The organism is Exiguobacterium sp. B2(2022) (assembly GCF_028823655.1).
GTDB classification, from domain to species: Bacteria; Bacillota; Bacilli; order Exiguobacteriales; family Exiguobacteriaceae; genus Exiguobacterium; species Exiguobacterium aestuarii_A.
The window spans coordinates 1-48,197 of record NZ_JAPEHX010000014.1 but is presented as its reverse complement, the minus strand read 5'-3'; the positions used below and the strand labels follow the sequence as shown (position 1 = coordinate 48,197).

The following is a 48,197-nucleotide window of genomic DNA, read 5'->3' as shown; positions in this document are numbered from 1 at the left end:
GTGCATGCACACTGTAATGACGACCCACCGACCACATGCGTGGTCGCTACTCCCCTTTTTATCTTCCTCTTGACTATAGCATGAACCTATCTAGTTGACAATCGAGCGACGCATGAGCGCAACAAAATCCGATGCGCCCATTGCAGTTCGATAACCGAGTTCCTGCAACGCTGCTAACTGAGGAGCTAGCATCGGATAATTCCAACCCGCTAGCTCTAGTTGCGTTCGAAACGCCTCAATCTCTTCATCATCCACAGCATCACGAGCAACAATTTCCTTTAACTCATATGCAGTCTGACAGAGCGGTGCCGATTCTTGAACCCATTCATTTTCTGTGAAACAGGTTAGGATGGATTCAAAGAGTCTCACTACTTTCTGATTTTTTACATTCTTTTCACCATAAAACAAGGAATTAAGTTCCTGCTCATACAAGCCAATCAAATCCGTCGAACTACGAAACGGTTCGAATGCATGTAACAACTGATGATAGTACCAAGACTGATCTCGCATCGGACGTTTGAAACGTTGCCACACCGTCATCCCTTCCATCTCTAAATCATAACGGATGGAACGAAGATTATGTAGCTTATCCGCTACGAGGAGTGCGACCTCATCGAATTGAAGCGATGAGATGTGCTCAAGTGTCTCCTGTTTTCGTTGTTCCCATGTTTGATCGCGGTTCTTCTCAGATACAGCAAGTACAAGACGTAATACGTCCGGACCAAATCTAGTCAAGATTTCTTGAGGATCCGTTTTCGTATCCTCAATTAAATCGTGTAAAAGTCCTGCTGCAACGACCGTTGGTGGTTGGTGATCCGTTTCGAGCAACAATGCAACAGAAAACGGGTGTGACAAATATGGAATCGATGACCCTTTCCGATGTTGCCCTCCATGGCGAATCGATGAAAAGCGTAGCGCTTCTTCTACAAGCGGGTTCATGTCATTTACCCCCTTCTTCCGGATGAAAACTCTTCTAATACTTACCCGGAATTAGGCATAAATAACCTAATATCTTTCTTAATATAGGTATATAGTCGTATTACTCTTCGTAAATCATTTTCTTCGTCATCCCACCGTCGACGACGAGATTGTGACCGTTTACGAAGTCATTGTTTCGGTCAATCAAATACCGTACCGCTCGGACAATGTCATCCGGTTCGCCGACACGGCCAGAAGGATGTTGACGATGGTCGACTTCTCGTAACGCTTCATCTGATGTATGAATCCAGCCTGGGCTAATCGAATTCACAGTTACCGGTCGATCACTCAATGAGATGGCAAGTGAATAGGTCAAACCGACAATTCCGCCTTTAGAAGCCCCATACGCATCCCAATGCGGTTCGTTTTGCATAGCACGTGTCGATGCTATATTGATAATGCGACCATATGACTCGTCTTTGTTTAATTCCAAAAAGTATTTCGCACAAGTAAACGTTCCTACTAGATTGACGTCGATGACTCGTTTGAACGTATCGATTTCAAGTTCGTCGATTGGTTTGACGAGAGAGGCGATTCCCCCGTTGTTAATCAACACATGGGCATGTCCAAAACGTGACTTTAGGTCTTCGAATACACCCTGTAGCTCTTCCGTCTTGCCAAGGTCAACTTGGTAAAAGGACATCCCTTTTATATCCGGGTCTTCACCGATGTCCAAGCCCACAACTTCATATTGATTTGCGAATTCCTTTGCGAGCGCATAACCAATCCCTTGCGTAACACCTGTAATAATCATAACGTCTTTCATCTGTTCATCCCTCCTAGATGAATGTATACCCGAAAGTGGCTTACTCAGTCCACAGTTTACGATTTGAGGTCGTGATGACACTTGCCCCAGCAGCAAGGGCTGCATTTACTTCTTCTGTCGTCTCAATCAACCCTCCTGCAAATACAGGTATACCTGTTCTCTCCTGTACTCGTCGGATATACTTCGGAACGATTCCAGGTAGGACCTCGATGTAGTCTGGTTTTGATCGTTCAATATGCTTGATGCTCTTTTCCAACGATGTCGAGTCAATTAAAAACAAGCGTTGCACCGTCAACACATGATTTTGTTTTGCCCGTACAATCACGTTCCCTTTCGTCGAGATGATTCCAAACGGTCGATACGTTTGACAGACATACTCAGTTGCAAATTCATCCGCTTTCATTCCTTGAATTAAGTCCATATGAATAAAGACTTTTTTCTGATGCTTTTCTAATAATTTGAAGATAGGTTCTAATCGACTCATATGAATTTCAAGTAAGACTCCTACTTCAAGTTCACTCGATAAAAATCGTTCTAAATCGCGCATATCTCGAATCGCCGGCAAGATTGATTGACCCTGTATCATCCGATATTCCCCCTGTCTACTTTTCATTATGCCGACAGCTATTTTCATAAATCAAGGTTTACTCATTCAATATAGCGGGAAAGTAATATTAACTTGTGTAGAGGGGGATTTTAGCATGGTCAATGAAGTCACTGTAAAAGTTGAGACACCGACACCGAAGCAACATCAGTCGTTGCGGGTGAAGGCGGGGATGCCTCGACGCTCAGATGAAAGTACGGTCAAAGGACTTAAGAACACGCTATTTGGCGTCTGTTTATATTTAGGTGATGAGATTGTCGGGATGGGGCGTGTCGTTGGGGACGGCGGAATGGTCTTTCATCTAGTCGACATCGTCGTCGATCCAGAATGCCAAGGACTAGGTCTTGGTAAATTAATCATGGAAAATTTAATGGAGTGGATTCTAAAAGAGGCAGATGAGACGGCCATCATCAGTCTGATTGCCGATATTCCTGCTGATGGCTTGTATCGTCAATTCGGCTTTGATTATTCACGGCCAGAATCAGTCGGTATGGAGTATCAATGGAATCAACTAGAAAGTTAACACACTTCTACAAAGGAGATGACTTATGGATGGATTGAACATCATCGTGTTGCTTGGACTGGCGCTCACGCTTATCTCCGTCTTCAGTCTCCTGATTGAACGCCTATACTTTCCAAGTATTTTAGCGTTTATCGCCATCGGAGTTGGGGTCGGTTTTTTCTGGGATGGAAACGAAGTTTTCAAAATTGCTGGTGAAATCGGAATCATCCTTTTATTTTTCCTTCTCGGGTTAAAGTTTCCGTTACGCGAATTATGGAAGCGCATGCGAAAAGTATGGAAAGCAGGCGTATTAGACATCGTCCTATCGTTCGGCGCCTCATTCGGAATCGCCTTACTGTTTGGATTGGACTTTCCGCGTGCCTTCTTAATTGGTGCCGTTCTATACGCAACGAGCTCTTCGATTTCAGCGAAACTACTTGAGCGCCACTCCGAAAAACATGAAGATATTAAAGAATTCGTCCTCGCTCTACTTATTTTCGAGGATATTTTTGCACCGCTGTTATTGACGATTGCGCCATTCATCATTCAAGAGGAACCGGTCGCCATGACAGATATCGGGAAAGTGTTCGCCGGATTTCTGATTTTTGGGGTACTATTGTTTATTGGATCTAGCTTTGTATCGAAGCAACAGAAGTTCTCGAAACACCTATTGCGTCAGGACGATGCGAGTATCGGGCTAATCGGACTTATTCTCTTCTTCGCCGGAATCGGGATGGTATTTGGTCTATCTGAGATTTTAGGAGCGTTCATTGCCGGAATCATGCTTGCGGATATCCATGACGTTCGCCCGCTCAAACGTTTGACGGTACCCGTTCGTGACTTATTTCTCCCGATCTTCTTCATTTCATTCGGAATTTCAATCAACTTGGAAAAAGGTGTCATCGTTAACACCTTATTCTTTGTTTTAATTGTTTGGGGGGTCTTGTCGAAGTGGATTGTCGGTCGCGTTGGAGGAAGAATTTACGGGTTATCTCGCGTCCAGGCGAATGAGGCTGGTTTTTCTCTTGCTCCGCGCGGCGAGTTCTCCATCTTGTTTACCGCCCTTTCAAACGGGGCCATCAACTTGTTTGTCGGTCTTTATATTTTCGTGTCAGCCATTGTGGGAATCATTTTATTCCGGTTCTAAACGAAGAGTGAACAGGCGAACCGAATTTTCGGTCCGCCTGTTTTATCGTCTCATCTATTCATTCATTCTTTTACTGCCTTTTTAGCATGTCGCTTTTTTCGCCAGATGAGGTATCCGATTAACCCAACGAAAAACAGACCGTAAATTGTATAAGAATAGGCATCTAGATAGGCAAGTATATCTTGCCAGTTCTCACCGACTTTCATTCCGACCAAGACCAAAATTGTGTTCCAAATCGCTGTTCCAGCAGTGCTGAGAAGCAAAAATTTTAAGAATGGCATATTCGACATACCTGCTGGAATTGAGATGAGGCTTCGAACGACCGGCATCAATCGACCAAAGAAGACCATCCACCCTCCGTACCGATCGAACCAGGCATCTGCCTTTTTGACGTCTTGAATATCAAGACGTATCCACTTCCCGTATTTCTTCGTCCACTTCTCAATTTGCTCAACATCAAATAACAGACCTAGTCCGTATAATAAGACTGCTCCTAATATGGCTCCAACTGTCGAAGCCACGATGACGAGCGTGATGGACAAGTTCGTCTTTACAGCAAAAAAACCACCAAAGAGTAATACGACTTCAGAAGGGATTGGCGGAAAAACGTTCTCAATGAAGATCATGAACGCAATTCCTATGTATCCGTACTGTTCAATAATCGAAATCATCCAATCACTCATTATTGATGCCTCCATTCCCACACACTATACCCATCCTTTCTAATCGATAACCGTTGAGACATGCTACACTTATGAAAAAAGGAGTTGATTGAGTTGGAAGTATTATTTCGTTGTCCGTGGTGCGGGTCTGACCCGCTCTACGTCCGCTATCACGACGAGGAATGGGGCAAACCTGTCCATGATGACCAAAAACATTTTGAGTGCCTGACGCTTGAGAGTGCACAAGCTGGACTTAGTTGGATTACGATTTTAAGAAAGCGCGAAAACTATCGCTCCGCGTATGCGAATTTTGAGGTAAACGAAGTGGCTCGGTTTTCAGAAGCGGATATTGAGAGACTGATGGCAAACAGTGGCATCGTCCGGAACCGCCGAAAAATCGAAGCCTCCATTAATAATGCGGAACAGTTCATGAAGATACAAGAAGAGTTTGGTTCATTCGATTCATATATTTGGTCGTTCGTTGATCATGAACCAATCATCAATGCATGGGAACGGCTTGAAGAAGTCCCCGCTACGACAGAACTGTCTGAGCGATTGAGTAAAGACTTAAAACGACGTGGATTCAAATTTTTAGGTCCGACCACGGTATATGCCCACTTACAAGCAACCGGTCTCGTCAATGACCATCTTACCTCTTGTGCATTTCGATAAGTTAAGACCAGCTATCAAAAAATTCTTTACATCTCCCCTATTGTTGTGACAATATTTTGACAAAGTGATATTCTATCACTGAAAGCGTTTTCATATTTTTTATCTTTCGGGGGGATGTTGATGAACGGAATTTTAGTGTCCATTGTCTTATACATGGCACTGATGGTCTTACTTGGGATCATCGCGTATCGAAGAACAAGTAGTATTGGCGATTATATGTTAGGTGGACGGGCTTTAGGTCCCGGCGTCGCAGCCTTATCGGCCGGCGCGTCTGACATGAGTGGATGGCTTTTGATGGGCTTACCTGGCGCGATGTATGCCACGGGAATCTCAAGCGGTTGGATTGTCATCGGGTTGACAATTGGCGCCTATTTAAACTGGTTGTTGGTCGCTCCAAGATTACGCATTTATTCTTACATATCGGATGATGCAATCACGATTCCAGACTTTTTTGAGAAGCGGTTCAAAGACTCAAAAGGGGTGTTACGTTCCTTTTCTGCTGCCGTCACCCTCATCTTCTTCACGTTGTATGCGACGAGCGGGTTCGTTGCAGGTGGTCGACTATTCAATGCCGTCTTCGACATTGAATTCGTAACGGGTGTCATTATTCTCGCCTCAATCATCATTTTGTATACGTTCATCGGTGGTTTTCTAGCCGTTAGCTGGACAGACTTTGTTCAAGGACTCATCATGCTTTTCGCACTCATATTTGTACCGGCAATCGCCATCATGGCGACAGATGGTGTGTCAAACGCTTTAGATACGGTTCGGGATATCGATGAAGCGTTACTCGACCCATGGACAGGTCAATCGCTTATTGGAATCATTTCTTTATTTGCGTGGGGTCTCGGTTATTTTGGTCAACCACACATCATCGTTCGTTTTATGGCAATTGGGAAATTGGAAGACATAAAAACGGCACGTCGTATTGGCATCTCATGGATGGTCTTCACCGTCGTCGGGGCGATGGCGACCGGATTGTTTGGACTTGCCTATTACACGCAACAAGGACTGACAATCGATAATCCTGAAAACATTTTTATTAACCTATCGGATTTATTGTTCCCTGATTTAGTGACCGGTGTATTATTAGCGGCTTTACTCGCTGCCATCATGTCGACGATTTCTTCTCAATTGCTCGTCTCATCGAGTGCCGCGACGACAGACTTCTATCAAAAATTCTTCCGTAAGGGCGCAGGAGACCGCGAACTCGTCATGGTCGGGCGAATCACAGTTATTCTCGTATCGGTCATATCAATTGTCCTTGCGCTCGATGCAGATGACACAATCTTGAACCTCGTCGGCTATGCATGGGCAGGTTTCGGTTCATCGTTTGGACCGCTCATTCTATTTAGTCTTTTCTGGAAACGGACGACTCGTCAAGGTGCTCTTGCTGGGATGTTGACTGGTGCATTTGTCGTCATCCTTTGGAAGAACTATGCTGCTTCACTATTTGGAACCTTCGGAACGCTTTATGAGATGATTCCAGCATTCTTCCTGTCTGCACTCGCCATTTATGTCGTTAGTTTGTTGACGCCTCCACCGAGTGAGGTCATTCAACGTGAATTCGACCAAATGCGTGACATGGTGAAAGAACATATCAAATAATTTTCTTGGCAGGTCATCTTGACCTGCCATTTTTATATACAAGGATTTTTCTGAATTTTTGACGAATAATATATATATTGAGATTAATTCCATTTTGTAAAGGAGATTTTTGATGAAACCCTATAAAACCATCTCTCATCTCACATTCGCTTCAAGCTTGATTCTGTTATTCGGCTGTGGGCAGTCTTCTTCGACAAATCAAGAAACCTCAGTTGAAACCGAAGAGCCAATCGTTGAGACACCTGTAGAAGAGACCCCTTCCGAACCTGAGCCAACCGTCACGACGGCATCCATCTATGCCATTGGTGATGTATTGCTGCACGATTCGGTATACAATGCAGCCCGTGTCAATGACGGATATGATTTTGATCCTTCTTTTGAACAAGTCGCGCCGATTTTAGAACGAGCGGATCTCGCAATCGCTAACCAAGAGAGTATGATTGGCGGGAGCGAAATCGGGTTATCGAGCTATCCGGCTTTCAACAGCCCATTCGAGATTGGCGATGCTTTGCAACGTGCCGGAATTGATTTAGTCACGACGGCGAACAATCACACGCTAGATCGCGGGGTTCGTGCGATTGAGAATTCGATTGGTCACTGGAATGAAATCGGAATGCCTTACACCGGTTCCTTCTTATCTGCTGAAGATAAGGCAAACATCCGTACATTGACGGCGAACGAGATTTCCTTTTCCTTTTTAGCCTATACGTACGGAACGAACGGCGTGATTCCAAAACAGCCATACCACGTCAACTATATCGACCTCGAGCAAATGCGACCTGAAATCGAGAAAGCAGAACAAACTACCGATTTGACCGTCGTATCCTTACATTTTGGAACAGAATACGAGACATTACCGAACGAAAGTCAGACTGAGCTTGCTCAAACTCTTTCAGACCTCGGTGTCGATATCATCATTGGTCACCACCCTCACGTCCTACAACCACCGAAGATGCTTGAGGGAGCTGATGGCAATCAAACATTCGTCGTGTATTCACTCGGCAACTTCCTATCTGGACAACAAGGCGATGATCGGAATACGGGTGGGATCATCGGAATTGACGTTGTCAAAACGACAGAAGACGATGTTTCAACGTTCGAATTGAAAAATCCGATGTTTTATCCAACATTTACACAGAAATCATCAGAAGGACATTATGAAGTCGTTCCGTTACAATCAGCAAAACCCGAGCTCTTCTCTCCTGTCAGCGAACATATGTCGCAATGGTTACCAGAGCTAACAATCGAACAATGATGACCACGAATATCTTTCGTGGTCATTTTTATTTTCAAAAAAAGGTTGCCACATCGGATATTATCCCTTACACTAATTCGTATATTTATAAATAAAGATTAATAATTATTCATAAGGGGTGCTTACATTTTGAAACAGAAACTCGTATTGGCTTACTCAGGTGGACTTGATACATCGGTTGCAATCAAATGGTTGGATGAACAAGGATATGATGTCATCGCGGTATGTTTAAACGTTGGGGAAGGAAAAGATTTAGAGAAGATTCAACAAAAAGCGATGAAAGTCGGGGCAAAAAAATCAATCGTCATCGACGCTGTCGATGAATTCGTGAGCGACTTCGCACGCTACTCGATGCAGGCGCATACATTGTATGAAGGTGTATATCCGCTCGTATCTGCTCTATCACGCCCACTCATCTCGAAAAAGTTGGTCGAAGTGGCACAAGCAGAAGGTGCAGTCGCTGTGGCCCACGGTTGTACAGGAAAAGGAAACGACCAAGTTCGTTTCGAAGTGTCCATCCATGCACTCGATCCGTCACTTGAAATCGTTGCACCTGTACGGGAGTGGAAATGGTCACGTGAAGAGGAGATTGCATACGCGGCAAAACATAATATCCCAATTCCAATCGTTCAAGAAGAACCTTTCTCTATTGATCAAAACATCTGGGGACGGGCGATTGAATGTGGCATTTTAGAAGACCCTTGGGCGGCACCGCCGGAAAGTGCTTATGAGTTAACAGCAGCACTTGAAGATACACCTCATGAACCGACATATCTTGAAATCGAATTTAAAAATGGGGTACCGGTAGCCATCAATGGGAAGAACCAATCGTTCACAGATATTTTAAAAGAGTTGAATATCGTCGCTGGGGCGCATGGTGTCGGTAAAATCGACCACATTGAGAACCGTGTCGTCGGCATCAAATCACGTGAAGTATATGAGGCTCCTGGCGCGATGACGCTGATCACGGCCCATAAGGCCCTTGAGGCATTGACACTCGTACGTGAAGTGGCTCATTTCAAACCAATCGTCGAACAAAAATTGACTGAGACGATTTATAACGGACTGTGGTATTCACCTCTCACAAAAGCACTACTCGCATTTATCGATGAGACACAACAGACTGTCACAGGTACCGTTCGGATGAAACTCTTCAAAGGCCAAGCAATCGTAGACGGTCGTAAGTCACCGATTTCACTATATGATGAGGAGCTTGCGACATATACTTCGGCGGACACGTTTGATCAACAAGCCGCTGTTGGATTTATCAAGCTTTGGGGCTTACCGACAAAAGTTCAGTCAGAGGTATTGATGGAAAAAGGAGCGTTCATTCATGAGTAAATTATGGGGAGGACGTTTTGAAAAGACGGCCAGTGATTGGGTCGATGCGTTCGGCGCCTCGATTGATTTCGACGCTCAACTCGTCCTTGAAGATTTAGAAGGTAGCAAGGCACATGTGACGATGCTCGGAGACCAAAACATCCTTTCAAAAGAGGAAGTCACTCAAATCCTTGAAGGATTACAACAACTCAAGCAGAAGGCCATCGCTGGCGAGTTGGCGTTCGAAGTATATCATGAAGACATCCATATGAATTTAGAGGCTTTGCTTCATGAAGAGATTGGCCCGGTTGCCGGAAAAATGCATACGGCACGTAGTCGTAACGATCAAGTCGCGACAGACATGCATCTTTACTTGAAAGCACGTGTGAAAGAAGTGATTCAATTGATTGAATCACTTCAACGTGAGTTGCATGCACACGCTTCAGTAAACGTAGAGACGCTCATGCCTGGCTATACACATCTCCAACGTGCACAGCCAATCTCTTTGGCACATCATTTGCTCGCCTATTTTTGGATGCTCGAACGCGACAAACAACGCTTCACAGACAGTTTGAAGCGAATTGACTGGTCTCCACTTGGAGCCGGTGCGCTCGCAGGGACGACGTTCCCGATTGACCGAGCCCGTTCAGCTGAACTTCTCGGCTTTGACCGAGTCTATCCGAACAGCTTAGACGCAGTGAGCGATCGCGATTTCATTCTCGAATTCTTATCGAACGCGTCGATGCTTATGATGCACCTCTCGCGCTTTTGTGAGGAGTTGATTCTTTGGGCTAGTGAAGAATACCGCTTCATTACTGTGTCCGATACATTCTCTACCGGATCGAGTATGATGCCACAGAAGAAAAACCCAGATATGGCTGAACTCGTACGTGGGAAATCGGGACGCGTCATCGGAAACTTGATGGGATTGTTGACGCTTATGAAAGGACTTCCGCTCGCTTATAATAAAGATTTGCAAGAGGATAAAGAAGGCATGTTTGACACGGTTAAGACTGTTCAAGGCTCACTCAGCATTATGGCCGGGATGATGAACGAATTGACGTTCCATCCAGACACGATGAAGCAAGCAACAGAGCGCGATTTTTCAAATGCCACTGAACTTGCTGATTATTTGACGGCTAAAGGTATGCCGTTCCGTGAAGCGCATGAAGTAACTGGGAAACTCGTCAAATACTGCGTCGATGAACGCTTATATTTACGTGAACTCCCCATGTCTGTGTTCCAATCACATTCTGACTTGATTGAAGAGGATGTGTATCACGCTTTGACCCCCGAACAGGCGGTCGCGCGTCGCAATAGTTATGGCGGTACAGGCTTCGATGCCGTTCGCGAACAGTTGAAAGAAGCTTCGGTATGTATGAATGTCATGCCTTCTTCTTAATGACCCTTGTCTCAGTATGATTGCTGAGACGAGGTTTTTTTGTTGACCTAGACTCAAGAAATGACTTGCCAACTCTATAAACTCATGTTAACTTTTATATTGTTAACGTTAACTGAAAAGGGGTTTACATATGAAGATTCAAGACATGACTCAAATTGCCTTCGGTGCAGCACTCATCGCAAGTATCGGTTTCATCGAAATACCGATCGGACCCGTTCCGATCACCCTTCAAACACTGGCCATCATGACAATCGCCGGCGTATTCGGTGCACGAAAAGGATTTTTGGCAGTCATCGTCTACCTCCTACTCGGCTTGATCGGCCTTCCCGTACTGAGTGGTCAAGGAGGTCTTGCTCCCTTCGTTGGACCAACCGTAGGATATTTAATTGGATTTCCAATCGCCGCTTTCTTCATTGGCTGGTTCAGCGAGCGCCATCGCTCCATCCCAGCATTGATTGGCTACAACTTGTTATTCGGTTTGGGGCTTGTATACCTACTTGGAAGCATCGGGCTCGAGATCGTTCTCGGTATGTCGTTCATTGATGCGCTCAAGGTGAATATCCCGTTTATTCTTGGAGATTCACTCAAAGCCGTACTTGCTGCGATCTTAGCTGTGAGAATTTCTCAGAACGTTCAAATTCGTCGTTCCCTCGCTTCTTAAACGTTCGAACGTTTCGCCCGTTTCCATATGTGGAATAAATGAAGTATGGAAGGGGGTGTCCCTATGAGCGACTCGACGTTTAAAAAACGCTTACAAAAAGCGACCCATTTTTATCAACGCTCTGACAAAGGGCAACGTCAAGGAGTTGACAAGTCGTCTCATGAAAAACGTGACACAGAAGCATTTGAGCGCAGACTCCGCGAAGCAAAAGCGAAAGTTGGAGAGATTCAAGAAAACATTGACCATATCGCTAGACGTTAAAACCCCGTCCAAAGACGGGGTTTTATTTTTTGCGTGGTCGAATGATGAGCGTGATAATAAAGAGAAGTGCTAGTGTGACAAGTAATATAAGTGAGGCTGTATTCCATCCGACTAAATTAAGGGCCACACTAAATGCGACCGTGACATAAAAGCCACCTAATGCTTTTTTGACATGTTGCGAACTGAAACGTTGCAACTGTTTGGCTCCAAACGGAGATCCAATCATCGCACCTGCGATTAATGCGAGTCCATGCCAGTAATTCGTTTCAGCACCTGCCACGGCATAGCTGATCACGCCTGATATTACGATGAGGAGAGCTGCTGAAATACTCGTTCCGACTGCACGCTTCATTTCAGTGTTCAGTAGCTTGACTTGGAGCGGCGTCAATACGAACCCCCCACTTACCCCCATCAAAGAAGAGATAAATCCTGCAAAGACACCGATGATCCCAAGTCGTGGTACAGAAGCTGTCCCGACACTCCCTTCGACATGCTGTTTCGACCGGAAGAATGAAATCGCAAAGTACGTAAGTAACGCAATGTAGACGAGTGAGATGATCAGTGTCGCGCCGTCCACCCCTTCTAAGTAAAAGACGAGCGGAGTGGCAATCCAAGTTCCGACAATCCCAAACACACCAATCCATAACGCGTGTGATACGTTCACGTTTCGTAAACGAATGTGCGAGATTGTCCCTGCCGTCGTCGAACCGAGCGTCAACATGAGACTAAGTGCGATCGCCGCACTTGCTTCATAACCGAAAACAAGGAGTAGTGGCGTGAGCAAGATGCCACCACCGATTCCGAAGAAGCCGCTCAAAATCCCGATCAATGTACCGAGCAAGAGAAACTGTAATAGTTGTAATAAGCCCATTTTGCACCCTTCTTTCATTGTTCTCGTTTGCAATCATATCAAAAAGGGGCGCCAATTGCGCCCCTTTGCTCACAATGATCGTTCTAGAAAATCGAAAATCTTTTGACGGTATTCAGTCTGGAATGATTGATACGATCCGACATGACCATCGTTTTCCGTCACCCATAGTTCGACACCATCCTGCGCGCTCGCAAGCTTTTCACTTTCTGAGACAGGAATCGCATCGTCTCCTTTACTATGAATCAATAAAATCGGTGCTTCGATTGATTTGATATCTTGAATCGGTGAAACAACATCCGCATCCAGTCCAGTGAACCATGGGGTCACTGTCATGATGACGGGTGTAAATGGAACGTTCGGGAGATCACTCCATACGGGGAGATTTGTCTCAAGGTAGTTCCGTAAATCACTGAACGGACTGTCTGCGATGACTGCGGCTACCTCGACATCATCTGCCGTAGAGAGGGCCGTCGCCGCTCCCATGGAAATTCCGTAAAGTACGATTGGGCCCTCTGATCGACCTTTTGCGTATTGGATGGCTGCTTGTAAGTCCGATTGTTCTTTCGCGCCGACCGTTACCCGGTCTCCTTCTGAAATCCCAGATCCACGAAAATCGAACGTTAAAAATTGATATCCTTGCTCATGAAACTCGGGAATCAGCTCTTTTAACGGGAGATCCTCCTGTTCTCGGTTCTTTCCATACCCATGAGCAAATACGATTGTTGCACGTGGCGTAGGATGGGGAATCCACCACCCATACAAGTCATGCCCTTCTTCTGATTGAATGGTCACGTTCTCATACTTCAATCCAAGTGATTTCGGCGTGTACGTCAACGTCTCTCGCTCAGGTGATGTTAATTGGTCACCGATATGTGCCGAGATCCCACCAATTGCCAATCCGGCCACCAGTAAGATGACAAGAACCGCAATACTCAATAGTTTCATCCAACGATTCATCTATTTCTTCCCCTCGATTCTACATTCATTATCTTAACCAGCTTCGAAGTGCGATGAGCGCATGTTGCACTGGCTCCCATGTATTAGCTGGAATCAAATAGCACGTCGCATCATTAATGGTAAACGTATGAACATCTTTCTGTTTGACGATATTTTCGCCGATTGCACCAAATGGGTCGCTATTCACATCTGTATGTTCAAACGTTCGCCACACGCGTTCGCCTTGTTCGATCAAAGCACAACCAAACATTTTTGTCGGACCATCAATCCCATACTCCGCATAGTGCCAAAGTGTCGTCGCATCAAGTGGCGAACCAAGATGAAGAACACGTGCATGTCGTTCAATCATTCGCTCGATTGGTGAACCCGGACCGAAACCGACGTCAATCGAATGACCAGACACAAGTGTTTGTGCATCTTCACCCCATGCGGCGACAGACCACATCGGATGTGCGCTTCGATAAACGTTCGGATAGTTCCGAAACAGTTCCGGGACACGCCCCATCCCACGGGTTGATGTCTTTTCTTTTTCATAAGGTGGCATTTCGGCACGAATCGTCTGCCACCACTCAACCGGAACAGGCGGTGCTTCCCATTCAGCCGGATCTGAATTGTCTCCGGTTTGGGTCGCCATCATGAGAAGTCCTGATGGCCCCACCACTTCTTGCAGTGCCTCGATTACAGTCTGCGCACCACCACATACCCAACCAAGTTTTGAAAGCGAGGTATGAACAAATAAAGACTCTCCTCGTTGAATTCCTGCTTCTTTCAAATGATTGATGAGACTTGACTTCGTCACCATCTGTTTCATTTCGATCACTCCACAATCAGCTGGATCGTTGACCCGCTTCTAGATTTTTTCACTTCGATTCGGGCATCGACGCGATCTTTCAATTCTTGGACATGACTGATGACCCCGACAAGTCGACCTGTCGCCTGTAGCGACATCAATAATTCGATTGCCTGGTCTAAAGATTCGGCATCAAGCGTCCCGAATCCTTCATCGATGAGCATCGTTTCAAGACTCACACCCCCGCTCAACTGTTGCACCACTTCTGCTAGACCAAGCGCGAGTGAGAGAGACGCTTTAAAACCTTCTCCTCCGGAAAGGTTTTGCACACGGCGTGATTGACCGGTGTACGCATCGAATACGAGAAGTTCAAGTCCGGACTTAGCATTGCCTTTTGCCGTCTCCACTTTTCGCTCTAGTCGGAACTGACCGCTCGTCATCTGGTCCAAATGAATGTTCGCCGCATGTAAAATCTGGTCGAAGAACGCCGTTTGTACATATGTTTCAAACGTCATCTTTTGCGGATTGATGCCTTTTCCGGTTTCTGCAATCAACTTGATGGTTTCTAACTTCTGTTCTTCACATGATGTGTCTTTACGAAGCGTATCCCACTCGGAGATGATTTGACGGTGTCTAGACAAGGCTTCTTGTGAGGTGATGAGATGTTCTGATGCTCGCTCGTATAATTCCTTGGCTTCGTTCACCTTCGTTTCTATCGACTGAAGGTCTGGTTGTGCTACATTTCCTAATTTCCCCTCAATCATCTGGATGCGGTGTCGTAACCGGACGCCTGCCTCTTCTTCATGTTGTAAGTTCTCACGGATATTCGTTCGCTGATCAATTCGATCAGCTAGTTGTTCGTACCGCTCCTGGTTCAACTGAGCGACTTCTAATTGCTTATTCCAGGTCGTCTTTTGTGAATCGTATTGCTCCATCGCCTCAGAAAGCTGTTGCCGCATTAAAGTGAGCCGCTCTTCTTCTTTCCACGTTTCCTTTTTGACGATTTCAAAGTCATGATCGAACGCTTCAATTTTTTTCGTAAGTATGTTGAGACGATGTTGTCGGTCTGTCCGCTCGGTCTGTAATTCTTCTAACGTTGTTTCCTCTGTTTGACCGAGCGCGTTCAGTTTTTGCTGTATCGCTTCGAGTTCTGTGAGGACACGTTGACGCTCTTCAAATTGGTTGCGTCGCTCTTCTTCAAGTTGTCTCATTTCACCGGTGAGTTGACGAAGCGTTCGTTCATTCTCGAGACGCGTTCGCTCTTCCCGTTGTAGACGATCCACATGCGCTTGCCATTTCTTGACTTCTTCTGATAGTAATCCATCCACCTGAATATCTTTCGAAACCTCATCAAATTCTCGTCGAGCCTCTTCAAGCCGAGAATGGAGCGAACGATAATCGGATCTCGCTTCAATCAATTGAGTCGTCAATTCCTCAAGACGTGCCTTCGCCTCCACCTCTTCATCCATAGATTCAAGCAAATCTTCGAACTGTGGGACATCATGGTGACGAGAGCCGCACACCGGGCAAGGCTCACCTTCTTCAAGGGTTTCACTCAGTTGTCTTGCCGCATTCATCTGTTCTTGCTGTTTGTACTTTGTCATTACTTCTTGTTGGATGGCATGCTGTCGCTGCACTTCTTTTCCGGACCGCTCACAAGTGGCGAGCTGATTTGAAAACTCATTCACCTTCGTCTCAAGTTTGACCAAATACATCAATCGGTCGACATGTCGCTCCGCATCAACTGCACGTTCTTCAGGTTCAATCGACAACGTTTTCACTAATTGTTGTTCGTGGACTTGAAGTTCTTGGAGCCGACCCTCTTTGGAAAAGGCATTTAATTCATTCGCACGTTTCATCAGTTGCTCACGTAATGTCACGTATTCTGCCCGCTCTTTCATTCGCGGTAACATCTCATCAATTAACCGAAGTCGCTCTTGAAAGGATAAGATTTCTTGTTTATTCTCTTCAATTGCAGATTGCTGCTCCGATAGTGAAGATTGCTTTTGTTGTAATTGTTCGAGTTTTTTAGAAGATGCTTGTTCCTCCACCGTCAGTCGTTGCGCATGTTTCTTCATTTCTAATAATCGGTCATAGACTGGACGAATGTTCGCTGCTGCCTCTAAACGATGCAACAACTCGTGACGTTCGTTTCGTTCTGTCTCGCCTTTTAAAAATAAATCAAGAGCTTGCATGGTTTCTTGTTGTTCTTGAAATAAACTGACAAGCGCTTTCGCTTGTTCTAATTCGGTACGCGTTTGTTCGAGCTTCTTCGAATGACCCTGTTTCTGTTCTGCTGCCGATTCAACGGTTGTGATCAGACGTTGTTCGCGCTCGTCTAACCAATCATGGATCACATCTATCGATTTCGTCGAAATCTCTTCGATCGCTTCATCATCGAGTTCTAGTAACTTGAGACGGGTTCGCTCGACTGCCCATTCGACTTGTTTCCGGTATGTGCTGAGACGGTCTGCCCATTTTTCCTGGAAAGCACGATATGCCTCCGTCTTGAAAATAGATTGCAAGATTTGTTGTTTCTCATTTGAGTTCGAATCGAGCAATTGTCTAAATTGATTTTGAGGAAGTAACAAGATTTGACTGAATTGTTCATATGAAAGTTGTAAAATCGACTCGACTTCCTCTTGAACCTCGTTCACTTTTGTCGCGATTGGCTTCCAACCATCCTCCCATTCATAAAGAACGGCCTCATGTGGGATCGGTGTCTTGTTTTTCGGGTGAGGTTGTTGAGGTTGTCTCACGATTCGATAGTGGTCACCGCGAATCGTAAACGAAAAGTCGACCTCCGTCTTCAACTCAGGTTGTGCGAATTGACTTCTGAAATCACTGGCATTGCGAAGCGTCCCGCTGGCCCGTCCGTATAATGCGAACGTCATCGCATCAAAGATGGTTGTCTTCCCTGCACCCGTCCGACCACTCACAACAAACATCGAGCGTCCAACTAATTGTGTGAAGTCAATCGTTTCTCGTTCCGCATACGGTCCGAATGCTTGAATCTTCAATTCGACTGGTCTCATCTGACATCACCTTCTTCAATCATTTGTTTGACGGCATCCGAGACCGTTCGGTCGTGTACAGCTTCAAAGAACTGTAAATATACCTCTTCGACAGATTGTCGTTCGAGCGTCTCCTGTTCAAATGTTGACGTCTGTTCTTGGCGTCGTAACAGTTCCAGTTCAAGATGAAGAATGTTCGGATAAACGGTCCGAAGCTTTGCCATCGGATCAAAAAGTGCTTTGTCATTGGTCAACACAATTTTCAAATAATCATCGGTTTGTTGTTGTTGATAAAACGAAGGTGCGAGTAACTCATCCAACGTTCCTGTGATCTGTCTCATGTCCCGTTCTGGCGTCAACGTTCGACGTCTACGTTTCCAGTGTCCGTCCCACTCCAAAATATCTACCGATTTCTCATGATTGACCTCAGAGAAAGAGTATTTCATGAGAGAACCACTGTATGCAATCCGTTCTGAATGGATTGCATCACGATTATGTAGATGTCCAAGAGCAGTGTATGAGAACGGGTCATATAGCCCTTTCGCGACCTGTCCGGCGGTACCGACCGATAACTGACGCTCCGAATCGGTCTCAAGTCCTCCTGCGACAAAACTATGGCCCACTGAGACCGCATTCTTCTCAATGGTTCCGTATGCTTCAATGACGGCCTCCAACGCGTCATGGTGCGTGCGAATTGTTTCGTTCCCTAATATGTGCCGAACACGAGCCGGCTCAAGAAATGGGATTGGGTAAAACGGAATCCCGGCTACTTCAAGCGGACCAGCATCCGGGTTTAATTTACCGATGATATGTAGTCCTACTTGTCTCAACAATTTTGAACTATATTCGAGACGCTCCGCTGAGTCATGATTTCCCGCGATGGCGACGACCGGGATTTCTCGCTTCAACACCAATTCTCGCCACATCTCATCGAGTAAATCGACAGCCTCGACGGGTGGTACGGCCCGGTCATACAAATCCCCAGCGATGATGACCGCATCTGGTTTTTCCTCATCGATGATTTGTAAAAACGAATGGAATAAAATATTTCGTTGATCTTCTGTCATATGACGACCATGGACAATCTTACCTAGATGCCAATCGGCCGTGTGAATCCATTTCATCACGTATCACCTCTCTTTCTTATTCTAGCATGACTCAATCGTTCGATTCGACGTCTTGACACCCGATTTTGAAACAGCGAAAGTAAAGAGAGAGGAGGTATGTTCAAAATGAATTCATCGACGTGGAAAACGTTTTTCCAACTTTTTAAAATCGCGAACCCTCCTAAAGGATTGTTTGTCGGAGCGATTCTGATTTCGCTCCTTCAAGCCGTTGCATCGTTAGCGATTCCACTCATTCTTCAACGCGTCGTTGACCGTTGGAGTAGTGACCTGTTGACGCCTGAATGGATTGCATACTTTATCATTGCCTTTCTCGTCCAAGTCATTACGAGCGCGTTATCGATTTACTGGCTACATATTGTCGGTCAACGTGTCGTCGCCAATCTTCGGACGACATTGTGGGACCACCTCATCAAACTGCCCATCCCTTTTTATGATGGGATCAAATCGGGAGAACTCGTCTCCCGCTTGAACAATGACACAACGACGCTACAACAGCTGTTGTCCGAGCAAAGTGTCCGCTTGTTGACCTCTTTCGTTTCGGTCATCGGTGCCGTCGCCATCTTGTTCACGCTCGATTGGCAAATGACACTCGTCATCTTGTTTTCAGTGCCGACGACGCTTGTCATCGTCATCCCACTCGGCCGAAAGCTGCGAGTCATTGCAAAAGAAACGCAACAGGAGCTCGGTAACCTGTCCGGATTCTTTGCGGAACTCCTCGGTGAAATCCGTCTCGTCAAGTCGCAGGCGACAGAACAAATGGAAGTGCGGACCGGGAAAGTGAAAATCGAAACGTTGTTCGATTATGGTGTGAAAGAAGGACGGATTCAAGCCATCCTCATCCCTCTCCTTAACGTGACGTTGACGGGGATGTTGATTGCCATACTCGGATTTGGAGCGTATCGTGTCTCGACAGGGGCCTTATCGACGGGTGAACTACTCGCTTTCATGCTCTATGTATTCCAAATCATCACTCCTCTGATCACAATGAGTGAATTTTTGACGAGACTACAAAAAGCTCGTGGCGCAACTGAACGAATCGCTGAATTATTAGATGTCCGTCCTGAACCGTACAGCACATATCAAGAATCCATCGAGCAGGCCGACCTCTCTTTCGAGAATGTGACCTTCCATTATGGGACGGAACCCGTTCTTCAAGGACTCTCTCTTCACGTTTCACCGGGCGCAACGACTGCTATCGTCGGTCGAAGCGGCGCCGGCAAAACGACACTTTTTTCGCTCGTCGAACAATTTTACACACCAACGGAAGGATTGATTCGGTACGGCAATCGCGACATTCAAACATATGGCCGGGACACATGGCGTCAAATCGTCGGTTATGTCGCTCAAGACTCTCCCGTCTTGTCGGGTTCTGTTCGGACAAACATCATCTATGGTCTTCAACGTGAAGTAAGTGATGAGGAAATCAAAGAGGCGTGTGAAATGGCAAACGCATGGTCATTTATCGAAGTGATGCCGAATCAGCTCGAGACGGAGATTGGAGAACGTGGTATTCGCTTGTCAGGTGGACAACGACAACGCCTTGCGATTGCCAGGGCATTGTTACGTAATCCGCAAATTTTACTGCTCGATGAAGCGACGTCGAGTCTGGATTCAGAATCAGAACGCGTCGTCCAAGAAGCGCTCGATCGCCTGATGGTCGGGAGAACCACACTCGTGATTGCCCACCGCTTATCGACCGTCAGACATGCCAACCAAATCGTCGTGTTAGAAGATGGACGCATCAGCGGGATTGGGAAACACGAGCAACTTTTAAACGAGAACGCCCTTTATCAGCGTCTCGTCTCACAACAATTACTAGGGGGACAATCTACATGAAAACAATCGGGTTTATCGGTCTCGGGGTCATGGGCCAATCCATGGTACGAAATTTGATGAAGCATGGCTTTGACGTAAAAGCTTATACGAGAACGAAAGAGAAGGCTGCCTCGCTATTAGAGGAAGGTGTAGTATGGTGCGAAACGATTCGAGAGGTGTGTCAAGAAGCTGATGCCGTCATCACCATCGTCGGTTATCCGTCAGATGTCGAGTCGATTTATTTCGGGGAAGGAAATATCCTTGATTCAGCAGAACCAGGTACGCTCTTGATCGATATGACAACCTCCTCACCAAAACTTGCCGAACGAATCGCCGAAACGGCCATTGAACGGAGTCTTCTTCCGCTCGATGCACCGGTCACCGGTGGAGATATTGGTGCAAAAAATGGGACACTTTCCATTTTGGTCGGAGGTGGAGAGTTTGCTTTCAATAAGGCAAAACCTTTATTCGAAGCAATGGGACAGTCCATTGAACGGATGGGATATGCCGGGAGCGGACAATATGCAAAACTCGCCAACCAAATAGCCATTGCCGGAACGATGATGGGGAATGCGGAGATGTTCGCGTTCAGTAAACGAGCAGGGCTTGACCCGGAAGCGCTCATCCGTACGATTCGTGGAGGTGCAGCGGGTAGCTGGACGCTTGAAAACTTGGTTCCACGGATGATCGTGGAAGATTATGCTCCAGGTTTCTTCATCAAACATTTTATTAAGGATATGACACTCGCCATCGAGAGTGCAAACGAACTTCAAGTGAAATTACCTGGACTCGAACTCGCTCATCGACTCTATTCGATTCTCGAAGAAAATGGATACGGGGAGAACGGAACACAAGCGCTCATCGAGTATTACCTTCATCAAGACGTTTGAATCATGCCGTTTGTGGAATTAGTAGGAGTGAAGGAGGCGATTTTCGTGCCATGGAACATGAAAGACTATCCTGAATCACTGAAAAACTTCGATCCACTTGTAAAAAAGAAAGCCATTGATATTGCGAACGCATTGCTCGCACAAGGCTATTCTGAGACGAAAGCGATACCGATTGCCACTGAACAAGCGAAAAAGTGGCATGCGGATGCATCTGAACAAGAAAAACAAGATTTTGAAGGCTTGTTTTGCGAGATATGACGCCTTCATTTCTAGATAGAGACCTGAAATCGCCGTCTGTAAGTAGGGCGTGACAAAGATGTAAGCGAGTCCCCCAGTGAGAAGGACGAGCGCGTACCATCCGATAAAACTTGCGAATAGCTTTAACATCGTCTGTTTATGCCCTTTCATCATCAAACGACTCTTTCTCATGGCTTGGAACGCCGAGAGATCTGGTTCATCCCGCATGATGAACGGTGTGATGCGATACGTCAAATAAAACCAGACGCCAGGCACAATCAGGAATAACATCAACACATTCAGTCCTAAATAAAACACCGCGTAATAAATCACCGCTCGTGAATACTCTTTCAGCGAGCCGAACGCTTCAATCAATAAGCCAAACTTAGGCTTCTCGTCTTTAGCGACCTGAAGAAACACCCAATTCTTCCCGAGCTCGATTGGAGCGAGAAGGACTGTCGCCCCATACAATAGTGCCACAGAAGTCATGAGAACTTCAGGGTCATTCGTTGATAGGTCTAGACGTGTCGTGATCATCGCCTGAATGACCATGACGGTCAAAACGACGAGTAGTGATATGCCCCATTTTCCTGAGAGCATTCGAAGCGCATATTGTTTGTAAACGGAAGATTGCATGAGTTCACCTACACTTTGTATTTTCTTTCATTATAGCAAAAAAACAGTCTTTCGACTGTTTTCTGCTTTGACTCATCCACGAAGTTGTTTGAATTTAGCCCCATCCAACTGTCCGTTTGTTCGTACGCCATTTCCGACGTGTACCATGTCGACGTTGAGTCGTTCCCGTAAGGATGGCAATGTTTCTGTCGTAATGCCGGCTCCAGGCAAAATAGTCATCTCTGCTTGCTCGTTCAGTCGGATCAATGTTTCGATACCTTCTAATGCAGTGTTCGCACCACCTGATGTCAATAAGATATCGATTTCCGGGAAATCATTTAAGACATCCAGCGATTCAAATACATCACGCGACGCGTCGAAGGCACGATGGAACGTTAGTGCCATCTCACCTTTATGTTTGATGACTTCTCCTAAAATCCGCTCATCGATTGCACCGTCTTTTGTCAATGCACCAAAGACGATTCCATTTACCCCGAGTTCACGGCACAGACCAATGTCTGCAAGCATCGTCTCCACATCATCTTCGTTGAAATGGAATGAACGTGTATGAGGTCGAATCATGACATGTACCGGGATAGATACGTGCTCGATCACGTTCCGAATCGTCCCGAAACTTGGTGTGATCCCGCCATTTTCCATATCTGCAATCAGCTCGAGTCGATCTGCCCCGAGTTGCTCCGCCTCGATTGCTTCAGATAACGTTGTGACAATCACTTCTACTTTCATACAATCGCTCCTTTTACGGCGCGAACTTCCAGTCCACACCATGTTCGGCTAAGACGCCTTTAAATTCTTGTGGTTCCGGAAAATCTGAGATGATTGCCGTCACCTTTGAAAAGTCGCACACCCGATATCTTTTTTGTTGGTTCAACTGGGTATGGTCGGTTAATAAGAATGTCTCGCGACTTTGCGACATCACCGATTGTGTGATACTAGCGAGTCCGAAAGCATCGCACGTCAAACCAAGGGTTGAATCGACCCCTTCAACAGATAAGATGGCAAGATCGAACATATAGGTTTGGAGTTGTGCGAGAACTTGTTCGCCTGTCGTCACGAGATGTTTCGGATCGATTGTACCACCTAACAACTGGATCTCGCCACCGAGCACACCTTTCGCCCGTTGTTCAAACAACGCTTTGGCAACCGTTAAAGATGGCGTGACCACCGTCACGTTTCGTCCTCGTAAACGAGACGCCACTTGTTCGGCTGCAACCCCATGACCGATATAGAGTAACGTATCGTCTGGAATCAATTGAAATGCCGTATACGCGATACGGCGGATGCCATCCATGTTGGCAATGACAATCGGCTGAAAAGACATGCTCTGATGAAGAACCGCACCCCCATAAACACGCTTAATCCGATGTTCTTTCTCTAGTTCTTCTAGATAACGTCGAATCGATTCCCCTGATACATTCAATCGTTCAATCAATTCGCTCGTCTTCACTTTACCTTCTCGTTCGATCCACTCGACAATTTTTTGTTTACGTTCTTCACCGATTAAAGACACGTCCCTGCCTCCTCCACTAAAATCTTTCCTTTTCTAGTGTAACGAACGCATGTAAATTTAACGTAAATTGAAAGTAAAGAACGAGCAAATCCAACATGATTTCGCTTCTTTTTTATGTAAATCAACAACAATGCACAAAAAAAGTGCGTCTTGATCGGACGCACCTAAAAGAAATTAAGATTTATGCTTGTTTTGAAAAAGTGGCACTTTTGGTTCTTTCCCTGCCCGTATTCGTTGCCAGTTCGTACGATGTTTAATGATGATAAACAAGGCGAGTGGAACGATGACAATGAGAGGTAACCAATCTTTCGTCAATACACTGTACGTCGTTGCCGTCACGAGACCTACTGCAGCGGCAGCCATCGAGGAGAGGGATACCATTCGTGAAATGAGAAGTGTCACAATAAACGTGCCGACGACGACAAAGAAGAACCACGGAAACGCTGCTAGAAGTACGCCGCCGCTCGTCGCGACCGATTTTCCACCTTTAAACTTCGCAAAGATCGGATAAGAATGTCCAATGACTGCCGGAATTCCAGCAAGAAGCAAACTCATCTCACTTCCGAACAATAGAGGTAGTAGTGCAGCGACTAGTCCTTTCCCCATGTCACCAAGTAAAACAAGAATTCCCGCTTTTTTCCCGAGAACTCGAAACGTATTCGTCGTACCTAAGTTGCCACTCCCATGTTCGCGAACGTCTACTCGATAGCCGAGCTTGCCGATGATGAGCGCAAATGGGATTGCACCAAGTAAATAACTTAAAATGATAATCATGATTTCTGTCACATATGGCATCGCAATTCCCCTTACTTCATATATTCCTCAATATATCGGTCATATGGCTGATTCAATGTGTGTACCGCTTTTGCATGCTCAGTACCGATATAACGTAAGTGCCACGGTTCATACATATAGCCCGTCTCTTTTTCAAACGCTTTTTGATAGCGAATGATAAAGCCATACTCGTGAGCATGTTCTGCGAGCCATTTCCCTTCAACCGTTTCACCAAGGCTTTGTGTGAGTTGATAATTGACTGAAGCACTCGAAACGTCGATTGCAAGACCCGTCTGATGTTCAGAATGTCCGGGTGGAGCAGAATATTTCATCGCTTGTTCCTTACCATCCCGCTCAACGTAAGCATTAAATAGCGTCACCTGATAACCGTATGAACGAAACGCACTCGTCCCTTTCAAATCGATACCAGACGCTTTTGCTTCACTCATCAATTCTTCGATTGCACGTGCCGCCTCTTTTCGCATCATCCGACGCTCACCGACCGCTGAATCGACAAAATCGATATTTGCCTCAACTAAGTCGCTCGGCTGATAATTAGCCGGCAATGCAATTTGCTTATTTACGAGAATTAATTCTTCTAATTCTAAGTTTGCGACACCATCGACTTCAATCGGTTGGACAGGTGTAGTCGGTTCTTCTGCTGCTGGCGGTGTCGGCTCAGCTGGTTGTTCTTCGACTTCCGGTTCAGACTCCGTTGTTTCTTCGTCTGTCGGTGACTCGGTTTCCACTTCTTGATCCGAGGTCGGTTCGTTTGGTTCTGATTGTGGTTCATCTATTGTTGATGACTGTGTCGTTGGTTCTTTCGGTTCAACTTGCTCGTTTGTCGTACAACCGGCTAACATGAACGTCAAGGCGCCGCAAACCATCAAGACTGATGGATAACGCATGCGATTTTCCCCTTTCTAGATAACAAAAAGTACCGTCAAGATATGATACCATACTGACGGTACGAAGACAGAAGATTCTTAGACAGGATTCATGACGTTCATGTACATGTCATGCCATTTCGGGAACTCTCGATCAAGACGAATCGGTTTGAAATCTCCTCGTTTGACCACAACATGAGTCGTCTTGGCTGTTCCCACGAGCTCACCATCTTGGTTCGTCAACTCATACCCATAAATCGTTCTGATCTTTGAATATTGGTCGACCCATACGCGCACATGAACCGTATCGCCAAACGTTACGCTTCGCTTGTAATCCATCGATACGTTCGTCACCGGCGAAACGAAACCCGCTTCTTCCATGTCTTTGTATTCGACACCGAGCTGACGTAACAGTTCGGTGCGAGCAATCTCTAGGTATACTAAATAGTTGGCATGATAGACGATTCCCATCATGTCCGTTTCTTGATATCTAACTGGAATTTGAATCGTATGCATTGAATCATCCTTCTTTCCTGCTACTAGTGTATTATAGTTTACTCTTAATATCTACTACTAATAATTGTTGGAGTGATGTCTCGTTCTCTTCCTCCGACATGAGTCGGTATGATTGACGAGCGATTGACTCATCGATCACAGACAAAGCGGTCCGTGCATTTGCATGTTTGATTTCACTCAATCGAAGCGATAAAGCTTCAATCGCTTGTTCGTCCAGCTCGTATCCAAATTGGTTTGCATAGTTCACAGCAATCTCGACTAGTTGTTCTTGCGAATAATCTTCAAAATGAATCGTACGTTTCATGCGACTGCTTAGTCCAGGATTCGATTCAATCAACCGTCTCATCGGACCTTCATACCCCGCAAGGACGACAACAAGGTTTTCGCCATGTTTCGGCATTTCATCGACAAGTGTATCGATTGCCTCTCGACCGTAGTCATTCGCTCCTCCATTCAGGCTGTATGCCTCGTCAATGAGTAATACGCCACCGAGTGCATCACGAATCGCCGCTTTCGTTTTTTGTGCGGTCTGTCCCACATAGCCACTGACCAAATCTGCTCGACTGACAACGTTGACATGTCCACGCTTCAAATAGCCTGTACGCTTCAACATTTGAGCATATAGATATGCAAAAGTTGTCTTACCCGTTCCACTATTCCCTGTGAGTGTCATATGAAGTTGGACGGGTGCTGTCTTCAGACCGAGCGCTTTTCTTCTCTTTTGAATGTTCACGAGTGCTTCAATCTCTGCCAATTGTGCTTTGGCATCTTCCATACCGACAAGGTCGTCCAGCGATGTTGGACTCGCATCTTCTTCGGGTTGATCAAAATCTTCTACGGTCAAAAGCGCCATCTCGTCTAGAGGGGCATCTGCACCGAAACGAGATCCTTTTTTAAACATCGCATCGAGTAAGATGTTATGAACCGTTCGCGCGTTCCCGAACGTCGAATCGACTCGTTCACGGTCGATCCGTGTCAGAAGTGACCGTTTTGCTTCCTCCGTCAACACATAATTATTTTCCTGTGCCACTTTTTCACCGATTGCGACTAATTCCTCATCCCGATAGTTTGGCAACTCGTAGTGATTCGATTCGGGGAATCGTGAGCGTAAACCAGGGTTTGCAAGTAGAAAATGACGCATCTCTTCAGGATAACCGGCCAGGATGACGACAAACTTCCCGGCATATTCGCCGCTCGTCATCGCTGCGACGAGCGTGTCGATTGCAGCTTGCCCATAGTCACTTCCGCTTGCATCTTGACGTTTTAGTGCATATGCCTCATCGATGAACAGAACGCCACCTTCTGCTTCTTTGACTTTATTCATCACTTGTTCTTCCGTCTGTCCGACATATGCGCCGACAAGACTAGAGCGATCTGCCTCAACGAGATCTGGTCGACTGAGCAGGCCGAGTTCAAAGTAAATCTCTGCCATGAGTCGAGCCAGCGTCGTTTTCCCGGTACCTGGATTACCCGTAAACACAAGATGAAGAGAGGGTTGGTGCTTCGATGAAAAGCCTGCTTTTTCTCGTTCTTTCTGGAAGAGCAGGAAGCGATACCATGCTTTCACACGGTCTTTGATGTCATCTAGACCAATCATTTCCTCAAGTGATTCGATGGCGCTTGAGCGTGTCTCCGTTTTGCGTTCCGGCAGCAACTGACAGATTGTATCGAGTCGCTCTTTGACGAGTACAACGCGTTCACCGAAGCGACGAAACGCTTCTCGACTGAAGTAGTTCCCTTGCATCGATGCGAGTAAAGATGCCGTATCATCCTCTAACGATGCGACTTCCTGCATCGCCTCGATGATGGCCTCAAAGATTTTTTCGAGTTGCCCCCGCCATTCTGAGTCTCGCAAATCAGACTTGGCCGCCTCCACTTCATCGTGAAGTCGGTCGAGTTGGTCAAGTAGTGCAGATGTTTTTGACTCGTATTCCGTCAAAATTTGTACCTTCATTGAGGCGTAATCCGCTTCGCGAAGTGTCGGCCAATCAATTTGGAGCGCTTGCTTTGAACGACGCAACTGCTCGTTCAATTGAAACAGACGTAATTCAGGCGGTAACGCATTCATCGACTCTAATTCTTTCACCCAACGGTTCAATAACGGGTCCATCGACTCCTTCTGCTCGAGTCGATGTGTAGCGAGCAATGTCAATGAACGAATCAGTTCTTCTTCATGCCCAGTCGCACGTGACCAGTGCGCATAAGATAAGAGCGCCGCCTCATTAATCTTTTCTCCAGCTTCCCAGCTCGTCAAATCCGTTTGAACTTGTTCAACTTGAATTTGTTTCATTCTGTTCTCCCTTTCAGACGACAAGGGAGCCGACATGTTGTCTGCTCCCCATCGGATTATCTTGATTCAAAAGACGTCATCCGAATCGAATGGAACAACTTTCCGTTATTCCGCGATTCTGCCGCAAGCAAAATCCGTTCGTTCGCGTCGACATAATATGTGACTGTCTCTTTGTTTTCTTCTTCACTGAAAATAGACGGATAATTTTGAACCCATTCTTCAGGAACCGTTTCAGCCGCTTCAGACTTTACATAAGCTTGTGCGGTTCGACCGACTAAATCTGTCTCGCCCTCACTCGATCCGAGCGTGCCATCGTCTAGCCATTTGCGAATCTGTTCATTCGTGGCGCGGGATAGGAATGGATGCGGTGCGACTGCTCCGGAATTGGTCTCTTGTCGCAGAACCTCTTCTCCTTCTGGATTAAACTCCAAATACGTTTCTCCGTCCCATTCTGCTTTTGCACCCACGTTTGGTCCCATGACGACTTCTGAGACAAAATGTCCGTTTTCATCATACGTGACAAGGTACTCCCGTTCTTCGAGTGTTTCCCCTTCTTTCGGAAGTTTACGCTCTTGATACCCAATCACGACATTTGAGTAGAACGGTTCAACCTGTTCTTCCTCTTCACCATTCAGATTCATGAGTACGTAAAAATTATAAGCGAGTAATGCCCCGACAATGAGGATGCCGGCCAAAATGACCCAGCTCAACCGTTTTTTTATCTGTTGTTTCATAGCCTATCCTCCTCGTTTCTTCACTTACTATCCTACACTAGCTAAGAGGACAAGCAAAATATTTTTAACCGAAAAAAGGGTCTCATACGAGACCCCTCTAAATTATCCTAATTGATCTTCATCTTTCTTCTGTGCTTCGAGCCATTTATCTCGCTCGTCAGGTTCATCGGCCAAGTCTTTGAACAAGGCGACAATCATAAAGAGGAGAACGAAGATGAATGGGAAGGCTGCGAGAATCGCAACAGCTTGCAGGGCATCCAACCCACCAGCGTAAAGAAGCACGGCAGCGATAGATGATTGGATCACACCCCATGTCATTTTAATACCCATCGGCGGGACAAGCTTCCCGTTTGAAGTGAGCATACCGAGTACATATGTCGCTGAGTCAGCAGACGTGATAAAGAATGTCGAGATTAGGAAGATTGCGACAATACTGAGTACTGTCCCAAAACCACCAAACGTCTCGAATAACGCGAACAGTCCGACTTCTGTACCGATTTCGTTCACTTGTCCAATCAAGTCGTATCCACCGAACAAGTCAGCCCAGATAGCTGAGCCACCGAAGACGGAGAACCATAAGAGTCCGAACGATGTTGGGACGAGTAAGATCCCGATAATAAATTCACGAATCGTACGGCCTTTAGATACGCGTGCGATGAACGTTCCGACGAATGGTGACCACGAGATCCACCATGCCCAATAGAAAATCGTCCAGCCGTTGATCCACTCACGTTCAACCGGCTCGAATGCGGCCGTACGGAAACTCATACCAGGAAGTTGTTGCAAGTACGTCCCGACGGTTTGTGTGAATAAGTCGAAAATGAACGCTGTCGGTCCAGCGAACATTGTCGCGACAAGTAAGACGATTGCCAAGAAAATGTTCGTGTTACTCAAAATGCGAATCCCTTTTTCAAGACCCGTTGAAGCACTAATCATGTAAAGTACCGTTACGACGGCGATGATGATCAACTGTGTCACGAAGGCGTTCGGTACCCCAGGGATGAGATAATGAAGGCCACCGGCAATCTGTTGAGCACCAAAACCGAGTGAAGTCGCTACCCCGAACGCCGTCGCAATGACCGCGAGAATATCGACCGTTTGTTTCACAGGTTGTTCGTAGCGGTTGTGGACGAGCGAACCGATTGTCTCTCCAATCGTCGCCGGGCGCCCCTTTCTAAACGTTGAATAAGCGATAGCGAGTGCAATCATGGCATAAATCGCCCACGGATGGAATCCCCAGTGGAAGAACGCATAACGCATCGCAGTACGAGCGTCCCCTTCAGGTGTCAAAGAAGAGAATGGCGGTGAATGGAAATGAAGAAGCGGCTCTGCTGCTCCCCAGAAGATGAGTCCAATCCCCATCCCGGCACTGAATAACATGGCGAACCATGACAAGTAACTAAATTCAGGTCGGTCCGAATCTTTCCCGAGACGAATCGATCCATAGCGAGAAAAGATTAAAAAGATAGCGACAAGTAAGAAGCCGGTCGCACTTAACAGGTAGAACCAGCCCATCCCGTTTGAGAGCCAGCCTTGTAACGTGCTCGTTACATTTAATAGACTAGCATTTCCTAAAATGCTTTCGGGAAATAATCCCCAGATTGTGAATAAGCCAGTTATGATTGCAGAAATGACGAACACAGGCGTCACACGGCTTTTCCGTTCCATAAAAATCACTCCTATTTAATTTTCTATTTTCATATACGTTTTCCACCCTAACATACTTTTTAAACAAGTCTCAACCCCAATGTCCATAAATGTGTCATTTACTGAAAAATAGATAGGTGTCTTGTCAAGAAGATGTTTCCTTCGGTTCAAGCGAGACAATTAACGTCTCATCCACCACATAATAAGGTCTTTTTGGAAGTGTCTTTAAGTAACCTCCCTCTCGAAGTCTTGTCAAATCTAGTTGCAGTGCATTTTCAAATTTCCGCAATGGCAATTTTTTCTCTTGGTCCATATACAGGTCTAGGGCACGCTGTACTTGGTCCATCTCATAGATGACATCACGCTCTTCTTCCGGAACGATATGAAACGTCTCTTTCGACATATAGAAACGCTGTTTCGGGATTCCGGACAAGTGATGTTTCAATCGTTTGGTGTCAATCTCCTGTGTGTCATCTAGTAGGACGGTTCGATTTACGCCCTTTGGCAACGTCTGTTCATACTCGTGAATCGCATGACGTAATTCAGGTAACGAGATGTCGATTTCTCGATCAGGCTCCACCTCTTTTTGCTGTGTCAAACGCTTCCACCAACTCTTACTCTTCTTTTCTTCCCGCTCCATAAGCACACCCCTCCCTGCCTTCCTGTTCCCGATTCTTTTAAAACTTTCACCATAAATTCGCATATTCATGAAAAAAACCTTCCTTTTTTCAAAGGAAGGTTTAATAAGCCGAAGCTTATTTAAGTTTGTTACGGAGAACCATTTGTAAGATTCCACCGTGACGGTAGTAATCAATTTCAACTTCAGAGTCGAAACGTGCGATGACTTTGAATTCTGTCACCGTTCCGTTTTCATGTGTCGCTTTTGCGTTCAAGATATCGCGTGGACGTACAGACTCATCGACTTGGATATCGATCGCTTCCTCACCAGTCAATCCGAGTGATTCTGCTGATTCACCCTCTAAGAATTGAAGTGGTAGTACACCCATCATAACAAGGTTTGAACGGTGAATCCGCTCGAAACTTTGTGCGATGACCGCACGAATGCCAAGGAGGTTTGTCCCTTTCGCAGCCCAGTCACGAGACGATCCCATTCCGTAGTCGTTTCCAGCAAGGACGACAAGTCCAGTACCTTGTTCTTTATACTTCATCGCAGCATCATACATCGGCATGATCTCGCCTGTTGGCCAGTAAGTCGTGAATCCACCTTCTGTACCTGGTGCGACTTGGTTGCGGATACGAATGTTGGCGAACGTACCACGCATCATGACTTCATGGTTACCACGACGTGAACCGTAAGAGTTGAAGTCGATTGGCTCTACCCCTTTAGAAAGGAGGTATTGACCAGCTGGTGTCGTCTTCGAGAATGATCCCGCTGGCGAGATGTGGTCAGTCGTGACCGAATCCGCGAACTTTCCGATGACGCGTAAGCCGTTCAATGCATGAACTTCGCCCGCCTCTGGTTCGAGTTGTTCGAAGAATGGTGGGTTTTGGATGTATGTCGACTCATCTGAGAAGTCATACAAGTTACCTTCCGGAACGTCTAACGCATTCCAACGCTCGTTACCAGTGAAGACCGTTTCGTATTCTTTACGGAACGCTTCTGGTGACACGACGTCTTGTACGACCATTTTGATTTCATCGTTTGATGGCCAGATGTCTTTGAAGTACACTTCATTTCCATCTTTGTCCGTACCGAACGAATCGTTCATGATGTCGAAGTTGACTGATCCTGCGAGTGCGTAAGCGACGACGAGTGGTGGTGACGCCAAGAAGTTCGCTTTCACAAGTGGGTGAACACGTCCTTCAAAGTTACGGTTCCCAGAAAGGACAGAAGATACGAGCAAGTCGTTCTCCGTGATTGTTTCTTCGACTTCACGGTCAAGTGGACCCGAGTTTCCGATACATGTCGTACAGCCGTAACCGACTGTGTTGAAGCCGAGTTCATCCAAGTAAGACGTCAAGCCAGCTTTGTCAAGATAGTCCGTTACGACTTTCGAACCTGGCGCGAGTGATGTCTTCACGTATTTTGGAACAGTCAAGCCGCGTTCTACCGCTTTCTTCGCAACGAGTCCGGCACCGACCATAACGTAAGGGTTTGATGTGTTCGTACAGCTTGTGATGGCAGCAATCGCGACATCTCCTGTGCTCATGTCGACGGCACCGTCTTCATAGTTGACAGTCGCCTTCTTCTCAAGTTCAGAACGGTTAAGTCCAAAGCCGCTGTTCCCTGCTGGAGCGCTCAAGCTATCGATGAACGATGTTTGAACGTCTGAGAGGTTGATTCGGTCTTGTGGACGTTTTGGACCTGCAAGTGAAGGTTCAACTTTTGACAAGTCGAGCGTCAACACTTTCGTGAACGTTGGATCAGCTTGGTCTGGCGTGTAGAAGAGATCGTTCGCTTTTGAGTATTCTTCAACGAGTGAGATCAATTCTTCAGAGCGGCCAGTTGTACGCATGTAGTTCAATGTTTCCGTATCGACTGGGAAGAATCCACATGTCGCGCCATATTCTGGCGCCATATTCGCGATTGTTGCACGGTCTGAAAGTGGCATCGTGTGAAGCGACGGTCCGAAGAATTCAACGAATTTCCCGACTACTTTTTCATGACGGAGCATCTCTGTTACGACGAGTGCTACGTCTGTCGCTGTTACACCAGGGTTGACTTCACCGATGATTTTGACACCGACGACTTCTGGCACTGGGAAGTAAGATGGTTGACCGAGCATACTTGCTTCCGCTTCGATTCCTCCAACGCCCCAACCAAGAACACCGAGTCCGTTGATCATCGTTGTGTGCGAATCCGTTCCGACGAGTGAATCTGGATAAGCCACAGTACCTGCTTCATCGTTCTTCTCGAGGACGACAGATGCCAAGTACTCTAAGTTTACTTGGTGAACAATCCCCGTTGCAGGTGGTACGGCACGATAGTTGTCAAATGCCGTCTGAGCCCAACGTAAGAACTTATAACGCTCTTCGTTACGTTCGAATTCTATGTCCATGTTTTTCATCAATGCGCCAGCGAAACCGTACGCATCTACTTGAACAGAGTGGTCAACGACGAGGTCGACAGGGATTTCTGGGTTGATTTTGTTCGGGTCTCCACCGAGGTCCGCCATCGCTTTACGAAGTGAAGCAAGGTCTACGACCGTCGGTACACCTGTGAAGTCTTGAAGTACAACGCGTGCCGGCTTGAACGGTACGTCAATGTCTTTCGAGACGTCGGCAGTACCCCATTTTGCCAAGTTCTCGACATGTTCTTTTGTAATCGCGCGACCGTCTTGTTGACGGAGTACCGATTCGAGAAGTACGCGAATCGAATAAGGTAAACGGCTGATGTTCGTTAACCCTTCTTCTTCTAACTTTTTCAATCGATAAAAATCATACGATTGTCCATTCGCCTCGAACGATGTCCGAGATGCGAACGCGTCTAAAACATTCGTCTGTTCCATTGCAATTTCCCCCTTTTTGAAAGCGCCGACCACACGACAATGCGTAATCGCTTACTTTTCACATATTTATCATAATACAAGTATAGCGTGACGTAAAATACATTCCGTCACAAATTGGTCATAAGTAAAACTTATCAATTCATTTAGAAAGGGATAAACGACAAAAAAACACCTCAAAACTGAGGTGTTTGCACATTATTCTTCTGTTCCAATCTCTTCGTTGACATCTAAAGCCTCGACGAGAGTCAAATCGTCCGCATGACGTTCAGCGAACCGCTCATACGTGAACTCGTTCGCGAACAGGAAGACCGGACGTTCCCAGCGGTCAGTGACGAGCATGTTCCGTGAGTCTTGGAAAGGTTTCAACGCTTTCAATTCTTTATCTTTTACCCAACGTGCAACGCTGTATGATACAGGTTCCATCCGGATGTCTACGCCATACTCATTGTTCAAACGATATTCAAACACTTCAAACTGGAGTTGACCGACCGCACCGAGATAAATCTCATTGTATTCGTTGCGATAAACTTGAATCGCCCCTTCTTGCGCGAGTTGCTCTACACCTTTGTGGAAGTGTTTCGACTTGAGCGAGTTGACTGGTGATACTCGCATAAACAACTCAGGTGGGAAAGTTGGCAATGCTTCAAAGGCGATTTTTTGTTTGGATGTCGTGATCGTATCCCCGATTTGATACGTACCTGAATCATAGATCCCGATGACATCTCCTGCGAACGCTTGGTCAACCGTCTCACGATCGTTGGCCATGAGCTGTGTAGACTGGCTCAATTTGATTTTCTTGCCGGTTCGCGTGAGTGTGACGTCCATTCCTCGCTCGAACACACCTGAACAGATCCGGACGAATGCGATGCGGTCACGGTGCGCCGGGTTCATGTTCGCTTGAATCTTAAAGACGAACCCACTGAAATCTTCTGATGTCGGATTGATTGGACCGACGTTCGATTTACGGGCCTCTGGAGCTGGAGACATCTCCAAATAATGATTCAAGAACGCAGTCACACCAAAGTCAACGAGCGCCGTTCCGAAGAATACTGGCGTCAATTTACCACTTTGGATTGCTTCCACATCAATCTCATTCCCTGCTCCGTCGAGAAGATCGATCTCATCGCGAAGATTCGTCAAGTTCTCTTCAGAAAGATGGTCAGCGAGCACCGGGTCGTTTACCCCGTCCTCACTTAGTTGAAGGGTCGACTTGTCTCCGCGGAACAAATGAACTTCATTTTTCATTCGGTCATAAACACCTTCGAACTGCATCCCGCTGCCGATCGGCCATGTGATGGCAACTGAAGGCATGCCGAGCACTTCCTCAAGTTCTTCCATCAATTCAAGCGGGTCTTTTGCTTGTCGGTCCAATTTGTTCATGAACGTAAAGATTGGAATACCGCGCATACGACAAACTTGGAATAGCTTCTTCGTCTGCGTCTCGATCCCTTTCGCGGCATCGATGACCATGACCGCACTGTCGACCGATGTCAATACGCGATACGTGTCCTCACCGAAATCGTTGTGCCCAGGTGTATCCATGATCGACACGACTTTGTCTTGATAGATGAATTGCATGACAGAAGATGTAACAGAGATTCCACGTTGCTTCTCAATTTCCATCCAGTCTGATTTGGCGTGCTTTGAATTTTTACGCGCTTTGACGGTACCCGCTTCACGAATTGCACCACCGTGCAAAAGTAACTTCTCTGTTAATGTCGTCTTACCCGCATCCGGGTGAGAGATGATCCCGAATATTCGGCGTCTCTCGACTTCTTGTTTCAATTGGCTCATATACGATAGACCTTTCCTTTCTCGACTCACTTCATGCTTATTCTCGTAGCAACGCTATCTATTCTAACGAAATCGATTGAGTTCGTCTATCCTAACAAGACGTACGCCTTTTGCAAATGGATTCTTTTTTGTATACTAACGATGACAGTAAGTGAATGTATAGAACGGGGGAAAGACGATGCCAGAAAACTTGATGATGTATTTCATTGTATTCTGGGGATTCGTCATGATCGGACTCATGACGATTGGCGGGTACTTCATGTTTCGTAAGTTTTTAAAACGAATGCCGAAAGAAGACGGGCGTTCCATTTTAGACATTGAGGATGATTATATAGAGAGAACGCGTCACTTATGGACGCCGGAAACGCGAACCTTATTAGACCGACTCGTTTCACCGGTTCCAGAACTATTTCGAGACGTCGCCATCCGAAAAATCGCAGGCAAGATCGGTCAGTTTGCCCTCGAATCTCGTGCAAAGACGATGACGACCGAACTCGTTGTAAAAGGATATATTGCCGCAACGCCGAAGCGAGACCACAAATTCCTTAAAAAAGCGCTAGCCGAAGAACAAATCGACTGGACACCTTACGAACACTATTTTCAGCAGTAAACTCTTTCCATTTTGGTTAGAGTTTTTTATTTTGTCGAATTGTGCATTATGCCTATTGGGTCGAAAGTACCTTTTCTTCCGATTTTAATTATATAGAAATAACGTTCAATATTTAGACAATATCGAAAACGCTTACAACAAATTGGTATGACCAATATTACGATAGTATTAGTGAATTCGACATGAAAAAAAGGCATGACTCCTCTCATTTTTCCATCGCATAATGGATTTATCTTACAGCTTAGGAGGGATTTTATGCATGACGTGACGCAAGTTACCCAAACGACCAGTAGCCATTCCGCTCAGTCGATCACAGAACACGAGAGGTTCCACCAATTGATGCGTGAAAAAAATCGTTTTATCGTTCCCGCTATCATCTTTTCACTTATTTTCTATTTCACGCTTCCTGTTTTGACAAGTTACACAACGATCTTGAATACAAAAATTGTTGGTGACATCACTTGGGCTTGGGCGTTCGCCTTCTCCCAGTTTATTATGACGTGGACACTGTGCGTGCTTTATAGTCGTCGTGCCCGGCGCTTTGATGCACTCGTGAGACAATTGAAGGAAGAGGTGAAATCATGAACTGGACAGCAATTGCCCTCTTTACCGCCATTGTCGGTCTCACCCTTGTCATTACATATTTCGCCGCTAGAAAAACGAAAACCGCCAGTGATTTCTACACGGCTGATGGTGGGTTGACTGGTTTCCAAAACGGTCTCGCAATTGCAGGGGACTATATGTCTGCCGCCTCCTTCTTAGGGATTGCAGGCATGATCGCACTCGCTGGATTTGATGGCTTTTTCTATTCCATCGGCTTCCTCGTTGCCTATCTCGTTGTCCTCTATCTCGTCGCGGAGCCACTCCGCAATCTTGGGAAGTATACGATGGCCGACATGATTGCCGCTCGCTTCAATAAGCCACGCGTGCGTGGTGTCGCTGCGATGAATGCCATCGTCATCTCTATTTTTTATATGATTGCCCAGCTTGTTGGGGCCGGTGCATTGATTGAACTATTGCTCGGCATCCCGTATACGACAAGTGTCGTTGTCGTCGGGATATTGATGACGGTTTACGTCGTATTCGGTGGGATGACGGCGACTTCATGGGTACAGATCACAAAAGCCGTCTTATTGATGATTGGGACAGCCATCATCTCATTTCTCGTCTTTGCACGATTCGACTTCTCAATCATGACGATGTTCAATGAAGTGAGCAAAGCCACACCGCTCGGTAGTGACTTCTTGAACCCAGGCAACAAGTTCAAGCTCCCGCTCGATACGATTTCGTTAAATATGGCACTCGTACTCGGTACAGCTGGTCTTCCACACATCTTGATTCGATTCTTTACCGTCAAAGATGCACCGACGGCAAGACAGTCGGTCGTATATGCGACGTGGATCATTGGAGCGTTCTACATTTTGACAATCTTCTTAGGTTTCGGGGCAGCAGCTTTTGTCGGACGAGACGCCATTCTCGCCGCGAACCCTGCAGGTAACATGGCGGCTCCTCTCCTTGCGCAAGTACTCGGTGGTGACCTCCTGTTCGCCTTCGTGGCAGCCATCGCATTCGCGACCATTCTAGCGGTCGTCGCCGGTCTTGTCTTGTCAGCCGCTTCTGCTTTCGCTCACGACTTCTATGGTCACATTATCCGGAAAGGGGAAGCGACAGAGAAGGAACAAGTAAAAGCCGCCCGGATCGCTTCTGTGGCCGTCGCCCTCGTCTCGATGGGACTTGCGTTCTTCGCTCAATCGATGAACGTGGCGTTTCTCGTATCACTCGCCTTTGCTGTTGCAGCAAGTGCGAACTTACCAGTCATTCTCTTCACGATTTTCTGGAGACGTTTTTGTTCTCTTCTTTAATCCTGGTCGCACTCAGTCCGAACCTATGGGCACCGGACGGCTCAGCCATTTTCATTGGAGAAGCACTCTTCCCGCTCTCGAATCCAGGCATCGTCTCGATCCCACTCGGTTTCCTTGCAGCCATCATCGGTACGCTCGTCACGAAATCTGACGAAGCCGCCGGAAACTACGAACGGATTCTCGTCAAAGCAAACACGGGAATCGATTCGGAGACGGAAGTGGCTGTCACAAAAGAATCGTAATCAAAAATGGAGCGGCCATGAGCCACTCCATTTTTTACGTAATTGCAATTCGTTTATACTTTTGATACATCGCGATTCGCCATGGGACGATCATCCCCCAGGCAATCAAGTAGAACAATCCACCTGTCGAGAAGATATCGACTTCATGCCCGACCCAAACTTTCATTGCCGTACGAATCGCAAGTAGCGCGAATACGACGATAAAAAATGCTTTTGAGCGTGACAAGTATACTTCTCCGTCCCGTTTTTCGAAGTTTGACGTTTTGATGAGGAACAGACTAAAGATTAGCCCGACCGCTAACGCCTCAAGTACTTCGACCCACGATAAACGAAATGCGGGAATCAAGAACTGAATCATCCCGGTCGTCATCGCAAGTGGTGGAATTAAGATTTTTTTTGCATTCGTCGGTTTCGCTGATGCTTTCACACGCACGAAACTCGCCACGATACCCATCAATAACGCAACGAGAGTCGACCCCCATAACATTGACATCTCGGTCAACCCCTTAAAATCCGGTGAATCCGACAAGTTCGCTCATCCAAGCAGCGAAGCGGTTCATTCCGTCAAAATATAATAATACGCCGAATGCCATCATCAGATAGCCGCCGACTTTTGCAACTTTTGCACTGTTACGTGCTAAGTACTTGATCTTGCCTACAAACGCGACCATCACTAAGAATGGAATCGCGAAACCGATGACATACGCCAACATGTAACCGAGACCTTGGCTCGGATTGGTTGCCGCAAGTGCAATCACACCTGCTAAAATCGGCCCCGTACACGGCGTCCATCCCGCAGCAAAACCAATTCCGATTAAAATGGTTCCGAAATAGCCGCTCTTTCGCTCGCCAATGTCCATCTTCTTTTCGCGCATCATAAATTGCGGTTGCCATAGACCGGCCAAAAAGACGCCGAACACGAAAATTAAAATGGCGCCGAACATCCGCAAACTATCTTTATACTGGATGAAGACGTCTGCAATTAACGAAGTTGATAATCCAAGCACGAGAAAGACAATCGAAAAGCCGAACAAGAACGAAAACGTGTGGAACCAAGCTGTACGCTGTTTCAATCCTTCATTTTTTAATTCAGATACGGAAACCCCTGTAATATACGAGAGAAACACTGGATATAACGGGAGCGTACATGGTGACAAAAACGATAAGACGCCCGCCCCAAATGCGAGCCATAATGTGACTTCCATGACGATTTCCACCTTTCACGACCATTATAGCGAAAACCTATTTAAATTGCTCGAATCTTTTCTTTCAGAACGAAACATCATTTTGTAATTTTTGAAATGGAAATGAAACTTGTCATCTGTAAACGTAGGTGCTAAGATTTGGATATTCTAGTTCGCAAAATTCTAATTTACATGATGGGGGAACGAACGTGGCAGTCACCGCAGCAGATACACTACACCAGGCCATTGAACAGAAACGTGATGAACTGTATAAAATCGCGTCAAAGCACACTTGGACCTCACCAGAAGTCATTCTGGTCAGTCAAGAACTTGACTCTCTCATTACTCGTCATGTCCTCTCAAAGCATAAAAAAGATCAGCATTCGAATTGACCTTGATGGCTCGTCACTCTCCGTGGCGAGCTTTTTTTCCATGGAAAAAGGACACCCCAATAGGTATCCCTTCCAATTCAAGACATCAGACGTTGTCCAGACTGTAATTCATACATTTTTTTGTACAGACCGTTTTGCTTCAATAACTGCTGATGATTCCCACGCTCGACGATTTCTCCTCGATGCAGGACTAAAATCAAGTCAGCATCTTGAATCGTTGAAAGACGGTGAGCGATCGCAATCGTTGTACGACCACGGCGCATACGGTCGAGCGCCGTCTGTACGCGTTCTTCTGTCTCCGTATCAATCGAACTCGTCGCCTCGTCGAGGATGAGTACTTTCGGATTACGGGCGACCGTTCGCGCAAATGCGAGCAATTGTCGCTCACCGCTCGAAAATGTCGCGCCACGCTCTCCGACAACATGACCGTACCCGGCATCTAACTTCTCGATGAACGTGTGCGCCTGAACAAACTCAGCGGCTTCACGGGCACGTTCCGAATCGATATCCGGATTGAATAGCTTTAAATTTTCTTCAATCGTCCCAGTGAATAGAAACGGATCTTGTAGCACCAATCCGACTTGTTTACGAAGCTCTTGCTCTTCAAATTGTTCGAGAGGCTGCCCGTCAATGGTGATGCGACCCGAACCATATGGATAGAAGCGGGTCAATAAGTTGATAATCGAACTCTTCCCGCTACCTGTATGACCCACGAGCGCGACCGTCTCACCAGGTTTTGCAACGAATGAGATTTGCTTTAACACATCGACTTCCCCATCGTAGCTGAACGTCACGTTCTCGAACCGCACTTCACCTTCTGTTATCCGAGCCTCGCCCGGCATTTGTTTTCCTGGTGCCGGCTCATCTGTATCCAAGATTTTAAAGACACGGTCTGCCGATACGACAGCTTGTTGGAACTCACTCAATCGCTGCATAATATCGAGAACTGGTCGGAAAATCCGTTCGATATAGCTGATGAATGCGTAGACAACCCCGACCTGTACTTGTTCACTCATTGAGAGCACCCCGTAATACCCGAGTAGACCGATAATTGAGAAAGCAAGAAGGAGTTCGATGATTGGACGCAGCAACATACTGTCGAGCTTTAAGTTCCGATATCGTGCCTCTTGGTGCGCCTCATTCGTCTCTTCGAATTGACGGATGAGCCGCTCTTCTTGACGAAACTGTTGGATAATCCCCATGCCGTTGATCGACTCGTTCAATTGGGCGTTGAGCTGTGACAAGAGGTCCCTCACTTGTGCGAAATATTTCGTTGAGAAACGACGATACGCCCAAATGATGAGCCAGAAGAGTGGCAATAAGACAAGCCCCATCGTCGCTAGTGGTGGTTCCAATATGTATAGGAAAATATACGTCCCAATCAATTGAACAGCCGACTGGACGAACGTACTCATCACACCGACATACAGTTCTTTGACCGCCTCGGTATCATTCGTAATCCGTGACACGAGGACGCCCGCTGGTGTTCGGTCAAAATAAGCGAGCCGCATCCCCATGACGTGGCGGAAAATATCCATTCGTATGTTCTGAACAATCTTCAACGCAATCTTTTGAAACGAAATCGATTGCAGATAATCAAACACGATTGCGGATACATGTAGAACCATATAGACCGTGAAGAGTGCGATGACCCAGTTCGTCGGGTAGACACCTGGCGTGACGAACTCATCGATGAACACTTTGATTAAAAACGGACCTGCCAATTTGGCACCTGTCGCAATCAATAGGAAGACGAAAGCGATACTGAGCGACTTCCCGTATCGTTTTGCATAACTGAGTAGCCGTTTAATGACCTGCCATTCTTGAACATCATGCTTCATCGTGTCCACCCCCTTCTACAATCGCCTCAAGTTGTTGACGATCGTATGTTTCACGATACCAACCCGTCTCTTGAAGCAATGCATCATGGCGACCTCGTTGGACGATTTTGCCGTCTTCAATCACGAGAATCTCGTCTGCATGTTCAACAGCAGAGAGTCGATGCGCTACAATCACCCGTGCCTGTTCAGGGTTTCCGACACGGAAGTGTTCGATGATCGACTCTTCCGTCTTCGCATCGACGGCAGATAGCGCGTCATCCAAAATCAAGACGTCCGCTTCAGTCATGAGCGCTCGCGCGATGGAAATCCGTTGTTTCTGTCCACCTGACAACGTCACACCGCGTTCCCCGACAAGCGTCGCGTACCCTTCTGGTAGCCGGATGATATCCTCATGCACCTCCGCGACTTTAGCCGCCTCGATGATTTCTTCCATACTCGCATCGGGTCTTCCGAAAGCGATATTGTTCGCAATCGAATCGGAGAACAAGAAATGATCTTGTGGCACGACGGCAATTTTGTCCATCAATAATGATTTTTTCACTTGGCGAATATTGATGCCTCCGATTTTAATCTTTCCGTCTTTCACATCATATTCACGGGTCAACAGACGGACAATCGTCGTCTTACCCGCACCTGTCCTGCCGACAATGCCAATCGTCTTTCCGCGCTCAATCCGAAAATGGACATCACGGAGTACAACGGTCTCGTCATAAGCGAAGTGTCGCACATCGACTTCCACTTCTGAATGTGCAAGTGTTGTCGCGGCCATTCGGTCATCTTGAATCTCCGGTTTGACGGCGAGCATTCGCTCGATTCGGTCATACGATGCCCGTCCACGCTCGACAATGTTGAATAACCAACCGAAGGGCTCACGATTTGTCCAATCGTCAATTCACCTTGTTCAATCAAGACGGCGCCATACCCGACCGAGAGGATGTAGGACAAGCCAACAATCCCAAAGATGGTCGGATCATATAACGCATCAATTTTGGCGACTCGTACGTTTTTTGCCATAACCTCACTCGATAAGTTCTCAAACGAGTCCATGTCTCGGTCGACTTCCCCGGTCGACTTTAAGACACGAACTCCACTGACACTCTCTTGCACTTTGTCATTCAATTCTGAAAATGCTGCTTGGGCGACGCCAAAGCGGCTATGTAACATCTTCCCATACCGTGTCGTCAGAGCGACCATGATCGGCAGAGGGAGTAAAGCAACGAGTGTGAGCTTCCAACTGATCGTCGTGATCATCGTAATGATGACGAACGTCCCAAGCGTCACGCTATCGACGAGTGTCAATATTCCCGCACCTGCCGTCATCGATACGGCCTGCACATCATTCGTCGCGTGGGCCATCAGGTCGCCGACACGTGACTTTTTGTAAAATCGTTGATCGAGATCGGTAAAGTGCCGATACAGTTGGCTACGTAACATTCTCCCTAGTCGAATCGAAGCGCCGAAGATGAAATAGCGCCAAAAGAAGCGGGCAACATAATTCCCAATCCCGACTGCTGCGAGACCCCCGAGTAACATCCAAAGCGTATTCGACGAGAGTGAACCTCGGTTGATTTCGTCGACGATTCGGCCAATGATACGCGGTGGAATCAATTCTAGCCCTGCCACGAATATGAGTAAGACGATGCCGAGTGCATACGTCTTCCACTCGAGACGCAAAAACCAAGACAATTGTTTAAATACACGAATATGAAACGCCCCCTTTGTCTTTATATGAAGATTATTCATTAATCGTAGCGAAAGTTTGTTCGATTGTCTAACAAAAAGAGGAAACAAAAAAGCACTTCGGATACCGAAGTGCTCTCGTGATTGATTATGATTTCTTTTCGTTTTTCATCTGCACGTTCATGGCGCGCATCACTTGGTTGACTTTCTTCTGTGATGGCTTTTGACCCATTTGCATCATCAACGTACGAATCATATCTTCATTGATTGGCGGGTTCTGTTCAAGGTAGTTCATCATGTATTTACGCGCGATGAAGAATCCGATCGCGATACCCCCGATGAGTGCTGCCACGACAAGAAGAATCCAGAATAATGTACTCAAGGCTTTACCTCCTCTACCATATGAAACATCGTTTTTTACTATACACTAAATTGAACAACTTCGCTAGTCGTCCAGAAAAAAAGTGACGGCCAAACGAATGGCCGTCACAACAATCTAACTTGAGATTAAAGTGATTTTACTGCATTGACGACGTTGTCGACTGACATGCCGTACTCTTTCATGAGGAGGTCCCCAGGTGCAGATGCTCCGAACTTGTCGATTCCGAGTACTTTCCCACCGAATCCTACATATTTATACCATCCAAGTGTCGCACCCGCTTCAAGTGATACACGTTTCGTGATTGAAGATGGAAGGACAGACTCTTTATATTCAGCAGATTGTGCTTCAAAGAGTTCCCATGATGGCATCGATACGACTGCCGCATTCACGCCTTCAGCCGCAAGCTGCTCACGCGCTTCAACGAGGACGTGTACTTCAGAACCCGTACCGAGCAAGAGGACGTCTGCATCTTTCGATTCACCTGCAACGACGTATGCTCCTTTTGCTGCCGTTTCAACTGATGTGCCTTCGAGCTCTGGCAACGCTTGACGTGTCAAGACGAGGAGTGAAGGTGTCGTTTTCGATGTTACCGCTTGTTTCCAAGCAGCGATTGTTTCTTTCCCGTCTGCCGGGCGAAGAACAGAGAGGTTCGGCATCGCGCGGAAACTCATCAAATGTTCAACTGGCTCGTGTGTCGGGCCATCTTCACCAACTGCAATCGAGTCGTGCGTCAAGATGAACGTTGACGGAAGTCCCATGAGTGCAGCAAGACGAACTGCCGGGCGAAGGTAATCCGAGAAGACGAAGAATGTCGCACCGTAAGGAAGGACGCCACCGTGAAGTGCCATTCCGTTTACAGCTGCCGCCATCGCGAACTCACGTACACCAAACCAGATGTTACGTCCAGCTGGATCTTCATCGAAGTCCACTGCACCTTTAATCATCGAGTTGTTTGACCCTGCAAGGTCAGCAGATCCACCGAAGAGTGTCGGGACTGCTTTCGCGATTGCGTTTAAGACTTCACCGCTCGTTTGACGTGTTGCTTTTTTCGAACCGATTTCGAATGTTGGCAACTCGTTGTCCCAACCTTCAGGAAGTTCGTTGTTCATCGCACGCTCGAACTGTGCACCGAGTTCTGGGTGTGCCGCTTTATACGCTTCTACGAGTTCGTTCCAGTCTGACTCATATTTCGCGCCAGGCTCGACAACTTTCTCGTTGAATAAGTCATATACTTCGTTTGGTACGTAGAATGACTCGCCTTCCCATTTATAGAACTGTTTCGTCAATTCGATTTCAGCATCTCCAAGTGGAGCACCGTGTGACGCAGATTTACCAGATTTGTTCGGTGAACCGAAACCGATGACCGTTTTCACTTCGATCAATGTCGGTTTTGACGTTTCCGCTTTCGCTGCATCGATTGCTTTTGCGATTGAATCGATGTCTGTTCCGTCTTCGACACGAATGACTTGCCATCCGTACGCGTTGAAACGGTCTTCTACGCTTTCAGAGAACGACTTGTGAAGATCGCCATCGAGTGAGATATCGTTTGAATCGTAAAGAACGACGAGTTTACCGAGCTTCAAGTGACCAGCGAGTGATGCCGCTTCTGCCGATACACCTTCCATCAAGTCTCCGTCTCCGCAAATCCCAAACGTGTAGTGGTCAACGACGTTGAACTCGTCGCGGTTGTAAGTCGCTTCTAAATGCTTCTCTGCCATGGCCATCCCGACAGCCATTGCAATCCCTTGTCCAAGTGGTCCCGTCGTCGCATCGACACCAGCCGTATGACGGTATTCTGGGTGACCAGGAGTCTTCGAGTCCATTTGACGGAATGATTTAAGGTCGTCCATCGACAAATCATATCCAGACAAGTGAAGGAGCGAATACAAGAGCATCGATCCATGACCTGCCGAAAGAACGAATCGGTCACGGTTGAACCAGTTCGGGTTTTTCGGGTTGTGACGCATTTTGTCTGTCCAAAGTGTAAACGCCATAGGTGCAGCACCCATCGGCATCCCTGGGTGACCAGAGTTCGCTTTTTGGACCGCATCGATTGAAAGCGTCCGGATCGAGTTAATCGCTAATAATTCTTTAGTAGTTGTTTCCACTAATTTCATCCTCTCTGTGTTAAGAAGGTTTTCTACCCGTCATATTTTATCACACTCATTCGTGTGTCACAACTAATTAATTAGTATAACACATTAAGTGAAATCGTTTCCTTCAATTGCCTTAAAAAAACTGTAATCCGTTCGTCTGATGTCCGTTCGTGTATAACAAAAATGCACATCCTATACGAAATAGGATGTGCATTCAACATCACTCGCCACGATAGCGTTTTTGATCTTCTTTCAACTTCTCCGGGGTGACGTCGTTCCCATCTGGATCGACGACCTTCATCCCCATCATTTGTGACTTGAACGATTGACGGAACGCCTTCAAATATTCTTGACGCAAGTCTTGTTGTTCGTTCATTTCGTCTTGAGACAGTCCTTCTGTCTTCGCTTTGTTGGCGAGGAAATTGATTCGCTCCAATTGTCCTGGTGCTAACATCTGACTCGCCCCCTCTCTAGTGAATTTGTTCTTATACTTTACAAAATCAGAGAGGAAGAATCAAGTTTCAGCTACTGACTGGTGCTCGAGATACCGTCGATTGACGGTCGCTTTCGACACTTCATAACCGAATCCACGGAGTGTTGCCGCAATCTCAGCAAACGTCAACCCGCGCTCGCGCAGTTGGATAATCTCCTCAATCGGCACTTCGATTCGGTGTCGCCCACCTTGATCGTTGTTTTGAATATTGCGCTGTGGGTTGAATCCGTTGGCGACGGCACGGCGCATCCCACGAGAAATTTTAGCGTTGTGAATTTTACGTTGATACTCTTCCACAACACTGACAATTTCTAATACCATTTTTTCGGCATCAGAAACGACATAGTCCGACGTTGATTGCATCGTCAGCAACCGAACGTCATGCTTCATCAATGTGTGCAAGATGGCAATCTTAGCATTTCCTCGTCCCAGACGACTGTCGTCCGTGACAAGTACGGCATCCAAATCAGACATCGACACATGGTCAAGCAAATCAAGGAGCCCCTGTCGATTCACTTCATATCCACTCTCTTGCTCCGTAATGATCTCTATGACTTCTGCCCCTAGTTGCGAAGCCAGATGCTGTAATTCATCGACTTGTCGACTGAGTGATGTCTCTTGGGTGGACTTGTTCGTCGATACCCGACAATAGATGACGACTCGCATCGCATCACTCCCTTTCATCGCATTCATTCCTTACGATACACAGTTCGAGAACGGTTCGCAATGATCAACAATCACTCAGCGGCATACCATTTTGTTTTTCGTTCATTATGCTCTTCTCGCTCTGCCATAATTTGTGCTTCGAGTGATTCCGCTTGGACATAAGCGACTTCTTCTTCAATCGTACGTTCCTCCGTAGTGACGACTGGTTCGACTACTGCCGGTTCCCCTCGCATCTCCCCTGCCAAATAAAAAGCGAACATCCCGACCAAGAGCATCCCGACTAAAATGATTCCGTTAAGTGTGTCTTTCATGATTACATTGCCTCCTGTATAAGAATATATGTTCGTTAGAACGTTTGTTCGTTTATCTTTTCTCATCATAAAACAAGAACCCGTGTTCGGTCAACACAAAAAAACGAACGAATGTTTGTACGCTCATGTGTTCTTGTGTTACACTAGACACATAAAGAATAGGATGCGTTTGCAGGTTATTCGATTACATCGAGGTGAACATAATGAAAAAAATGTCAGCGCGACAACAACAGATTCTTGATTTCATCAAAGACGAAGTTCGGGCAAAGGGATATCCGCCTTCTGTTCGTGAAATTGGAGAAGCCGTCGGCCTTGCTTCTAGTTCGACCGTACACGGTCACTTAGATCGTTTGGAAAAACGCGGGTTGATCCGTCGAGACAAGACGAAACCTCGCGCGATTGAAATTTTGACTGAAGATATGCCGACAATGGAAGAGCAAGAGTCCGTCATGTACGTACCGGTCATCGGGAAAGTTACCGCCGGGACACCGATTACCGCCATCGAGAACGTGGAAGAACACTTCCCGCTCCCGGCACATATCGTCGGTTCAGATAATGTATACATGTTGTCCGTTTCCGGAGATTCGATGATCAACGCCGGAATTTTGGACGGGGACCGCGTGCTCGTTCGTCAGCAGAGC

At 46.5% G+C, this 48,197-nt stretch carries 44 protein-coding genes and 2 pseudogenes; 16 read left to right on the top strand and 30 right to left on the bottom strand.

Annotation, left to right across the window (positions count from 1 at the left end):
- Nucleotides 1–90: 90 nt before the first annotated feature.
- The 3 genes from ON063_RS04350 to ON063_RS04340 all read right to left on the bottom strand — a co-directional run bounded on the left by ON063_RS04350 (nucleotide 91) and on the right by ON063_RS04340 (nucleotide 2,330).
- Entirely contained in the window at nucleotides 91–939 is an 849-nt protein-coding gene (locus ON063_RS04350; RefSeq protein ID WP_274664362.1) for an HD domain-containing protein, read from the bottom strand.
- A gap of 100 nt (nucleotides 940–1,039) precedes the next feature.
- Nucleotides 1,040–1,744, bottom strand: coding sequence for an SDR family NAD(P)-dependent oxidoreductase (locus ON063_RS04345; RefSeq protein WP_274664361.1), 705 nt, complete (start codon nucleotides 1,742–1,744; stop codon nucleotides 1,040–1,042).
- 40 nt (nucleotides 1,745–1,784) lie between these two features.
- Nucleotides 1,785–2,330: a glycerol-3-phosphate responsive antiterminator gene (locus tag ON063_RS04340; RefSeq protein WP_274664360.1), complete on the bottom strand. Its 546-nt coding sequence runs from the start codon at nucleotides 2,328–2,330 to the stop codon at nucleotides 1,785–1,787.
- 115 nt (nucleotides 2,331–2,445) lie between these two features.
- Between ON063_RS04340 and ON063_RS04335 the strand changes: the two genes are divergently transcribed.
- Complete coding sequence (locus tag ON063_RS04335; RefSeq protein ID WP_274664359.1) at nucleotides 2,446–2,871, top strand: GNAT family N-acetyltransferase; 426 nt, start codon at nucleotides 2,446–2,448, stop codon at nucleotides 2,869–2,871.
- Nucleotides 2,872–2,896: 25 nt separating this feature from the next.
- Nucleotides 2,897–3,997, top strand: coding sequence for a cation:proton antiporter (locus tag ON063_RS04330; protein ID WP_274664358.1), 1,101 nt, complete (start codon nucleotides 2,897–2,899; stop codon nucleotides 3,995–3,997).
- Between the two features lie 62 nt (nucleotides 3,998–4,059).
- Here the strand turns inward: ON063_RS04330 and ON063_RS04325 are convergent, their stop codons facing one another.
- Entirely contained in the window at nucleotides 4,060–4,680 is a 621-nt protein-coding gene (locus ON063_RS04325; protein WP_274664357.1) for a DedA family protein, read from the bottom strand.
- Between the two features lie 93 nt (nucleotides 4,681–4,773).
- On the opposite strand from ON063_RS04325, the gene ON063_RS04320 reads away from it, so the two are divergent.
- The 7 genes from ON063_RS04320 (at nucleotide 4,774) to ON063_RS04290 (ending at nucleotide 11,838) form a co-directional block, all read left to right on the top strand.
- On the top strand, nucleotides 4,774–5,331 hold the full coding sequence (locus tag ON063_RS04320) for a DNA-3-methyladenine glycosylase I (RefSeq protein ID WP_274664356.1): 558 nt from the start codon (nucleotides 4,774–4,776) through the stop codon (nucleotides 5,329–5,331).
- A 120-nt stretch (nucleotides 5,332–5,451) separates the two neighbouring features.
- Nucleotides 5,452–6,939, top strand: a complete 1,488-nt coding sequence (gene putP, locus ON063_RS04315) for a sodium/proline symporter PutP (RefSeq protein WP_274664355.1) — start codon at nucleotides 5,452–5,454, stop codon at nucleotides 6,937–6,939.
- A gap of 112 nt (nucleotides 6,940–7,051) precedes the next feature.
- Nucleotides 7,052–8,194 carry a CapA family protein gene (locus ON063_RS04310; RefSeq protein WP_274664354.1) on the top strand — a complete coding sequence of 381 codons (1,143 nt, stop codon included), beginning with the start codon at nucleotides 7,052–7,054 and terminating at the stop codon, nucleotides 8,192–8,194.
- Between the two features lie 126 nt (nucleotides 8,195–8,320).
- Nucleotides 8,321–9,535, top strand: coding sequence for an argininosuccinate synthase (locus tag ON063_RS04305; protein WP_274664363.1), 1,215 nt, complete (start codon nucleotides 8,321–8,323; stop codon nucleotides 9,533–9,535).
- Nucleotides 9,528–10,916 carry an argininosuccinate lyase gene (gene argH, locus ON063_RS04300; protein ID WP_274664353.1) on the top strand — a complete coding sequence of 463 codons (1,389 nt, stop codon included), beginning with the start codon at nucleotides 9,528–9,530 and terminating at the stop codon, nucleotides 10,914–10,916. Before ON063_RS04305 ends, argH begins: the two co-directional genes overlap by 8 nt.
- A gap of 130 nt (nucleotides 10,917–11,046) precedes the next feature.
- Nucleotides 11,047–11,577, top strand: coding sequence for a biotin transporter BioY (locus tag ON063_RS04295; protein ID WP_274664352.1), 531 nt, complete (start codon nucleotides 11,047–11,049; stop codon nucleotides 11,575–11,577).
- Nucleotides 11,578–11,640: 63 nt separating this feature from the next.
- Nucleotides 11,641–11,838 (top strand): hypothetical protein, encoded by a 198-nt coding sequence (locus ON063_RS04290; protein ID WP_214692645.1) that lies wholly within the window; start codon nucleotides 11,641–11,643, stop codon nucleotides 11,836–11,838.
- A gap of 22 nt (nucleotides 11,839–11,860) precedes the next feature.
- Here the strand turns inward: ON063_RS04290 and ON063_RS04285 are convergent, their stop codons facing one another.
- The 5 genes from ON063_RS04285 to ON063_RS04265 all read right to left on the bottom strand — a co-directional run bounded on the left by ON063_RS04285 (nucleotide 11,861) and on the right by ON063_RS04265 (nucleotide 18,594).
- Nucleotides 11,861–12,709: a sulfite exporter TauE/SafE family protein gene (locus ON063_RS04285; RefSeq protein WP_274664351.1), complete on the bottom strand. Its 849-nt coding sequence runs from the start codon at nucleotides 12,707–12,709 to the stop codon at nucleotides 11,861–11,863.
- A 69-nt stretch (nucleotides 12,710–12,778) separates the two neighbouring features.
- Nucleotides 12,779–13,666, bottom strand: a complete 888-nt coding sequence (locus ON063_RS04280; RefSeq protein ID WP_274664350.1) for an alpha/beta hydrolase — start codon at nucleotides 13,664–13,666, stop codon at nucleotides 12,779–12,781.
- A 28-nt stretch (nucleotides 13,667–13,694) separates the two neighbouring features.
- Complete coding sequence (locus tag ON063_RS04275; protein WP_274664349.1) at nucleotides 13,695–14,477, bottom strand: aminoglycoside N(3)-acetyltransferase; 783 nt, start codon at nucleotides 14,475–14,477, stop codon at nucleotides 13,695–13,697.
- Nucleotides 14,478–14,482: 5 nt separating this feature from the next.
- Nucleotides 14,483–17,491: an AAA family ATPase gene (locus ON063_RS04270; protein WP_274664348.1), complete on the bottom strand. Its 3,009-nt coding sequence runs from the start codon at nucleotides 17,489–17,491 to the stop codon at nucleotides 14,483–14,485.
- A complete protein-coding gene (locus ON063_RS04265) occupies nucleotides 17,488–18,594 on the bottom strand; it encodes an exonuclease SbcCD subunit D (RefSeq protein WP_274664347.1) in 1,107 nt (368 codons plus the stop codon). The genes ON063_RS04270 and ON063_RS04265 overlap by 4 nt, the downstream gene beginning before the upstream one ends.
- Nucleotides 18,595–18,702: 108 nt before the next feature.
- Here ON063_RS04265 and ON063_RS04260 point away from each other — a divergent pair, with 108 nt between their 5' ends.
- Nucleotides 18,703–20,433 carry an ABC transporter ATP-binding protein gene (locus tag ON063_RS04260; RefSeq protein ID WP_274664346.1) on the top strand — a complete coding sequence of 577 codons (1,731 nt, stop codon included), beginning with the start codon at nucleotides 18,703–18,705 and terminating at the stop codon, nucleotides 20,431–20,433.
- Nucleotides 20,430–21,302: an NAD(P)-dependent oxidoreductase gene (locus ON063_RS04255; RefSeq protein ID WP_274664345.1), complete on the top strand. Its 873-nt coding sequence runs from the start codon at nucleotides 20,430–20,432 to the stop codon at nucleotides 21,300–21,302. Before ON063_RS04260 ends, ON063_RS04255 begins: the two co-directional genes overlap by 4 nt.
- Before the next feature lie 75 nt (nucleotides 21,303–21,377).
- On the opposite strand, the gene ON063_RS14895 is transcribed toward ON063_RS04255, so the two are convergent.
- From ON063_RS14895 to ON063_RS04195, 12 genes are all read right to left on the bottom strand, one after another.
- A complete protein-coding gene (locus ON063_RS14895; protein WP_274664344.1) occupies nucleotides 21,378–22,175 on the bottom strand; it encodes a DUF975 family protein in 798 nt (265 codons plus the stop codon).
- A gap of 72 nt (nucleotides 22,176–22,247) precedes the next feature.
- Nucleotides 22,248–22,901 (bottom strand): copper homeostasis protein CutC, encoded by a 654-nt coding sequence (locus ON063_RS04245; RefSeq protein WP_274664343.1) that lies wholly within the window; start codon nucleotides 22,899–22,901, stop codon nucleotides 22,248–22,250.
- Between the two features lie 13 nt (nucleotides 22,902–22,914).
- Nucleotides 22,915–23,685: a DeoR/GlpR family DNA-binding transcription regulator gene (locus ON063_RS04240; protein ID WP_214692672.1), complete on the bottom strand. Its 771-nt coding sequence runs from the start codon at nucleotides 23,683–23,685 to the stop codon at nucleotides 22,915–22,917.
- A gap of 174 nt (nucleotides 23,686–23,859) precedes the next feature.
- The gene (gene plsY, locus ON063_RS04235; protein ID WP_074033184.1) at nucleotides 23,860–24,480 is read right to left on the bottom strand and encodes a glycerol-3-phosphate 1-O-acyltransferase PlsY; all 621 of its coding nucleotides are present in this window, start codon (nucleotides 24,478–24,480) and stop codon (nucleotides 23,860–23,862) included.
- 11 nt (nucleotides 24,481–24,491) lie between these two features.
- Nucleotides 24,492–25,367: a M15 family metallopeptidase gene (locus tag ON063_RS04230; RefSeq protein ID WP_274664342.1), complete on the bottom strand. Its 876-nt coding sequence runs from the start codon at nucleotides 25,365–25,367 to the stop codon at nucleotides 24,492–24,494.
- Nucleotides 25,368–25,445: 78 nt separating this feature from the next.
- The gene (locus ON063_RS04225; RefSeq protein WP_074033186.1) at nucleotides 25,446–25,862 is read right to left on the bottom strand and encodes an acyl-CoA thioesterase; all 417 of its coding nucleotides are present in this window, start codon (nucleotides 25,860–25,862) and stop codon (nucleotides 25,446–25,448) included.
- Between the two features lie 31 nt (nucleotides 25,863–25,893).
- Entirely contained in the window at nucleotides 25,894–28,152 is a 2,259-nt protein-coding gene (locus ON063_RS04220; RefSeq protein ID WP_274664341.1) for an AAA family ATPase, read from the bottom strand.
- Nucleotides 28,153–28,208: 56 nt separating this feature from the next.
- Nucleotides 28,209–28,886, bottom strand: coding sequence for a hypothetical protein (locus tag ON063_RS04215; protein WP_274664340.1), 678 nt, complete (start codon nucleotides 28,884–28,886; stop codon nucleotides 28,209–28,211).
- Nucleotides 28,887–28,988: 102 nt separating this feature from the next.
- Nucleotides 28,989–30,554: a BCCT family transporter gene (locus tag ON063_RS04210; RefSeq protein WP_274664339.1), complete on the bottom strand. Its 1,566-nt coding sequence runs from the start codon at nucleotides 30,552–30,554 to the stop codon at nucleotides 28,989–28,991.
- Between the two features lie 124 nt (nucleotides 30,555–30,678).
- Entirely contained in the window at nucleotides 30,679–31,173 is a 495-nt protein-coding gene (locus ON063_RS04205; protein WP_274664338.1) for a DUF3939 domain-containing protein, read from the bottom strand.
- A gap of 115 nt (nucleotides 31,174–31,288) precedes the next feature.
- Nucleotides 31,289–34,003: an aconitate hydratase AcnA gene (gene acnA, locus ON063_RS04200; protein WP_274664337.1), complete on the bottom strand. Its 2,715-nt coding sequence runs from the start codon at nucleotides 34,001–34,003 to the stop codon at nucleotides 31,289–31,291.
- Between the two features lie 195 nt (nucleotides 34,004–34,198).
- A complete protein-coding gene (locus ON063_RS04195) occupies nucleotides 34,199–35,797 on the bottom strand; it encodes a peptide chain release factor 3 (RefSeq protein WP_074033192.1) in 1,599 nt (532 codons plus the stop codon).
- Between the two features lie 178 nt (nucleotides 35,798–35,975).
- Between ON063_RS04195 and ON063_RS04190 the strand changes: the two genes are divergently transcribed.
- The 3 genes and pseudogenes from ON063_RS04190 (at nucleotide 35,976) to ON063_RS04180 (ending at nucleotide 38,511) form a co-directional block, all read left to right on the top strand.
- Nucleotides 35,976–36,407 carry a DUF2621 domain-containing protein gene (locus ON063_RS04190; RefSeq protein WP_274664336.1) on the top strand — a complete coding sequence of 144 codons (432 nt, stop codon included), beginning with the start codon at nucleotides 35,976–35,978 and terminating at the stop codon, nucleotides 36,405–36,407.
- Between the two features lie 255 nt (nucleotides 36,408–36,662).
- Nucleotides 36,663–36,992 carry a DUF485 domain-containing protein gene (locus ON063_RS04185; RefSeq protein WP_274664335.1) on the top strand — a complete coding sequence of 110 codons (330 nt, stop codon included), beginning with the start codon at nucleotides 36,663–36,665 and terminating at the stop codon, nucleotides 36,990–36,992.
- Nucleotides 36,989–38,511 (top strand): annotated as a pseudogene (locus ON063_RS04180) (solute symporter family protein). Before ON063_RS04185 ends, ON063_RS04180 begins: the two are co-directional and overlap by 4 nt.
- A gap of 34 nt (nucleotides 38,512–38,545) precedes the next feature.
- Here ON063_RS04180 and ON063_RS04175 read toward each other — a convergent pair.
- Complete coding sequence (locus ON063_RS04175) at nucleotides 38,546–38,998, bottom strand: CcdC family protein (protein WP_074033875.1); 453 nt, start codon at nucleotides 38,996–38,998, stop codon at nucleotides 38,546–38,548.
- Between the two features lie 19 nt (nucleotides 38,999–39,017).
- Complete coding sequence (locus ON063_RS04170) at nucleotides 39,018–39,716, bottom strand: cytochrome c biogenesis CcdA family protein (protein ID WP_274664334.1); 699 nt, start codon at nucleotides 39,714–39,716, stop codon at nucleotides 39,018–39,020.
- 188 nt (nucleotides 39,717–39,904) lie between these two features.
- Here ON063_RS04170 and ON063_RS04165 point away from each other — a divergent pair, with 188 nt between their 5' ends.
- Nucleotides 39,905–40,087 carry an aspartyl-phosphate phosphatase Spo0E family protein gene (locus ON063_RS04165; RefSeq protein WP_074033196.1) on the top strand — a complete coding sequence of 61 codons (183 nt, stop codon included), beginning with the start codon at nucleotides 39,905–39,907 and terminating at the stop codon, nucleotides 40,085–40,087.
- Nucleotides 40,088–40,164: 77 nt separating this feature from the next.
- Here the strand turns inward: ON063_RS04165 and ON063_RS04160 are convergent, their stop codons facing one another.
- From ON063_RS04160 to ON063_RS04130, 7 genes and pseudogenes are all read right to left on the bottom strand, one after another.
- Entirely contained in the window at nucleotides 40,165–41,928 is a 1,764-nt protein-coding gene (locus tag ON063_RS04160) for an ABC transporter ATP-binding protein (protein ID WP_274664333.1), read from the bottom strand.
- Nucleotides 41,918–43,632 (bottom strand): annotated as a pseudogene (locus tag ON063_RS04155) (ABC transporter transmembrane domain-containing protein). Before ON063_RS04155 ends, ON063_RS04160 begins: the two are co-directional and overlap by 11 nt.
- A gap of 124 nt (nucleotides 43,633–43,756) precedes the next feature.
- Nucleotides 43,757–43,990 carry a YneF family protein gene (locus ON063_RS04150; protein ID WP_012726454.1) on the bottom strand — a complete coding sequence of 78 codons (234 nt, stop codon included), beginning with the start codon at nucleotides 43,988–43,990 and terminating at the stop codon, nucleotides 43,757–43,759.
- 125 nt (nucleotides 43,991–44,115) lie between these two features.
- Nucleotides 44,116–46,107: a transketolase gene (gene tkt / locus ON063_RS04145; protein ID WP_274664332.1), complete on the bottom strand. Its 1,992-nt coding sequence runs from the start codon at nucleotides 46,105–46,107 to the stop codon at nucleotides 44,116–44,118.
- Between the two features lie 199 nt (nucleotides 46,108–46,306).
- A complete protein-coding gene (locus ON063_RS04140) occupies nucleotides 46,307–46,540 on the bottom strand; it encodes a DUF896 domain-containing protein (protein WP_078147028.1) in 234 nt (77 codons plus the stop codon).
- 60 nt (nucleotides 46,541–46,600) lie between these two features.
- The gene (locus tag ON063_RS04135) at nucleotides 46,601–47,245 is read right to left on the bottom strand and encodes a YneB family resolvase-like protein (protein ID WP_074033881.1); all 645 of its coding nucleotides are present in this window, start codon (nucleotides 47,243–47,245) and stop codon (nucleotides 46,601–46,603) included.
- Nucleotides 47,246–47,316: 71 nt separating this feature from the next.
- The gene (locus tag ON063_RS04130; RefSeq protein WP_074033200.1) at nucleotides 47,317–47,556 is read right to left on the bottom strand and encodes a hypothetical protein; all 240 of its coding nucleotides are present in this window, start codon (nucleotides 47,554–47,556) and stop codon (nucleotides 47,317–47,319) included.
- A gap of 203 nt (nucleotides 47,557–47,759) precedes the next feature.
- Between ON063_RS04130 and lexA the strand changes: the two genes are divergently transcribed.
- On the top strand, nucleotides 47,760–48,197 hold a 438-nt coding region (lexA, locus tag ON063_RS04125; protein WP_274664331.1), incomplete at its 3' end, for a transcriptional repressor LexA.

Bases quoted from the DNA above. Each gene is read 5' to 3' on its own strand.
- ON063_RS04185 (WP_274664335.1), top strand. From the start codon at position 36,663: ATGCATGACGTGACGCAAGTTACCCAAACGACCAGTAGCCATTCCGCT.
- ON063_RS04230 (WP_274664342.1), bottom strand. From the start codon at position 25,367: ATGCGTTATCCATCAGTCTTGATGGTTTGCGGCGCCTTGACGTTCATG.
- ON063_RS04275 (WP_274664349.1), bottom strand. From the start codon at position 14,477: ATGAAACAGATGGTGACGAAGTCAAGTCTCATCAATCATTTGAAAGAA.
- ON063_RS14895 (WP_274664344.1), bottom strand. From the start codon at position 22,175: ATGCAATCTTCCGTTTACAAACAATATGCGCTTCGAATGCTCTCAGGA.
- ON063_RS04270 (WP_274664348.1), bottom strand. From the start codon at position 17,491: ATGAGACCAGTCGAATTGAAGATTCAAGCATTCGGACCGTATGCGGAA.
- ON063_RS04330 (WP_274664358.1), top strand. From the start codon at position 2,897: ATGGATGGATTGAACATCATCGTGTTGCTTGGACTGGCGCTCACGCTT.
- ON063_RS04135 (WP_074033881.1), bottom strand. From the start codon at position 47,245: ATGCGAGTCGTCATCTATTGTCGGGTATCGACGAACAAGTCCACCCAA.
- ON063_RS04295 (WP_274664352.1), top strand. From the start codon at position 11,047: ATGAAGATTCAAGACATGACTCAAATTGCCTTCGGTGCAGCACTCATC.
- ON063_RS04350 (WP_274664362.1), bottom strand. From the start codon at position 939: ATGAACCCGCTTGTAGAAGAAGCGCTACGCTTTTCATCGATTCGCCAT.
- ON063_RS04280 (WP_274664350.1), bottom strand. From the start codon at position 13,666: ATGAATCGTTGGATGAAACTATTGAGTATTGCGGTTCTTGTCATCTTA.
- ON063_RS04310 (WP_274664354.1), top strand. From the start codon at position 7,052: ATGAAACCCTATAAAACCATCTCTCATCTCACATTCGCTTCAAGCTTG.
- ON063_RS04225 (WP_074033186.1), bottom strand. From the start codon at position 25,862: ATGCATACGATTCAAATTCCAGTTAGATATCAAGAAACGGACATGATG.
- ON063_RS04160 (WP_274664333.1), bottom strand. From the start codon at position 41,928: ATGAAGCATGATGTTCAAGAATGGCAGGTCATTAAACGGCTACTCAGT.
- ON063_RS04210 (WP_274664339.1), bottom strand. From the start codon at position 30,554: ATGGAACGGAAAAGCCGTGTGACGCCTGTGTTCGTCATTTCTGCAATC.
- ON063_RS04220 (WP_274664341.1), bottom strand. From the start codon at position 28,152: ATGAAACAAATTCAAGTTGAACAAGTTCAAACGGATTTGACGAGCTGG.
- ON063_RS04285 (WP_274664351.1), bottom strand. From the start codon at position 12,709: ATGGGCTTATTACAACTATTACAGTTTCTCTTGCTCGGTACATTGATC.
- ON063_RS04205 (WP_274664338.1), bottom strand. From the start codon at position 31,173: ATGGAGCGGGAAGAAAAGAAGAGTAAGAGTTGGTGGAAGCGTTTGACA.
- ON063_RS04345 (WP_274664361.1), bottom strand. From the start codon at position 1,744: ATGAAAGACGTTATGATTATTACAGGTGTTACGCAAGGGATTGGTTAT.
- ON063_RS04190 (WP_274664336.1), top strand. From the start codon at position 35,976: ATGCCAGAAAACTTGATGATGTATTTCATTGTATTCTGGGGATTCGTC.
- argH (WP_274664353.1), top strand. From the start codon at position 9,528: ATGAGTAAATTATGGGGAGGACGTTTTGAAAAGACGGCCAGTGATTGG.
- ON063_RS04170 (WP_274664334.1), bottom strand. From the start codon at position 39,716: ATGGAAGTCACATTATGGCTCGCATTTGGGGCGGGCGTCTTATCGTTT.
- ON063_RS04175 (WP_074033875.1), bottom strand. From the start codon at position 38,998: ATGTTATGGGGGTCGACTCTCGTTGCGTTATTGATGGGTATCGTGGCG.
- ON063_RS04260 (WP_274664346.1), top strand. From the start codon at position 18,703: ATGAATTCATCGACGTGGAAAACGTTTTTCCAACTTTTTAAAATCGCG.
- plsY (WP_074033184.1), bottom strand. From the start codon at position 24,480: ATGCCATATGTGACAGAAATCATGATTATCATTTTAAGTTATTTACTT.
- ON063_RS04245 (WP_274664343.1), bottom strand. From the start codon at position 22,901: ATGAAAGTAGAAGTGATTGTCACAACGTTATCTGAAGCAATCGAGGCG.
- acnA (WP_274664337.1), bottom strand. From the start codon at position 34,003: ATGGAACAGACGAATGTTTTAGACGCGTTCGCATCTCGGACATCGTTC.
- ON063_RS04290 (WP_214692645.1), top strand. From the start codon at position 11,641: ATGAGCGACTCGACGTTTAAAAAACGCTTACAAAAAGCGACCCATTTT.
- putP (WP_274664355.1), top strand. From the start codon at position 5,452: ATGAACGGAATTTTAGTGTCCATTGTCTTATACATGGCACTGATGGTC.
- ON063_RS04335 (WP_274664359.1), top strand. From the start codon at position 2,446: ATGGTCAATGAAGTCACTGTAAAAGTTGAGACACCGACACCGAAGCAA.
- ON063_RS04130 (WP_074033200.1), bottom strand. From the start codon at position 47,556: ATGAAAGACACACTTAACGGAATCATTTTAGTCGGGATGCTCTTGGTC.
- ON063_RS04265 (WP_274664347.1), bottom strand. From the start codon at position 18,594: ATGAAATGGATTCACACGGCCGATTGGCATCTAGGTAAGATTGTCCAT.
- ON063_RS04195 (WP_074033192.1), bottom strand. From the start codon at position 35,797: ATGAGCCAATTGAAACAAGAAGTCGAGAGACGCCGAATATTCGGGATC.
- ON063_RS04325 (WP_274664357.1), bottom strand. From the start codon at position 4,680: ATGAGTGATTGGATGATTTCGATTATTGAACAGTACGGATACATAGGA.
- ON063_RS04215 (WP_274664340.1), bottom strand. From the start codon at position 28,886: ATGAAACAACAGATAAAAAAACGGTTGAGCTGGGTCATTTTGGCCGGC.
- ON063_RS04255 (WP_274664345.1), top strand. From the start codon at position 20,430: ATGAAAACAATCGGGTTTATCGGTCTCGGGGTCATGGGCCAATCCATG.
- ON063_RS04140 (WP_078147028.1), bottom strand. From the start codon at position 46,540: ATGTTAGCACCAGGACAATTGGAGCGAATCAATTTCCTCGCCAACAAA.
- tkt (WP_274664332.1), bottom strand. From the start codon at position 46,107: ATGAAATTAGTGGAAACAACTACTAAAGAATTATTAGCGATTAACTCG.
- ON063_RS04340 (WP_274664360.1), bottom strand. From the start codon at position 2,330: ATGATACAGGGTCAATCAATCTTGCCGGCGATTCGAGATATGCGCGAT.